The sequence below is a fragment of the Nonomuraea sp. NPDC050663 genome (assembly GCF_044456985.1).
GTDB lineage: Bacteria > Actinomycetota > Actinomycetes > Streptosporangiales > Streptosporangiaceae > Nonomuraea.
In genome coordinates, this window is sequence record NZ_JBITGL010000016.1 from 1 (window position 1) to 56,674 (window position 56,674).

At 72.7% G+C, this 56,674-nt stretch carries 46 protein-coding genes (1 of these 46 cut by a window edge); 17 read left to right on the plus strand and 29 right to left on the minus strand.

Annotated elements, in window-relative coordinates; translation table 11 throughout:
- Window positions 1–140 precede the first annotated feature (140 nt).
- The 8 genes from katG to ACIBH1_RS36705 all read right to left on the minus strand — a co-directional run bounded on the left by katG (window position 141) and on the right by ACIBH1_RS36705 (window position 8,383).
- A complete protein-coding gene (katG, locus tag ACIBH1_RS36670; protein WP_397318626.1) occupies window positions 141–2,393 on the minus strand; it encodes a catalase/peroxidase HPI in 2,253 nt (750 codons plus the stop codon).
- A 15-nt stretch (window positions 2,394–2,408) separates the two neighbouring features.
- On the minus strand, window positions 2,409–2,840 hold the full coding sequence (locus ACIBH1_RS36675) for a Fur family transcriptional regulator (protein ID WP_397318627.1): 432 nt from the start codon (window positions 2,838–2,840) through the stop codon (window positions 2,409–2,411).
- Window positions 2,841–2,919: 79 nt separating this feature from the next.
- On the minus strand, window positions 2,920–4,170 hold the full coding sequence (ilvA, locus tag ACIBH1_RS36680) for a threonine ammonia-lyase IlvA (RefSeq protein WP_397318628.1): 1,251 nt from the start codon (window positions 4,168–4,170) through the stop codon (window positions 2,920–2,922).
- 52 nt (window positions 4,171–4,222) lie between these two features.
- Window positions 4,223–5,104, minus strand: coding sequence for a GntR family transcriptional regulator (locus ACIBH1_RS36685; protein WP_397318629.1), 882 nt, complete (start codon window positions 5,102–5,104; stop codon window positions 4,223–4,225).
- 38 nt (window positions 5,105–5,142) lie between these two features.
- On the minus strand, window positions 5,143–6,402 hold the full coding sequence (locus ACIBH1_RS36690) for a carotenoid oxygenase family protein (protein WP_397318630.1): 1,260 nt from the start codon (window positions 6,400–6,402) through the stop codon (window positions 5,143–5,145).
- A gap of 77 nt (window positions 6,403–6,479) precedes the next feature.
- Window positions 6,480–6,962: a MarR family winged helix-turn-helix transcriptional regulator gene (locus ACIBH1_RS36695; protein WP_397318631.1), complete on the minus strand. Its 483-nt coding sequence runs from the start codon at window positions 6,960–6,962 to the stop codon at window positions 6,480–6,482.
- Window positions 6,959–7,306, minus strand: a complete 348-nt coding sequence (locus ACIBH1_RS36700) for an STAS domain-containing protein (RefSeq protein WP_397318632.1) — start codon at window positions 7,304–7,306, stop codon at window positions 6,959–6,961. The genes ACIBH1_RS36695 and ACIBH1_RS36700 overlap by 4 nt, the downstream gene beginning before the upstream one ends.
- 9 nt (window positions 7,307–7,315) lie before the next feature.
- Complete coding sequence (locus ACIBH1_RS36705) at window positions 7,316–8,383, minus strand: PP2C family protein-serine/threonine phosphatase (RefSeq protein WP_397318633.1); 1,068 nt, start codon at window positions 8,381–8,383, stop codon at window positions 7,316–7,318.
- Window positions 8,384–8,551: 168 nt separating this feature from the next.
- Here ACIBH1_RS36705 and ACIBH1_RS36710 point away from each other — a divergent pair, with 168 nt between their 5' ends.
- Window positions 8,552–10,225 (plus strand): carotenoid oxygenase family protein, encoded by a 1,674-nt coding sequence (locus tag ACIBH1_RS36710; protein ID WP_397318634.1) that lies wholly within the window; start codon window positions 8,552–8,554, stop codon window positions 10,223–10,225.
- Between the two features lie 4 nt (window positions 10,226–10,229).
- Here ACIBH1_RS36710 and ACIBH1_RS36715 read toward each other — a convergent pair whose 3' ends face one another.
- Window positions 10,230–11,096, minus strand: coding sequence for a hypothetical protein (locus tag ACIBH1_RS36715; protein ID WP_397318635.1), 867 nt, complete (start codon window positions 11,094–11,096; stop codon window positions 10,230–10,232).
- Window positions 11,093–11,902, minus strand: a complete 810-nt coding sequence (locus tag ACIBH1_RS36720) for an alpha/beta fold hydrolase (protein WP_397318636.1) — start codon at window positions 11,900–11,902, stop codon at window positions 11,093–11,095. Before ACIBH1_RS36720 ends, ACIBH1_RS36715 begins: the two co-directional genes overlap by 4 nt.
- Window positions 11,903–12,068: 166 nt before the next feature.
- Between ACIBH1_RS36720 and ACIBH1_RS36725 the strand changes: the two genes are divergently transcribed.
- A complete protein-coding gene (locus ACIBH1_RS36725) occupies window positions 12,069–15,080 on the plus strand; it encodes an AfsR/SARP family transcriptional regulator (RefSeq protein WP_397318637.1) in 3,012 nt (1,003 codons plus the stop codon).
- A 1-nt stretch (window position 15,081) separates the two neighbouring features.
- Here the strand turns inward: ACIBH1_RS36725 and ACIBH1_RS36730 are convergent, their stop codons facing one another.
- The 7 genes from ACIBH1_RS36730 to ACIBH1_RS36760 form a co-directional block, all read right to left on the minus strand.
- Window positions 15,082–15,282 carry a hypothetical protein gene (locus ACIBH1_RS36730; RefSeq protein ID WP_397318638.1) on the minus strand — a complete coding sequence of 67 codons (201 nt, stop codon included), beginning with the start codon at window positions 15,280–15,282 and terminating at the stop codon, window positions 15,082–15,084.
- Between the two features lie 60 nt (window positions 15,283–15,342).
- The gene (locus ACIBH1_RS36735) at window positions 15,343–21,696 is read right to left on the minus strand and encodes an RHS repeat-associated core domain-containing protein (RefSeq protein ID WP_397318639.1); all 6,354 of its coding nucleotides are present in this window, start codon (window positions 21,694–21,696) and stop codon (window positions 15,343–15,345) included.
- A gap of 106 nt (window positions 21,697–21,802) precedes the next feature.
- The gene (locus ACIBH1_RS36740) at window positions 21,803–22,180 is read right to left on the minus strand and encodes a GntR family transcriptional regulator (RefSeq protein WP_397318640.1); all 378 of its coding nucleotides are present in this window, start codon (window positions 22,178–22,180) and stop codon (window positions 21,803–21,805) included.
- The gene (locus ACIBH1_RS36745; protein WP_397318641.1) at window positions 22,177–23,031 is read right to left on the minus strand and encodes a hypothetical protein; all 855 of its coding nucleotides are present in this window, start codon (window positions 23,029–23,031) and stop codon (window positions 22,177–22,179) included. The genes ACIBH1_RS36740 and ACIBH1_RS36745 overlap by 4 nt, the downstream gene beginning before the upstream one ends.
- Window positions 23,032–23,101: 70 nt before the next feature.
- Window positions 23,102–23,695: a pyridoxamine 5'-phosphate oxidase family protein gene (locus ACIBH1_RS36750; RefSeq protein ID WP_397318642.1), complete on the minus strand. Its 594-nt coding sequence runs from the start codon at window positions 23,693–23,695 to the stop codon at window positions 23,102–23,104.
- Between the two features lie 38 nt (window positions 23,696–23,733).
- A complete protein-coding gene (locus ACIBH1_RS36755) occupies window positions 23,734–24,183 on the minus strand; it encodes a GNAT family N-acetyltransferase (protein WP_397318643.1) in 450 nt (149 codons plus the stop codon).
- The gene (locus ACIBH1_RS36760; RefSeq protein WP_397318644.1) at window positions 24,180–25,562 is read right to left on the minus strand and encodes an MFS transporter; all 1,383 of its coding nucleotides are present in this window, start codon (window positions 25,560–25,562) and stop codon (window positions 24,180–24,182) included. Before ACIBH1_RS36760 ends, ACIBH1_RS36755 begins: the two co-directional genes overlap by 4 nt.
- Window positions 25,563–25,650: 88 nt before the next feature.
- Between ACIBH1_RS36760 and ACIBH1_RS36765 the strand changes: the two genes are divergently transcribed.
- From ACIBH1_RS36765 to ACIBH1_RS36780, 4 genes are all read left to right on the plus strand, one after another.
- The gene (locus tag ACIBH1_RS36765; RefSeq protein WP_397318645.1) at window positions 25,651–26,244 is read left to right on the plus strand and encodes a TetR/AcrR family transcriptional regulator; all 594 of its coding nucleotides are present in this window, start codon (window positions 25,651–25,653) and stop codon (window positions 26,242–26,244) included.
- Between the two features lie 47 nt (window positions 26,245–26,291).
- On the plus strand, window positions 26,292–26,777 hold the full coding sequence (locus ACIBH1_RS36770) for a MarR family winged helix-turn-helix transcriptional regulator (protein ID WP_397318646.1): 486 nt from the start codon (window positions 26,292–26,294) through the stop codon (window positions 26,775–26,777).
- Between the two features lie 81 nt (window positions 26,778–26,858).
- Window positions 26,859–28,295 carry an MFS transporter gene (locus ACIBH1_RS36775; RefSeq protein WP_397318647.1) on the plus strand — a complete coding sequence of 479 codons (1,437 nt, stop codon included), beginning with the start codon at window positions 26,859–26,861 and terminating at the stop codon, window positions 28,293–28,295.
- Between the two features lie 36 nt (window positions 28,296–28,331).
- Window positions 28,332–28,796 (plus strand): TIGR03618 family F420-dependent PPOX class oxidoreductase, encoded by a 465-nt coding sequence (locus ACIBH1_RS36780; RefSeq protein ID WP_397318648.1) that lies wholly within the window; start codon window positions 28,332–28,334, stop codon window positions 28,794–28,796.
- A gap of 17 nt (window positions 28,797–28,813) precedes the next feature.
- Here ACIBH1_RS36780 and ACIBH1_RS36785 read toward each other — a convergent pair whose 3' ends face one another.
- The 4 genes from ACIBH1_RS36785 to ACIBH1_RS36800 form a co-directional block, all read right to left on the minus strand.
- Window positions 28,814–30,730, minus strand: coding sequence for a hypothetical protein (locus tag ACIBH1_RS36785; RefSeq protein ID WP_397318649.1), 1,917 nt, complete (start codon window positions 30,728–30,730; stop codon window positions 28,814–28,816).
- A gap of 83 nt (window positions 30,731–30,813) precedes the next feature.
- Window positions 30,814–31,278: a hypothetical protein gene (locus ACIBH1_RS36790; protein ID WP_397318650.1), complete on the minus strand. Its 465-nt coding sequence runs from the start codon at window positions 31,276–31,278 to the stop codon at window positions 30,814–30,816.
- A 2-nt stretch (window positions 31,279–31,280) separates the two neighbouring features.
- Window positions 31,281–32,366, minus strand: a complete 1,086-nt coding sequence (locus ACIBH1_RS36795) for a lipase family protein (RefSeq protein ID WP_397318651.1) — start codon at window positions 32,364–32,366, stop codon at window positions 31,281–31,283.
- A gap of 20 nt (window positions 32,367–32,386) precedes the next feature.
- On the minus strand, window positions 32,387–33,781 hold the full coding sequence (locus ACIBH1_RS36800; RefSeq protein WP_397318652.1) for an MFS transporter: 1,395 nt from the start codon (window positions 33,779–33,781) through the stop codon (window positions 32,387–32,389).
- Window positions 33,782–33,917: 136 nt separating this feature from the next.
- Between ACIBH1_RS36800 and ACIBH1_RS36805 the strand changes: the two genes are divergently transcribed.
- Together ACIBH1_RS36805 and ACIBH1_RS36810 are read left to right on the plus strand one after the other, a co-directional pair.
- Window positions 33,918–34,529, plus strand: a complete 612-nt coding sequence (locus ACIBH1_RS36805) for a dihydrofolate reductase family protein (protein WP_397318653.1) — start codon at window positions 33,918–33,920, stop codon at window positions 34,527–34,529.
- A 27-nt stretch (window positions 34,530–34,556) separates the two neighbouring features.
- The gene (locus tag ACIBH1_RS36810) at window positions 34,557–35,438 is read left to right on the plus strand and encodes an LLM class flavin-dependent oxidoreductase (RefSeq protein WP_397318654.1); all 882 of its coding nucleotides are present in this window, start codon (window positions 34,557–34,559) and stop codon (window positions 35,436–35,438) included.
- 7 nt (window positions 35,439–35,445) lie between these two features.
- On the opposite strand, the gene ACIBH1_RS36815 is transcribed toward ACIBH1_RS36810, so the two are convergent.
- Genes ACIBH1_RS36815 through ACIBH1_RS36825 form a run of 3 tightly spaced genes read right to left on the minus strand, consistent with a single transcriptional unit; the run spans window position 35,446 to window position 39,754 of the window.
- The gene (locus tag ACIBH1_RS36815) at window positions 35,446–37,398 is read right to left on the minus strand and encodes an ABC transporter ATP-binding protein (protein WP_397318655.1); all 1,953 of its coding nucleotides are present in this window, start codon (window positions 37,396–37,398) and stop codon (window positions 35,446–35,448) included.
- On the minus strand, window positions 37,395–39,128 hold the full coding sequence (locus tag ACIBH1_RS36820; protein ID WP_397318840.1) for an ABC transporter ATP-binding protein: 1,734 nt from the start codon (window positions 39,126–39,128) through the stop codon (window positions 37,395–37,397). The genes ACIBH1_RS36815 and ACIBH1_RS36820 overlap by 4 nt, the downstream gene beginning before the upstream one ends.
- Window positions 39,128–39,754 (minus strand): TetR/AcrR family transcriptional regulator, encoded by a 627-nt coding sequence (locus ACIBH1_RS36825; protein WP_397318656.1) that lies wholly within the window; start codon window positions 39,752–39,754, stop codon window positions 39,128–39,130. The genes ACIBH1_RS36820 and ACIBH1_RS36825 overlap by 1 nt, the downstream gene beginning before the upstream one ends.
- Window positions 39,755–39,839: 85 nt before the next feature.
- Here ACIBH1_RS36825 and ACIBH1_RS36830 point away from each other — a divergent pair, with 85 nt between their 5' ends.
- Genes ACIBH1_RS36830 through ACIBH1_RS36850 form a run of 5 tightly spaced genes read left to right on the plus strand, consistent with a single transcriptional unit; the run spans window position 39,840 to window position 49,229 of the window.
- Complete coding sequence (locus ACIBH1_RS36830) at window positions 39,840–40,616, plus strand: alpha/beta fold hydrolase (RefSeq protein ID WP_397318657.1); 777 nt, start codon at window positions 39,840–39,842, stop codon at window positions 40,614–40,616.
- Window positions 40,613–42,067, plus strand: coding sequence for a carboxylesterase/lipase family protein (locus ACIBH1_RS36835; RefSeq protein WP_397318658.1), 1,455 nt, complete (start codon window positions 40,613–40,615; stop codon window positions 42,065–42,067). The genes ACIBH1_RS36830 and ACIBH1_RS36835 overlap by 4 nt, the downstream gene beginning before the upstream one ends.
- A gap of 51 nt (window positions 42,068–42,118) precedes the next feature.
- Entirely contained in the window at window positions 42,119–44,992 is a 2,874-nt protein-coding gene (locus ACIBH1_RS36840; RefSeq protein ID WP_397318659.1) for an AAA family ATPase, read from the plus strand.
- A gap of 23 nt (window positions 44,993–45,015) precedes the next feature.
- Window positions 45,016–45,213 carry a hypothetical protein gene (locus ACIBH1_RS36845; RefSeq protein ID WP_397318660.1) on the plus strand — a complete coding sequence of 66 codons (198 nt, stop codon included), beginning with the start codon at window positions 45,016–45,018 and terminating at the stop codon, window positions 45,211–45,213.
- A gap of 59 nt (window positions 45,214–45,272) precedes the next feature.
- A complete protein-coding gene (locus ACIBH1_RS36850; protein ID WP_397318661.1) occupies window positions 45,273–49,229 on the plus strand; it encodes a S8 family serine peptidase in 3,957 nt (1,318 codons plus the stop codon).
- Between the two features lie 64 nt (window positions 49,230–49,293).
- On the opposite strand, the gene ACIBH1_RS36855 is transcribed toward ACIBH1_RS36850, so the two are convergent.
- A complete protein-coding gene (locus ACIBH1_RS36855; RefSeq protein WP_397318662.1) occupies window positions 49,294–50,265 on the minus strand; it encodes a zinc-binding dehydrogenase in 972 nt (323 codons plus the stop codon).
- A gap of 84 nt (window positions 50,266–50,349) precedes the next feature.
- On the opposite strand from ACIBH1_RS36855, the gene ACIBH1_RS36860 reads away from it, so the two are divergent.
- Genes ACIBH1_RS36860 through ACIBH1_RS36870 form a run of 3 tightly spaced genes read left to right on the plus strand, consistent with a single transcriptional unit; the run spans window position 50,350 to window position 52,151 of the window.
- The gene (locus tag ACIBH1_RS36860; RefSeq protein WP_397318663.1) at window positions 50,350–51,036 is read left to right on the plus strand and encodes a TetR/AcrR family transcriptional regulator; all 687 of its coding nucleotides are present in this window, start codon (window positions 50,350–50,352) and stop codon (window positions 51,034–51,036) included.
- Between the two features lie 19 nt (window positions 51,037–51,055).
- Window positions 51,056–51,697: a response regulator gene (locus tag ACIBH1_RS36865; protein WP_397318664.1), complete on the plus strand. Its 642-nt coding sequence runs from the start codon at window positions 51,056–51,058 to the stop codon at window positions 51,695–51,697.
- A 13-nt stretch (window positions 51,698–51,710) separates the two neighbouring features.
- A complete protein-coding gene (locus tag ACIBH1_RS36870; protein WP_397318665.1) occupies window positions 51,711–52,151 on the plus strand; it encodes a pyridoxamine 5'-phosphate oxidase family protein in 441 nt (146 codons plus the stop codon).
- Here the strand turns inward: ACIBH1_RS36870 and ACIBH1_RS36875 are convergent.
- The 3 genes from ACIBH1_RS36875 to ACIBH1_RS36885 all read right to left on the minus strand — a co-directional run bounded on the left by ACIBH1_RS36875 (window position 52,108) and on the right by ACIBH1_RS36885 (window position 55,417).
- The gene (locus tag ACIBH1_RS36875) at window positions 52,108–53,763 is read right to left on the minus strand and encodes a GAF domain-containing sensor histidine kinase (RefSeq protein WP_397318841.1); all 1,656 of its coding nucleotides are present in this window, start codon (window positions 53,761–53,763) and stop codon (window positions 52,108–52,110) included. The two genes, ACIBH1_RS36870 and ACIBH1_RS36875, sit on opposite strands and share 44 nt — an antisense overlap.
- A gap of 87 nt (window positions 53,764–53,850) precedes the next feature.
- The gene (locus ACIBH1_RS36880; RefSeq protein ID WP_397318667.1) at window positions 53,851–54,366 is read right to left on the minus strand and encodes a hypothetical protein; all 516 of its coding nucleotides are present in this window, start codon (window positions 54,364–54,366) and stop codon (window positions 53,851–53,853) included.
- A gap of 49 nt (window positions 54,367–54,415) precedes the next feature.
- Window positions 54,416–55,417, minus strand: coding sequence for an Acg family FMN-binding oxidoreductase (locus ACIBH1_RS36885; RefSeq protein WP_397318668.1), 1,002 nt, complete (start codon window positions 55,415–55,417; stop codon window positions 54,416–54,418).
- Between the two features lie 125 nt (window positions 55,418–55,542).
- Between ACIBH1_RS36885 and ACIBH1_RS36890 the strand changes: the two genes are divergently transcribed.
- Window positions 55,543–56,004, plus strand: coding sequence for a pyridoxamine 5'-phosphate oxidase family protein (locus tag ACIBH1_RS36890; RefSeq protein ID WP_397318669.1), 462 nt, complete (start codon window positions 55,543–55,545; stop codon window positions 56,002–56,004).
- A gap of 36 nt (window positions 56,005–56,040) precedes the next feature.
- On the opposite strand, the gene ACIBH1_RS36895 is transcribed toward ACIBH1_RS36890, so the two are convergent.
- Window positions 56,041–56,674 carry the 3' portion of an arginase family protein gene (locus ACIBH1_RS36895; protein WP_397318670.1) on the minus strand. Its footprint extends 245 nt past the window's final position, so 634 of the gene's 879 nt are visible here — the last part of the coding sequence; the start codon falls outside the window, past its right edge — the gene reads right to left on this strand; its stop codon occupies window positions 56,041–56,043.

Here is a 56,674-nt window from a genome sequence, read left to right on the forward strand (position 1 = left end):
TGGCCCGCGCGACCCGGCCCCCCCGCGCCGGTACCCCCCGGGGGGGGGGGGGCCCGGGGGCCCCCCGGGGGGGGGGCCCCCCCCGGCCCCCCCCGCGGGGGGGGGGGGGCGCGCCGGGGCCCCCCGGACGGAGGAGCGGATCAGGCCAGGTCGAAGCGGTCGAGCTCCATGACCTTGGTCCAGGCCGCGACGAAGTCGGCGACGAACTTGTCGCGGGCGTCCTGCGAGGCGTAGACCTCGGCGAGCGCGCGCAGCTGCGAGTTGGAGCCGAAGACGAGGTCGACCGCGGTGGCGGTCCACTTCACCTGGTCGGTGGCCACGTCGCGGATCTCGTACACGTGCTCCTCGGACTCCGACGCCTTCCAGCGGGTGCCCGGGGAGAGCAGGTTGACGAAGAACTCGTTGGTGAGCACGCCCGGCTGCCCGGTCAGGACGCCGTGCCCGGCGCCGCCGGCGTTGGCCCCGAGGGAGCGCAGGCCGCCCAGGAGGACGGTCATCTCCGGCGGGGTCAGGTTGAGCATGTACGCGCGGTCGAGGAGCAGCACCTCCGGCTGGGTCTTCTCGCCCGCCCGCAGGTAGTTGCGGAAGCCGTCGGCCCGCGGCTCGAGGACCGCGAAGGAGTCGACGTCGGTCTGCTCCTGTGTGGCGTCGGTGCGGCCGGGGCGGAAGGGCACCGTGACCGTGGCGCCGGCCTCGCGGGCCGCCTTCTCCACGGCCGCGGAGCCGGCCAGGACGATCAGGTCGGCGAGCGAGATCTTCGCGCCGCCCGCCTCGTTGAACTCGCGCTGGATGCCCTCGAGCACGCCCAGGACGGTCGCGAGCTGGCCGGGCTGGTTGACCTCCCAGCCGCGCTGCGGCTCCAGGCGGATCCGGGCGCCGTTGGCTCCGCCGCGCTTGTCGGTGGAGCGGAAGGTCGCGGCCGACGCCCAGGCGGTGGAGACCAGCTGGGCGGTGGTGAGGCCGGAGTCGAGGACCTTCGCCTTCAGGGCGGCGATGTCGGACTCGCCCACGAGCTCGTGGTCGACCGCGGGCACCGGGTCCTGCCACAGCTGCGGCTCGGCGACCCACGGGCCGCGGAAGCGGCTGACCGGGCCCATGTCGCGGTGCAGCAGCTTGTACCAGGCCTTGGCGAAGGCCAGCGCGAACTCGTCGGGGTTCTCCAGGAAGCGGCGGGAGATCTTGAGGTACTCCGGGTCGACGCGCAGCGACAGGTCGGTCGTCAGCATCGTCGGGCGGTGCTTCTTCGACGGGTCGAAGGGGTCGGGGATGATGGCCTCGGCGTCCTTGGCGACCCACTGCTTGGCCCCGCCGGGGCTCGTGGTGAGCTCCCACTCGTAGCCGAAGAGGATCTCGAAGAAGCGGTTGCTCCACTGGGTGGGCCGGTCGGTCCAGGTGACCTCGAGGCCGCTGGTGATCGTGTCGCCACCCTTGCCGGTGCCGAAGCTGCTCAGCCAGCCCAGGCCCTGCGCCTCCAGCGGCGCGCCTTCGGGCTCGCGGCCCACGTGGTCGTCGGCGATGCCGGCGCCGTGGGTCTTGCCGAAGGTGTGGCCGCCGGCGATGAGGGCGACGGTCTCCTCGTCGTTCATCGCCATCCGCGCGAAGGTCTCGCGGATGAAGTGGGCGGCCGCGGCCGGGTCGGCGTTGCCGCGCGGGCCCTCGGGGTTGACGTAGATGAGGCCCATCTCGGTCGCGCCGACGTTGGGCGACATCGTGCTCTCGGTGACGTAGCGCTCGTCGCCCAGCCAGGCGTCCTCGGGACCCCAGAAGATCTCCTCGGGCTCCCAGACGTCCTCGCGGCCGAAGCCGAAGCCGAAGGTCTTGAAGCCCATCGACTCCAGGGCGACGTTGCCGGCGAGCACGAGCAGGTCGGCCCACGAGATCTGCTGGCCGTACTTCTGCTTGACCGGCCACAGCAGGCGGCGGGCCTTGTCGAGGTTGGCGTTGTCGGGCCAGCTGTTGAGCGGCGCGAACCGCTGGCCGCCGTCGCCGGCTCCGCCGCGGCCGTCGTGGATGCGGTAGGTGCCCGCGGCGTGCCAGCTCATCCGGATCATCAGGCCGCCGTAGTGGCCGAAGTCGGCGGGCCACCAGTCCTGCGAGGTGGTGAGCACCTGGATGATGTCCTGCTTGAGCGCCTCGACGTCGAGCTTCTCGAGCTCCCTGGCGTAGCTGAAGCCCTCGCCCAGGGGGTTGCCCTTGGAGGAGTGGGCGCGCAGCACCGAGAGGTCGAGCTGGTTGGGCCACCAGTCGCGGTTGGTGCGCGGGCGCCCGCCGGTCTGCGGGGTCGGCGAGTCGATCGCCGGGTTCTCGCTCTCGCTACCATGAGCGGTCACGGAGTCGGGCGCTACCGGGCAGCCGCCCGTTCCAGTGACGTTCGCGTCGTGGTTCTCGGTCATGGGAATCCTTCCGGATCAGCTGGCGGTGGAACAGGTGAGGCATGTGCCCCAGTAGATGACCTCTGCCTCGTCGATCACGAAACCGTGATCGTCGGACGCGGTCAGGCAGGGCGCCTCACCGACCGCGCAGTCGACGTCGGCGACGACACCACATGATCGGCACACGATGTGGTGGTGGTTGTCGCCGACGCGCCCTTCGTAAAGGGCCGGACTGCCCGGCGGTTCAATTCGGCGGACGAGCCCGGCGCCGGTGAGGGCGTGCAGGGCTTCGTACACGGCTTGGAGGGAGACATGGCCGACCCGGTCGCGCACGCCTGAGGCGAGGGCCTCGACGCCGAGGTGGTCACCGTTCCTGACGGCCTCGAGCAGCGCGACACGAGCAGCCGTCACCCGCAGGCCGGCGCCACGCAGTTCCTCGGCGGTGGTCGCCGGCTGGGATGAGGTCATGACTCCAACGTACACATCCAAAAACATGAACAGTTAAAGGAAGTGAATGACGCAGGCCTGAACTCGGCATGTCACCAGGTCACAGGAGGAACGTGAAAAGCGGCGAGCCCGGCGGGATGCGCTCCACCGTGAGCGGGCTCGCCTTCATCCTGTGCAGCAGGCTCTCCAGGTCGCCTGCCCGCTCCAGCTCGATGCCGACGAGGGCGGGGCCGGTGTCGCGGTTGTTCTTCTTGACGTATTCGAAGGCGATGATGTCCTCGCCCTCGCCCAGCACCTCGTCGAGGAAGTGGCGCAGGGCGCCGGGACGCTGAGGGAAGGTGACCAGGAAGTAGTGGCGCAGCCCGATGTGGACCAGCGAGCGCTCCAGCACCTCGCCGTAGCGGCTGACGTCGTTGTTGCCTCCCGACACCACGCACACCACCGGGCCCGCCGAGCCGTACGGCATGAGCTCGCGGGCGGCGGCGCCGGCCAGCGCGCCGGCGGGTTCGGCGATGATGCCGTCGCTCTGGTACAGGTCCAGCATCTCCGTGCAGATCGCGCCCTCGTCGACCGCCACGATCTCGTCGACCAGATCCTTGACCAGCGGGAAGGTGGACTCCCCCACCCGGCCGACGGCGGCGCCGTCGACGAAGCTGTCGATCTCGGGCAGGGCGACGGGGCCGCCGTGGTCGAGTGCGGCGCGCATGCTGGCCGCCCCGGCGGGCTCGGCGCCGATGATGCGGGTGGCGGGCGAGTGTTCGCGCAGCCAGAGGGCGACGCCCGCGATCAGGCCGCCGCCGCCGACCGGCAGCACGACCGTGTGCGGGCGGTCCTGCGACTGGGCCAGGATCTCCAGGCCCACCGTGCCCTGGCCGGCCATGGTCCGGACGTCGTCGAAGGGGTGCACGTAGACGGCGCCGGTGCGGTCGCTGTCGGCGTGCGCGGCGGTGCTGGCCTCGTCGTAGGTGCCGCCGCCGACGACGACCTGCACGCGGTCTCCGCCCAGCGCGGCGATGCGCTCGCGCTTCTGCCTCGGGGTGGTGGACGGGACGTAGACGCGCCCGTCGATGCCCAGCCGCGCGCAGGCGAAGGCGACGCCCTGGCCGTGGTTGCCCGCGCTGGCGCAGACGACGCCACGCTGCTGCTCGGCCTCGGTGAGCGAGGCGATCAGGTTGAACGCGCCCCGCACCTTGTAGGAGCGGCAGATCTGGGAGTCTTCGCGCTTGAGCAGCACCTCGGTGCCGAGCAGGTCGGACAGCCGCTGGTTGGGCTCCAGCGGGGTGCGCCGGACGACGGGCCGCAGGCGTTCGGCCGCCTGGCTGATCATCGCGGCGGTGAGGCGCTTGGTCATCCACGGATGCTAGCAATGGGGCGGATGTGGCTTGTACGGATTCAGCGCCAGGTCAGCGGTTCCTGTCGCGTGGTGCGATCACGAAGGTGAGGCCGTCGAGGAGGCGTTCGAGCCCGAAGGTGAACAACGATTCCAGGTCGAGCTCCGCTTCGGCCCCCGCGATCCTGGCGATCAGCGGCCCGTCGGCCGGGAGCCTGGCCCTGCCCCACTGCTTGCTGGTCATCCCCGTGTCGAGTTCGGCGGCGGCCTCGCTCTCGATGGTGAACGCGGTGCCGCGCACGTAGTTCACGAGGGCGGCGTAGACGTGCATGCGGGTGGTCGGGTCGAGCGCGAGGCCGTCGAGCGCGCGCAGGGTCCACTCCCCGTAGGCGAGCTGGCCTGGCAGGACGGCCGGGCGGGTGATGGACACCAGCCTCGGCAGCCAGGGGTGGCGCTGGTAGGCGGTCCACTGCAGGCGCGCCGCGACCCGCAGGTGGGAACGCCAGCCCGGCGGCGGCTCCGGGTAGTCGATCTCGGCGAAGGCGGCGTCGGCGATCAGCTGCGTGAGCTCGGCCTTGGCCTCGAGGTGGCGGTAGAGGGTCATGGTGGCGACGCCGAGCTCGGTCGCCACCGCGCGCATGGACAGCCCCGCCAGGCCGTCGGCGTCGGCGATCGCCATGGCCACGCGGACGACCCGGTCGCGGTCGAGGCCCCCGGCCGAGCGCGAGGGCAGCCGCCGGGAGGCGACGACCGCGCCGACGCGGGAGGTCGACTCGATCGCGCCCGACTGCTTGAGCGCGGCCAGGGCCTTGCTGGCCGTCGCCATCGCCACGCCCCACTCGCGCATGATCGCCCTGGTGGTCGGGACGGGCTCGCCCGGCCGCAGCTCGCCCTCGGCGATGCGCCGCTCGATGTCGGCGACGATCCGGAGGTACGGCGGTTGCGGATCGTTCACGAGGCCCATGCTGCCAGCTCCGGCGGTGCCGCCGCGCTTCAGTTGTCGGGCAGCCAGTTGCCGTGCAGGCCGAGCGGCACCCTGCCGGGCAGGTGGACGCGGGCGACGGGCTCGCCGGTGAAGTCCTGCGCCGAGAGGATCACCAGGTCGCCGGCTCCGCGCGAGGGGTTGTGCACGTAGGTGAGCAGGAAGCCCTCGTCCTCGCCCTCGCCGGTGGCGGCGAAGACGGCCTCGCCCGCCGCCTCGTCGCGGCCGAAGGCGTGCACCTCGGCCGTCCCGCGCTCCAGGTCGTGCTTGACCAGCGCGTTGACGAAGGCGTCGTCCGGGGGCGGGCCCTCGGGGGCGAACGGGATGCCGTAGAGCGCGGTCGCCGCCGAGTAGCCGTAGCGATGAGGCCGGGTGAGGCGCGCCTCGTTCACCCTCGGGAAGTCCTGGGGCCGGTCGTCGATGCGCCGCTGGTGGACCCGGTCGGGGCCGATCGTCCAGCGGTCAAGCACCGGCCTGATGGCGCCCGGGTCGGCGGGGTCGAACGGACCCTCGGCGGTGATCAGGTCGACCACGACCGTGTCGCCGTCGTCGTAGGCGTTGAGCGTGTGGCTGACGTGCACCGGCCCGATCTCCTGCCAGCGCACCGGGCCACCGGCCCGCGGCATGACGCCCACCCGGGTCGGGTGCTCCGGCAGCCACCGGCACTCGAACCCGTCGAAGCCGAGCGGCGTGTCCCACACCACCACATGGTTCTCGGTGAGCGCGAAGTCGTGCATGAAGGGCGTGCGCGTCATGGGGATGGAGGTGGTGCGCACGACCTGACCCCCGGCGTCGGTGACGATGTGCTGCACGAGGTCGCGGCCGACCATGTACGACAGCGAGTGCAGCTCCCCGGTGCGGGGGTCGTGCTTGGAGTGCGCGCCCGCCGTGAAGCCCTCGGCGGTGCCGCCCAGCGCGCACGGGCCCACGGTGTTCAGCTCGTCGTCCAGCTCGGCGGGGGGCAGGCCGCCTTCGGCCAGGGCGAAGGTACGGCGGGCGTGCTCGATCACGTTCACCATGGGCGCGAAGCCGGGGGTGCGCACGAAGCGGTTGCGGTACCACTCGGCCCGGCCCTCGCGCAGCCGTACGCCGTGCACCATGCCCTGGCCCATGCCCCAGATGTGCACGGCCGGGTCCTCCAGGCCCAGCGCGTTGGGCCCGTTGCGCAGGTAGCGGCCGTTGAGCTCGGCGGGTATGCGGCCCGTGACGGGCAGGTCGAACGCGGTGATCTCTTCGGTGACGGGGGCGAACGCGCCTTCCAGGTATCTCATGTGGACACCGTACGCACGAGGGCACCGGATGCCCTTTCCATAAGGAGAAACGGCGTGCTGTGCACTAGTGCAGGAGGTTACGGCCAGCCGACCGGGCCGGTGCCGTCGGCGGGCGGTTCGCCTGCCGCCTCGTTGAAGGCGGCCATCGCGTCGATCAGCGCCTCCCGGTGCTCGGGCGCCATCCGGGAGACGATCGTGTGGATCTCCTCGCGGCGGTGGGCGTTGACCCGGTCGACCACGTCCTGGCCTTCGGGGGTGAGCCGCATCAGCGTCTCGCGCCGGTTGCCCGGGTTCACCGTACGGACGATCAGCCCGGCCCCGGCGAGCCGGTCGGCCATGCGCATGGCCGTGGAGGAGTTGACGGCCAGCTGCTCGGCCATGGTGACCAGCTTGGTCTCGCCGCGCGCCGACAGGACGACGAGCATGCGCAGCTGCGGGAGCGTCACCCGGTGCTCGACGGCCGACAACGAGCGTACGGCGATGCCGACCAGGACCCGCGAGCCGGTCAGCACCGCCGAGCTCACCGGGTCGAGCCCTCGCGTGTGGCCGTTGTCGTTCACCTCAGCTCGGCCAGGGCCTCGTGCGTGGTGGGGAAGATCTGGAAGTGCGAGATCAGCCCGGTGACCTCCAGGACCCTGGTCAGCCGCCCGCCGACGCAGCTGAGCGCCAGGTGTCCCCCGGCCGCCCTGGCCAGTCCGTAGCCGCTCAGCAGCACCGAGACGCCGCTGGAGTCGCAGAAGGTGAGCTGGGAGGCGTCGACGACCACGGTCGGGGCGTCGAGCTCCGACAGCGCCACGGCCAGGCAGTCGCGCAGGGTCGGGGCGGTGCGCAGGTCGAGTTCGCCGTTCAGGCGGATGACGACGATGTCGCCGTGTCGATCGAGGTCGACGGTGAATTCGTCCATGGGGATTCCTCAGTAGCCGTGCCGTCGCAGGAGCAGCATGGCCGCGTCGTCGGCCAGCGGGCCGCCGGCGAAATCGATCAGGTCTTCGCGCAGGGCGTCGAGCGCCTGCTGGGGATCGCCCTCGTTGAGCAGCTCGGCCCGGTCGATGAGCGGGTAGAACGCCCCGTCCGGGTCGCGGGTCTCGATCACTCCGTCGGTGTAGAAGAGGATCTGGTCCTGCTCGCCGAAGGTGCAGCTGTAGGTCTTGGGGGTGGCCGAGGTCATCGCCGAGAGGCCGAGCGGCAGGCTCTCCTCCGGCGGGGTGATCAGCTCGATGTGGCCGTCGCGCCTGAGCATGAGCGGGGCGGGGTGCCCGCAGTTGAGCAGGGTGAGCTCGCCGTCGCCGATCTCGGCCAGGATGGCCGTCACGAACGATTCCGCGCCCAGATGGCGGGTGAGGGTGGCCTCCACGCGCTGCGCCACGCAGACGAGGTCGGGCTGGTCGTAGGCCGCTTCGCGGAAGGCGCCGAGCACCCAGGCCGCGGTCTCGACCGCGCCCAGGCCCTTGCCCTGCACGTCGCCGACGATCAGGCGCACGCCCATCGGCGTGGTGACCACCTCGTAGAGATCGCCGCCGATGTGCGCCTCGGCGGCGGCCGAGGTGTACGACAGCGCCAGGTGCACGTCACCGGCCCGGCGCGGCACCGGCCTCAGCAGCACCCGTTGCGCGGCCTCGGCCACCAGCCGGACGTTGGCCAGCTCCCGTTCGCGCCGCAGGCGCAGGTGGGCGGCGAGCATGCTGGCCCCGGTGACGCTGATGAGGGTGGCGAGCGTGAGGTTGTTCTGCCACGTCAGCAGGGTGCCGCTGTAGGCGGACAGCGGGATGCAGATGACCAGGGCGAGCACGCCGACCGCCGCGGTGCGGCGCACGCTGCCGGAGACCGACGCGAAGGTGGGGCCCAGGGTGAGCAGCGAGAGGAACGCGAGCGAGGGCCCGGCGACGAGGTCGGCCACGGCGACCAGAGCCATGGCCGCGAACGGCAGGCCACGCAGCACGAGCTGCGACCGTGTCCCGGCGCGCCTGCGCGAGGTCGCCATGGATCAGCCTCTCTCCGTCGTCGCGGCACGTTGCCGACCAGACTTCCCGGCACCCCGACCCACCGTAGCAAAATCATTGCCCCGTGCAAGAGTCAATTCCGCAGCCTTCCCGTGCTGTTCCTCACGCAGTAACGTCGTTTCCACAGCCGCCCGCGCAGGGAGACCGACGTGCCCATCCCCCGCTCGATCCTCACCAAGGGCGACCTGCCCGACCTCGAGCTCACCGTCGTCGGCGGAACGTGGCCGCACGACATCCGCGGTCACCTGCTCATCAGCACCTCGGACCAGCGCACCCACCCGCTGCACGCCTTCTTCGGCGACGGCGTCATGGTGCGGCTGTCGCTCGGGCCCGGTCCCGGCGGGGGATTCTCCTGGACGCCCCGGGTGATCGACTCGCCGTCCGTCCGGCTGCGCCGCGGGCGGCCCGACCTGTTCCGCGCCGGACCGGTGGGGACCCATTCGCCCTTCGGAGGAGTCAACGCGGCCAACACCGCTCCGCTTCCCTGGGGTGACCGGCTCTTCGCCACGTGGGACGCCGGCCGCCCGGTCGAGGTGGACCCGGCCACCCTCGCCTTCGTGGCCGAGGTGGGGCACCGCGACGACTGGGCGCCGGTGCTGGACGCCCCGGCGCTGCCCTCGATCCTGACCACCGCGCACCCGGTCATCGACCCGGAACGCCACTGCCTGTGGTCGGTCACCCGCGACCCGGTCACCGGCGCGATCTCCGTGGTGCGCTACGACGGCGACGGCAGACACGTCAGCAGGTGGCCCGTGGCCGGGGTCACCTTCCCGCAGGCCACGCACACGATCACGCAGACCCGCGACTGGCTGGTCCTGGCCGACACCGCCTACAAGGTCGACCTCGACGAGGTGCTCGGCTCGGGCGACCGCCGCGTCGCCAACAACCCGGACGGGCCGCTCGTCCTGGTGCGCAAGGACCACCTGGAAGCGGCGCCGGGCGGCTCCGCCGTACCCGGCCGGGTCCTGCGCCTGGCGCCCGAGGTCAACCACTTCTACGCCGCCTACGACGACTCCGGCGGCATCCGGGTGGTCATGGAGCACACGCCCGGCGTCGACATCGGGCTCTACCTGCGCGAGGACGACGTCGACGTCTTCGGCCGGCCCGTCGACCCGGCGCTGCGCGGCATGTACTGCCACGGCGCGAGCCCCGCCGTCGTGACGCTGCTGGAGATCGACCCGGACTCCGGGCGGATCACCGACCTGGCACGGCTGCACGATCCACGGCGCTACTGGCAGGCCGAACTGTCGGCGATCGACTGGTCGTTCGAGGGACAGCTCGCCCCGACCCGGCACCACCTGGTCTTCCAGGGATTCCACCCCGAGGCGATCAGCGGGCGGCTGCTGCGCAACTACGGCGACCGCGTCGACCCCTCGCTCTTCCCCGCCGAGGAGACACCCTCGACGCTGGTCACCCTGGAGCGCGACACGCTCAAGCCGCTCGCCGAGTGGACCTGGTCCCTGGACGACTACCCCACCTCACCGACCTTCGTCCCGCGCGGTCAGGGCAGGACCAGGTACGGCGGGGCCGAACCCGGCGGGCACGACGGCTACCTTGCCGTCATCGTGCACAACGACGCGCGCTTCCGCGTCGAGCTGTTCGACGCGGCCGACGTGTCGCGCGGCCCGATCGCGGTCCTGGCTCCCCCGCCGGGAACCGTGATCCCCTTCATGATCCACTCAGCGTGGATGCCGACCGCCCTGCCGTACGACCGCTCGATCGAGCGGTTGAGCTTCGCCGACGACCTCGACGAGCGCCTCGACACGCTCGACCCGGAGCTGCGGGCGCTCGCCCACGAGGTCGCGGCCTCCTACCGGCCGTAACGGGTCATTCGTCCGCGCAGACCGCCTGGGCCTGCGTGCTCCACGACTCCTGCGTGCCGTCGCTGTCCTCCATGGCGAACACCGAGACGGAACGGGCCGACGGCACCAGTACGTTCAGGACCACCTGGGCGTACGGCAGGGTCGCCGTCGTCCGCCCGCCGACGCCGAGCACCCGCTGGCCGGCCGGGCACGCGGGGGTCTGGAATGGCTGGAGCGGCGGTGAGCCCGGCTGCGTCGTGTGGCTCAGCACCTGGTAACCGGGGAGCGGGTCCGCGCAGACGGCGTGGACGCGCACGCCGTAGGCCCGGTCGGTGCCGTCGCCGTTCTCGGCGCCCGTGACGTGGGCGGAGGCCGCGCTGGTGCCGGGCATCGCGGCCCTGACCCAGGCGGAGGCCAGCACGACCTCGCCCGCCGCGCCGTCCACGCGCCCGCCGACGCCGAGCACCTGCGTGCCCGGCGGGCAGAACGCGCTCACGGTCTTGCGCTTGGTGGAGTCGTACAGCCCGGTCACGGTGACCAGCTGCAGGCCGGGAAGCGGCTCGGCGCACACCGCGTACGCCACGACCGGCCACTGCTGGGAGGTGCCGGAGGAGTCCTCGTGGCCGGTGACGGTGACGGAGGTCAGCGCGGGGTCGATGGTGACCTCGGTGAGGATGACGCCGGTGAAGAAGGCGCCTGCCGCACCACCCGCGCCGACCACGCGCTTGCCCGGCGGGCACAGTGCCTGCACGGTCTTGGACGCGCTGGAGTCGGCGGGGCCGGTCGCGGTCACGACCTCGATGCCGGGCACGGCCGCGCTCGCGTGGGCGGCGGGGTGCACGAAGGCGAAGGCGAGAAGGAAGGCGGGTGTCAGGGTCCTGAGTGATCTCATACCGGAGCTCCGGGAAACTGGCGCGCCAGGGCCGCGACGGCGGCGGCGGTCTGCCGCGGATGGTCGGCGTACGGGGCGTGGCTGCCCGGCACCTGCTTCACCGTGGTGCCCAGGCGGCGGGCCAGGCGGCGGGCGGCCTGCTGCTGGGGCGCCCTGCCGTCCTGGCTGACGAGGAGCCGGACCGGCACGGCGATCCTGGCCAGCGCGCTGTCGTCGGGCAGGTAGTCCTCGAACGTGCCCAGCTCGACCTCGGCGAAGGTGGCCGCGGTGTCCCGCATGCGTGCGCGCAGCCCGGGATCGAGGGCCTCCCAGCCCTCGTCTCCGGCCACCATGCGCCAGAACCGCTCCATCAGCAGTGCGGCGCCGCCGCCCTCCTCCAGGGTGCGGGCCGCCAGCGCGGCGGCGGCCCCGGCCGCCGACGGGTCGTCGTAGAGGGGCGCGATCACCGGCTCGTGCAGGATGCAGCCGCGCACCACCCCGGGATGGTCCACCAGCAGGCACAACGCGAACGTGGCGCCGCTGCTGGTGCCGAACACCGCCACCGGCCCCAGCCCGAGCGCGCGCACCAGCGCGGCGGCGTCGGCGGCCTGCTCCTGCGGCGTGGTGGTCGTCCAGCCCTTCGGCCGCGGGCTGCGGCCGTTGCCGCGGCGGTCGTAGGAGACGACGGTGAACTCCTCGGCCAGCAGGCGCGCCATCGGCGCGAAGTGACCGCCGTCGCCCGAGGCGCCCATGACGAGCAGCAGCGGGGGGCCGAAACCCTGGATCTCGTAGTGCAGGCTCGCGCCGTTGACGTCGATGATCGCCATGAGCACTCCTCGCTCGACGCGCACAGTCTCGGACCGCTGGGGCCGGGCGACCACGGAAAAGTGCACAGAGCGCCTGTTTCACACGGCCGCCTGCGCGGGCTCGCAGGGGCCCTCGACGCCTCTGGTGATCTGTACCATCCTGGGCGGAGGAGATCCCGAAGGGCGGATGGTGCATCACGTCGAGCTGCGACTACTGGGGCCCGTCCAGCTGCGCGCGCATGACCGTGACATCGACCTCGGCAGCCCCAGGGCCCGGGCCGTGCTGGCGGCGCTGGCGGTGCGCGCCAACCACGTCGTCACCGTCGACCAGCTCATCGCGGATCTGTGGGGCGAGTCGGCCCCGCCCACCGCGCGCAACACTGTGCAGGTCTACGTCTCCGCCCTGCGCCGCCACCTCGCCGGCGTGGCCGCCGAGGTGCGCCTGACCCGCCAGTCGCCCGGCTACCGCCTGGACATCGACCCCGACGGCATCGACTGGAAGCGGTTCGAGACGTTGTCGGCCCAGGGCCGCCACGCGGGCCGCGACGCGCGTCACGACGTGGCGGCGGGCCTGTTCCGCCAGGCACTGGAGCTGTGGCGGGGAACCGCCCTGGCCAACCTGCCCGACTCCCCGATCAGGCAGGGGGCGGGCACGCGCATGGAGGAGGCCAGGCTGGCCGTCCTGTCCGAGCGCATCGACGCCGACCTCGCGCTGGGCCGCCACGGTGCGATCGTGGCCGAGTTACGGGAGCTCGTGCGCGACCACCCTTTCGACGAACGCTTCGCCGCCCAGCTGATGACCGGCCTGCACCGGCTCCTGCGCCGCTCCGAGGCGCTGGAGGTCTACCGCGACACGCGCCGCAGGCTGATCGGGGAGATGGGCCTCGAACCCGGTCCCCAGCTGCGCGAGCTGCACGCCTTGGTGCTCGCCGACGACCACCCTGCCCCGTCGAGCTCCGCTGTCCTGGGCCCTGCCGTCCTGGGCCCCGCCGCCACGGGCACCGCAGTCCCGGGTCCCGCCTGGCCGTCCGCCGCGCCGTACGCCGTCCAGTCCTCCGCGCCGGCCGCGGGCCTGCGCAGCCGCTTCGTCGGCCGCCGGGCCGACCTGGGCGCCGTCGCCGAGCTCCTGGAGCACACCCCGCTGGTCACCCTGGTCGGCGCGCCGGGAGTCGGCAAGACCCGGCTGGCCGCCCAGCTGGCCCTGGAGTCGGAAGGCCGCTACCCGGACGGCCGCCGGCTGGTCGAACTCGACGCGCTCACCTCCCCCGACCTGCTGGCGCAGACCATGGTGACCGCGCTCGGCCTGACGGCGACCCACCGGCGCGCCCCTATCGCCCAGATCCGCGAGTGGCTGGCCGGCAAGCGCGCCCTGCTGATCCTCGACACCTGCGAGCACCTCGGCCCCGCCTGCGGCGAGCTGGCCAGACAGCTCATCGACGATCGCCCGCTGCTGCGGATCATCGCCACCAGCCGCCAGCCGCTGGGCGTCGACGGCGAGGCCGTCTACCGCCTGGATCCGCTGCCCTGCCCCGACGCCGGATCGACCGGGCTGGAGGAGATCTCCCGCGCCGAGGCCGTCGAGCTGCTCCTCGCGCGGGCCAGGGCGGTCCAGCCCGAGTTCCGGCTGTCGGAGAGCAACGCCGAGGCCATCGTGAGAGTGTGCCGCGGCGTGGACGGGCTGCCGCTCGCCGTCGAGCTTGCCGCTTCACGGCTCAGCGTGCTCACCGTCCGCGAGCTGGCCACCCGCCTCAGCGACCAGCTGAGCCTGCTGGCGGCCCGGCCGGGAACCGCCGCGCAGCGCCACCGCTCACTGCGCGCGGCCCTCGACCTGAGCTGCGAACTGCTCACCCCCGACGAGCTGCGCTTCTTCCGCGCCCTCTCGGTCTTCGCGGGCGGGTTCACGCTCGAGGCAGCCGAATCGTGGATGGCCGAGGAGACCGAGGCGCCGCTCGACATGATCCACAATCTGGCCGACCGTTCGCTCATCGCCGTCGACCTGACCGGCGAGCAGACCCGTTTCCGCCTCCTGGAGCCCGTGCGGCAGTACGCCGAGCAGCTCCTCGCCGCCGCCGGAGAGGTCGCGCAGGTCCGGGCCAGGCACGCCACCTACTTCCTGGACCTGGCCCGCAGGGCGGCGGGCGAGCGCCGGGGCGAGCAACGCCAGCACTGGCGGCGGCGGCTCGACATCGAGCGCGAGAACCTGTACGCGGCGCTGGAATGGGCGGCGGCGGCCTCCGCCGGATCCGCGCTGGCCCTGGCCGCGGAGTTGTGGTGGTGGTGGATGAACACGCCACGCGAAGGGCTGCACTGGTACCGCCGGGTCCTGGCCGCCACCGCCGGCGAACCCGAGCCCGCCCGGCTGCCCACGCTGCTGTCGGCGGCCGTGATCGCGTCGTACACCTCCCACGAGGAGGCGATGAGCCTGGCCAGGCAGGCGCTGGCCGGCGCCCAGGAGCCCCTCGGCCGGGTGCGCGCCCTCCAGCAGATCTCCGACATCGCCCACGAGCAGGGCGACATCGCCACCGCCGTCGACACCGCCGACAGGGCTCTCGCGCTCGCCGAGGAGCTGGGCCACCCCTACGCGGTGGGGCGCTGCCTGCTCAGCGTGGCCTACAACCGGATGGCCGGCGGCGAGGTGGAGCAGGCCCAGGAGACGGCCCACGCCGCGGCCGCCGCCTTCCTGCGGGCGGGCGACGAGGGCGGGGCGGCCGAGGCGCGGCTGGTCGCCGCCGAGGTGCTGACCGTGTCAGGAGGCCTGGACCAGGCCGCCGGTCTACTGGAGGACGCCACCGCGGTCCTCCGGCGGGCCGACAGCAGGGAGTACCTGGCCAGAGCCACGACCCTGCTGGCCTGGGTACGGCACCGCCAGGCCCGCCCGGTGGAGGCCGGCCCCCTGCTGAAGGAGGGTTTCGCGATCCACGCCCAGATCGGCCAGCACTGGGCCATCGCCCACGATCTCGACATCGCCGCGGCCATCCACGGCGAGCTGGAGCGGTTCGAGGTGGCTGCCCGGCTGCTGGGCGCGGCCGGTGCCGTACGAGCTGACTTCGGCGCCAAGGGCACGGTGTGGAGCGGGCTGGTGCGCGACCCCGTCGAGGAGCGCTGCCGCCGGGCGCTCGGACGCGAGCTGTACGGCGCGGCCTTCCAGCGCGGCACCCGCCTCACTGCGGATGCCGCGCTGGCCCTGGCCTGCCCGTGAATCAGAGGCAGTCGCCCCAGTGGTTGGGGTTGGGACACCAGACCACGCCCGGCCGGGTCACGGCGTTGGACGGGCTGACGGTGAAGGTCATCCCGGGCTCCGCGGCGGTCGGCTGCGAGCCGAGGCTCGAGCAGGCCGTGATCAGGATGGCGGGCGTCACGAGGGCCGCGATCATCAAGCGCTTGGCTGCATCGGTGCTCATCTGCTCTCCTTCGGGTCTGGCGTCACCGTAGGCAGCGGCGCTGAAGGAACGCTGAAGGGCTCAGTGCCCGGCGAACTTGCAGGCCACGGTGGCGGCGATCATGCTGCCGGTCACCCACGGGTTCCCCTTTCCTCTGGTCGCGATCTGCTTCGCACCGTCGGCGACGCCCGAGATGTCGACCAGGTCACACGCGGTCTCGGCGTCGATCAGCGTCCGGTTGGGCTCGAACCTCCACAGGTTGGGCGGGACCCGCTCGTAACGAGTGCCCAGCCCCGTCGGGAAGGTGTCGACGTTGAACTGGTTGTCCAGCGTCCCAGGAGGCGGGCCCATGATGTAGCCGCCCGGTATCCACCGCACCGGTGGCCCCAGCGGCTCGCGGCGCGGCGGGTCCTCGTTGAAGTGGTTGCGCAGCGGGTTGGGCCGGTCGCGCGTGCAGAAGCACGGCAGGGAGGCCGCCGTCCACGTCATGGCGTCGACCGCCGCGAGCTGGGCGTCGGCGCCCGACCCGTAGATGCGGCGGAACGTCGGCTCGACGACCTGGAAGCGCAGGTAGTTGTACCTGCCCTGCCAGTAGTAGGCCTGGCTTCTCCAGTGCACCGCCCTGCCGTACCAGTACTGCGCCCGCCCCTTCCAGTAGGCGACCTGCGCCTGGAGCTGGGCCACGCGGGCCGACAGGTGGCGGATGATCGTCTCCTGCTGCCGGATGAAGCTGTGCAGCGCGGAGATGTGGGTGAGCAGGTTGTTGATCGCCCTGTCCTGGTCGCGGATGATCCTCTGCAGGCCGTCGATGTGGCCGAGCAGCTGGGTCACGTACCCGGTGAGCTGCTGGTTCTGGTGGCGCAGGGCGGCGTTCTGCTGCTCCAGGCCGTAGCTGTAGCTCGGGGTGAGCCCGCTGGCGTCGGAGAAGCTGACGGGGTCGCCCGTGCTGTAGCCGTACGGGTTGAGGCTCGCCGGCGTGGTGGTGGAGTAGAGCGGGTCGGTGGAGATGAAGATCGCGCTCGCCGTGTCGTAGTAGCGGGCGTTGAGGTACGACAGGCTGGTGGTGGCGTCTTCGATCTGGCCGAGGAAGCCCTGGTCCGTGGCGAGGTCGCCGGTCTGGGCGCGAACGCCGCCGTAAGGGTCGTAGGCCCTGGTGGCGGTGGGCGCGCCGCCGTCGGGGATGGCCGCTTCCACGGATCCCGCCGGGTCGCCGGTGACGAAGTCGACGCCGCCGGGGCCGCGGGTGGCGACGAGTTCCCCGTCGAAGGTGTAGGAGCGCACGGCGCTGACCGTGCCGCCGTCGGCGGAGGCCGTCACCTCGTGTCCGGGCAGGTAGAGCGTGCTGCCCGTGCTCGTACGGCGCAGCAGGCGCTGCCCTGAGGCGCCGTAGGCGAAGCTGGTGCTGCCGCCTCCCCCGCTGACCGAGGTCAGCAGGCCTTGCACGTCCCAGGAGAAGGTCTCGGTCCGCCCGCCGGTCGAACGGGAGGCGAGGTTGCCCCTGTCGTCCCACTGGTAGGACGTGCCGCCGGCCGACGTTGGAGCGTGCGGCCGGGCTCCGCCGGACGGCGGGTAGGCGTAGGCGGTCCGTGTCCCCTGCTCGACGCGCTCGGTCATCCGGCCGGCCGGGCTGAAGCGGTAGCTGTGGGAGTAGGGCTGGTCCCCGGTGCCGGGCGTGCCGTCGGCGCACGTCGCGGTCCTGGCCACGGTGTAGGCCTCGACGAGCCTGCCCCGTGGGTCGTGGTCGTAGCACTCGCGGCGCTGGGCCCCGTTGAGCGTGCCGGCGCGCTCGACGACGGTGCCCTCGGCGTCGTAGGTCAGCTCGTGGCGGGCGGTCTGCCGGTAGGCGCCGCCGTTCTCGACCAGCACCTCGGTGGAGGCCAGCCGCTGGTCCAGGGGGTCGTAGGCCCAGCTCTTCAGCATCCAGCCCTGCAGGACCTGCTTGCTGCCGAACGCTGCCGCGCTGCGGCGGCCGCGATCGTCGTAGTTGGTCTGGCGCACGTAGGTCTGCAATCCCTTCATGCTCGTGGCCAGGCCAAGGCTGGTGTAGGCGGTGGTGACGGTCTCCCCGGCCAGCCCGCCCACGGCGGGGTGGGTGACCGAGGTGACGCGGTCGGCCCGGTCGTAGGTCTGGGAGGTCTCGTACGTGCCGGTCAGGCCCGGCAGGCCGGAGGGCACCGTCAGCCGCCCGCCCAGGGCCCGCGACCGCTTGTCGTAGCCGGTCACCTGGGTCGTCCACGCGCCCTCGGCGCTGGTGCTGACGCTGGTGTGGGGCAGCCCCTTGCCCAGCGTGGCGCCGTCGTAGGTCCACGACGCCAGCACCCTGGAGCCCGACCTGCGCTCGATGCGCCGGCCCAGGGCGTCGTAGGCGGTCTCGATGGTCGCGCCCGAGCCGTCGGTCGCCCTGGTCAGGTTGCCGGCCAGGTCGTAGCCGAAGGTGGCGCTCCCGCGGTCGGGGTCGGTCTGAGAGGTGCGCCATCCGGCGAGGTTGTACTCGTAGCGGATGCGGTTGCCCTCGGGGTCGGTGACGGTCCGCAGCCGGTCGGCCAGGTCGAAGGCGTATCCGGCGGTGGCCCAGCCCTGCCCGTCGTGCTCGGCCACCTCGACGGTGCGGCCGAGGCCGTCGACCCGCTGGCGCACCCGGCTGCCCTCGGGGCCGGTCACCTCGACCGTGTCGACCCCGTAGGAGCTGCGGGTGGAGTGTGCGGGGGTGCCGGAACGCAGCCACTGCACCTCGGTCTCGCGGCCGAGGGTGTCGTACAGGTGGCGGGTGGCGTTCTTCCAGCCGATCCCGGCGAGATACGTGCCCGGACTGCCGGTCACGGCCTGCTCCACGGTCTCGTCGCGGACGTTGCCGCGGTTGTCGTAGGTGGTCTCGGCGACCAGTACCTTGCCGGAGGCCGGTGAGAGTGCCTGGGTCTGACGCGGCCGCCAGAATCCGTCGTGGACCGCCCAGGAGTCCTGGTGGACGGCGTCCTTGCCGGAGTCGAGGCTGCCGCCCACCCGCTGGCGGGAGCGCACGGACCGGGTGGCGACGTCGTAGGAGAACTGCCAGGAGCGTGAGGCGTCCTCGCACGGTGAGGTGGTGCACTGCTCGGTGGGCAGGCGCACGCCCGTCGTGCGGCCGAAGGCGTCGTAGGTGTAGCTCGTCCTGTTGTTGTTGGCGTCGAGGGTCGCGCTGGGGATCCCGAACTCGGGGTGCAGGTCGGTGATCGTGGTGTGGCCCAGCGCGTTGGTCACGGTGGTCCTGATCGGGATCTGGCCGGCCGGGGCTCCGGCGGTGACCGTGTAGGCAGTGGTCGTGGCCGCTCCCCTGGGGGCGGTGACCTTCGTGGGGCGGCCCAGGACGTCGAACTCGGTGGCCGTCTCGCTCCACGTGGAGGCGTCGATCATGGTCCGCCGGCGGGTCGGGTTGCCCCGGGTCGGCGGCTCTCCGGTCGTGGCCGAGCCGTCGTAGCGGGTCTCGGAGGCGGACAGCACCTCGGTGGAGTCGCAGTTTCCCGCGAGCATGCGGTTCGACGCCGGATAGGCGAACATCCACCGGTCACGGTTGACCGCGTAGGTCGTGATCGAGCATCGTTCGTCGCCGGTGACGTGCAGCCAGCCCTCCTCCAGCGTCCTGGAGGGCTGCGGGGGCGTCATGGCGTCGCCGGTGTAGGACATGCGGCTGCGCCGCTCCTGGAAGGCGCCCGGTCCGGCCGCCACCCTTTCGGTGATCTCCGTGACCCCGGCCCACTCCGCGTCGTACAGGTGGGTGGGAGGCGCGTCCACGGTCGTGCGCCTCTCGTAGCCGTAGATCGTCGACTGCAGGACCTGGCCCGCCTGCTCCCCGAGGCCGGACTCCTCCAGCGTCCGGCCGGCCAGGATGCGGTGATCGGTGAAGAGACGGCCGTCGGAGGCGCGTACGCCGACCCTCCGCTCGCCGTGCTTGGGCCCGATGTTCCCGCTGCCGTCGTCGACGGCCAGGGCGTCGCCGTCCCAGCCCCTGAACGAGGTGATGCGGCTCTTCGACCCGCCGCGGGTGACCAGGACGCTTCCGTAGCCGCGCCACTGCGACCAGCCCCACAACTGCCGGTTGCGCGCGAAGGAGCCGTGGTCGAAGGCCCAGGCGGGGTCGCCCTCGTAGGCGTAGGAGGTGGTCGCCTTCGGCCCGCCGTCGCCCGGATCCTCCTCGACCTTCGTCACCAGCCACTTGTGATAGGTGCCCGTGCGCTCCGTCCCGCCGTCGTACACCTCCTGCGGGAAGCAGTCCATCGTGTGGTTGTCCCAGTGCGGCCCCGGGCTCGGCGCCGGAGGTTGCGGGTTGGGGCACTTGCGGTTGAACCCGTAGGAGACAGTGGTCCTGCCGCCGAACGGCGTCGTGATCACGTCGAGGCGGTTGTGGCGCATCGCGGTGGGGATGTGGGCGGCGTTGTCGGCCCTGTTGTCCAGCGTGTGGTAACCGAAGGTGGTGTCGGGGTAGGCCATCAGCCCGCCGAACGCGACGCCCGCGTGCTGGATCGCGGCCAGCTCCAGCTTCCTGGCCTCCCCCGCCGTGCCGTCGGGGAAGCGGTGGATGAGGTTGTACTGCACGACCGGCTTCCACGCCGTCCCCACCTTCACCTCCGCCAGGGCGTGGGCGTAGCGGACTCCGCTGAAGAACGCGGGCGAGTACGTGGTGCACGTGTCGGAGGCGGCGCAGATGAGATCGGTGGGCACGTCCAGGAAGCCGCCGTGGTCCTTGGTCGGCTCCGGGCAGTTGGGATGCAGGTAGACGCAGCGGTACTGCGTCCCGAAGGTCACGCGTGCCGAGTAGGAGTTCGCGTCCCATCCGCGTCCGCCGTAGATGATCTCCTTGAGCCAGGCGCCTCGGTCGTACTTGGAGTTGGCCGGATTGCCGTAGCCGTTGAGCGGCTTGTAGTGGTTCGTCTCCGGCTGGTACAGGTACGACTGCACGTTGCCGTCGGGGTCGATCACGCGGTCCAGATACCAGCGCCAGCCCTGGCGGCACGATCCGATGGTGTCCCCGGCCGCCCGGCAGGGTTCGCCCGGATCGTCGGCGACCACCGTCACACCCAGCACCGACGCGGTGTATCGGCCAGGCATGTGGCCGAAGCCGAAGAAGTAGACCGTCCCGTCCGTCGCCGTGACCTTCCAGTGCTCCCCGCGGTGGACGGCGGTGCCGGGAGCGGCGGTGGCGTCCCAGAGCCGCTCGATCTTCCAGCCGGGATCGCTCTCCAGCCGGTACTCGCCGTCCGAGCCGCTGACCGGCAGCAGGCGGCCGGACACGCCGTTGAGCGAGAGCGTGGCGTTGGCGCCCTTCCAGCACAGGTCGCCGGTGCGCAGGCGGAGGTTCTGCGAGGCGAAGCAGGGCTCGAAGCCGCGCTCGACGAATCCGCCGGGGATGTCGCCCCACCCGAGCCCCACGGGACCGGCCTGCGGGTTGGTCGCCACGGTCAGGCCGTCCACGGACGCCGACGAGTAGCCCAGGCCCAGCGCCGGGGCCGTGCCCGCGCCGGGGGCGGGCAGCGTGAACGGGTAGGAGTAGGTGAAGCTGCCCGCTCCTGGCGAGGCGTTCCAGGAGCCCGTCGCTCCCATGCTGCTGGCCGCGAAGGTGCCAGGGTCGCCGCCGGGGGCGGCCATCACCGCGAAGACCGCCGAGCCGCGGTCACCGGCGGCAGGGCCGCTGCCACTGGTAGCAGGGCCGCTGTCACCGGCGGCTGGGCCGCTCCTGTCCTCCAGCCCGAGGCTCGCCGCGTCCACCCGCGCGTCGGCGGCGAGAGCGGCCAGATCAGGCACCGTGACGGTCAGCTTCCTGCCCGCCAGATCGTTCGTGGAGGGCAGCCGCACCCCGGCCGGGTCGCATCCGGCCGGCACCGGCCGGATCAGCGCGCAGTCGGGCAGCGCGACCACCTGCAGCCGGGCGCCGTAGTCCGCGCCGTAGGCACCGGCGAAGGAGGCGTAGTCCACCGACAGCTCGGCGGGCACCCCCTCCCGGCCCGCCGCGCGCGTCAGCACCTTGCGCTGCTCCGCCGTACCGGCGTCGACCTCGGAGATCCGGAAGAGGAAGCCGGAGACCCCCGCGTTCCGCGCCGCCGTACGGTCGAGCACCTCGACGCGCATCAGCCCGCCGTCCGTGCTCCGCGCGCCGCCCTTGACGGCGACCGGCACGTCCTGAGTCGCCTCGCCCTTCGCGCCCAGCACCACGTCCCAGCCGCGGGCCGGTGGGAAGGCGGCGGGCTGCGGGGCGGAGGGTGCGCTCTTCGAGAGCGGGACCGAGGTGGAGTCCCGCCACGGGACCGCACCGGGAGTCCCTTGCGGTTCGGCCAGTTCCTCGGCCCATCGGGGAGGGTCGGGCGCGGTGGCGCCGGTCGGTACGGCCACGCCGCCGAGGGTCACCAGCGTCGCGCCCAGTACCGATAAGAGGCGGCCGCGTCCCCGTTGTCGTTGTCGTGTCATGTGCCTCGTCTCCTGCCGCGTGCGGGTTTTCCGTCACCGTGACAGGGGGCGCTTCAGGACTCTTGAAGGCTTCCTGAAGATCGTCGAGGCGGGCCTTCAGGCGGGGTCAGGGCGCTGCCGGGGCCGGGGTGTCCGTGGTCAGGGCGGCCTGGACGATGCGGAGCGCCTCGCCCGCGTCGATGCCCACGCTGGCGATCACGGCCGCGTAGTCGGCGGCGGCCCGGCGGGCTCGTTCGCGTCCCTCCTCGCCTGAGGACGACACGAACGACCCCGCCCGCCCCCGCGTCTCGATCAGCCCCGCCTCCTCCAGTTCCCGGTAGGCCCGGCCGACCGTGTTGACGGCCAGGCCGAGGTCGGCGGCGAGGTGGCGGATGGTGGGCAGCCGGGCGCCCACCGCCAGCGTGCGGTCCTGGATCTGCCGGGCGAGCTGGGCGCGCAGTTGCTCGAAGGGCGGCACCGGTGAGGCCGCGTCGATGACGATCATCGGGTGCCCATCGCCTGCCGGGCGGCCGTGGCGCTCGACGGCATCCTGGAGTGGATGGCGACGAACGCGGCCAGCCCCAGGAGCACGTAGGCGACCGCGGCGGCGCTCCACCAGCCGGGCGCGGTGCCGAACAGCAGCACCATGGGCAGCGACCACTGGACGCTGGGCATGGTCAGCTCGCGGGCGTCCTCGATGCGCATGATGACGTCGGCGGTCAGCGACTCCTCGTCCTCCGCCACGACCGGGCGTCTGAGCAGGTGGCGTAGCTGCATGACGATGACGGCCGTCCCGCCGAGCAGGCCGATCAGCAGGACGACGGCCAGTTGCCGCACGGTGGAGTCGGGGACGGCCAGGGCGCTGCCGGTCAGCATCATCGCGCCGGCGAAGGTGGCGAGGGCGAAGACGGCGTAGGGCCGGCCGAGCACGTCCTGCCAGCCGGGCTGGATCGAGTGGGCGGCCCGGCGTGACAGCGTGGCGCCGGCCCGCTGGTCGACGCGCCGCACCCACCAGTCGAGCAGTGTCTGCCCGACCAGCAGTCCGGCCACCAGCGCGGTGAGCGCGAGCAGCGGCACGGGGCGTTGCGGCCGGAAGCCGCTGAGTGCGGCGACGAGGGAGCTGCCGAGGATCAGGACGGCGAGCATGATGTGGGCGAACAGGCGGGCGCGCCTGCGGACGGCCAGCCTGCTGGCCAGCACCGGGGTCACGGTGGTGCCGGTCAGGTGGTGCCGGGTCAGCCAGTCGCCCGCCGAGCGCAGGTCGGCCTCACTCGCGAGCGGGCCGGGGCCAGGACCAGGGCCGGGGCCGGGGCCAGGACCAAGGTCGGAGTCGGGGCCGGGGTCGGGGGTACTCATCACAGCACGCCTCCTTTGTCGCAAGCTTTGTAGCAACATGGTGCGACATAACTTGCGACAAAGTCAACGCTCATTCTCCTGCGCGCAGCCGGGCGTTCTCGCGTTCGAGCTCGGCCACCCGATCGCGCAGGTGCCCGAGCGCGTGCCCGACGGCGTCACGGGAGAACAGCTGGGGGATGTGCTGCGGGCAGTTCCAGTCGAACCCCTCGACCCGGATGGAGACGGCGCGCTCCACCCTGGCGGGATAGCCCGCCTCGGCCAGGGACAGGTCACCCTCGATCACTCGGGCCCTGCCGAGCACCTTGAGCCTGACCTGGTTCGCGTAGTCCATGAGGAACAGCGAGACGCGGTCGTCGTGGTCGAGGTTGCCGCGGGTGATGTACTGCCGGTTGCCGCGGAAGTCGGCGAAGCCGAGCGTCCTGTCGTCCAGCACTCTCAGGAACCCGGGCGGCCCGCCGCGGTGCTGGATGTACGGCCAGCCGCTCTCGCTCACCGTGGCGATGTAGAAGCTGTCGCGCTCGGCGATGAAGGCGCGCTCGCCCGGCCCCAGGCGATCGCCTTCCGCGGGCCCTTCGAGAGCCCGGCGGTAGGCGCGATGGCTGCCGTGGGCCTTCTGGTGCGCCTGGACACCCTCGGTGAAGGCCAGCTGGGCGAACCTGCTCACGTCAATACGATTCTAATGGTCACGCTCGCCTTTAACCATTAGTCGGCGGCGATGATTCCCGGCTTCCACCGCCCGATCTTCTTGGTGACCAGCTCGGCCCCGATGCGCAGGTAGAAGCGCTGCGCGGCGACGTTGGCCTCGGCCACCTCCCAGCGGATCAGCCTGCCCTCGGCCGCGTCGGCGGCGGCGAGCATGAGCCGTTCCCCCACGCCCTGTCCGCGCTCGGCGCCGGACACGAACAGGTCGTCCAGCGCGCAGTAGTCCTCGCCGGACCAGAAGCTGACCCGCTGCAGCCAGGAGACGTAGCCGACGGCCCGGCCCTCGCGCTCGGCGAGGAGGTAGGTGACGTCGGGGCGGGCCAGCAGCCCCTCCAGGATCTCGACGGTCACGCCGATGGCCCAGGCCTGGTCCTGGGTCTCGGCCAGGGCGCGCATGAGGGCGTGCACGGTGGCGGCGTCTTCCGGTGTGGCGCGGCGGATCTCGATCACGACTGTCCCTCCAAGGGCCGAACTCGTCCGGGCGTCACCAGGGCGGCGACGACGATGCCGATAGCCGCGGCGACGGCCGCCACGGCGAATCCCCCGGCGAAGCCGCTCAGGGTATCTCCTACCAGGCTCGCGGCGGCGACGCTCGACACGACGGCGGCGCCGAGCGAGGCGCCGAACTCGTGGAAAGTGCTGACGATGCCGGAGGCGATCCCGGCCTCCTGGGGCGCCACCTGGCCAAGCGCGGTCGCCGAGGCGACGACGAACATCGCCCCCGTTCCGGCCGCGGCGACGGAGACGCCGGCCACGACGCTGACGGGATGCATCGACAGAGCGGGGACGGCCATGCCTGCGGCCGCGACCGCCAGACCGGCGACGGCCAGGGCCCGCCCGCCCCACCGGCCGATCAGGCGTCCGGTGAGGTTGGCCCCGATCATCGTGGCCACCGCCACCGGCAGGAACAGCAGCCCGGTCCGCAGGGCGCCGTAGCCGAGCGCCTGCTGGAAGTAGAAGGTGCCCAGGAAGAACACCGCGATCATCAGGGCCGTCGCCATGAGGATGAGGAAGGCGCCGGTCGCCACCGGCCGCCGCACCAGCATCCGCACGTCCATCAGCGGCGAGCGCGCCCGGCGCTGCCACAGCACGAACAGCGCGTATCCGGCCACGGCGGCCAGGACGAGCCAGCCCGTGAGCGGGGTGAGCCATCCTCGCTCCCCCGCGGCGATGAGCGCGTAGATCAGCGACGCGGAGGACGCGGTCACCAGGACCGCGCCGAGGACGTCGAGCCGGGGCCGGTCGGAGGCCCACGGCCGTACCTTGGGCAGCAGGACGGCGAGCACGACGGCGATCACCAGCCCGATGGGCACGTTGACGTAGAAGACCCACGACCAGCCGGGTCCCGCAGTGAGCAGGCCGCCCAGCAGGACTCCGAGGGCGGCGCCGCCCCCGCCGAGCGCCGACCACACGCCCAGGGCCCGGTTGCGCTCCTCCCCGTCGAACAGCGCCACCACCAGCGACAACGCGGCGGGTGACAGCAGGGCGGCGCCGACGCCCTGCGCGATGCGGCCGCCCACGAGCATGGCCGCCGATCCCGCGAGCCCGGTGGCCAGCGACGCGGCGGTGAAGACGAGGAGCCCGGCGAGCATGACCCCCTTGGCGCCGACGAGGTCCGAGATCCTGCCGCCGAGCAGCATGAGCCCGCCGAAGGTGAGCGTGTAGGCGCTGACCGTCCAGGTCATCGCCTCGCGGGTGAGGCCGAGATCCGTCTCGATGTGGGGCAGCGCGATCGCGACGACGGTGACGTCGAGGATCAGCATCAGCTGGGCCACGCCGAGCAGTCCGAGGATGCGCCATCGCGCGGGGTGCGCGCCTGACTGGTTCATGGGTGCCTCCGAGGGGATAACTCGTACTCCATGTACGAGCTTTAGCCAGACTATAACTCGTACATCGCGTACGCGTTAGAGTGTGGGCATGGTCGATTCAGCCGCACGCCCCAAACGCCGGGCCGACGCCGAGCGCAGCATCGCCCGCATCGTGGCCGCCGCACGCGAGCTGCTGAGCGCGGATCCGAACGCGAAGACCGACGACATCGCCAGGGCCGCGGGCGTGGGGCGGATGACCCTGTACGGCCACTTCGGCACGCGGGCCGAGCTGATCGACGCGGCCCTGGTGGAGGCGCTGCGGACCGGCGACGCGGTCCTGTCGTCGGTCGACCTCGGCGGGAACGCCCGCGAGGCCATGGCGCGGCTGCTCGACTCCAGCTGGCAGGTGGTGGCCCAGTCGGCGGCGCTGCTGGCCGCGGCCGAGGAGGTCCTGCCCACGGGGCGGGTGCGCGAGCTGCACGAGGAGCCCGTGCGCCGCATGACGGAGCTGATCCGCCGGGGCCAGGAGCAGGGCGTCTTCCGCACCGACCTGCCGCTCGACTGGCTGGTCAACGTGGTCCACTACCTCCTGCACGGGGCGGCGGCCGAGGTGCGAGCGGGACGGCTGGCATCCTCGCGGGCCGCCGACGTGATCACCCGGTCCGTGCAGTCGGTGCTGGCCGCCCCGCAGGAGAACCCGTAGAAAAGAAGCAGATAATCCAGAACGAAACCAGTTGCTAGACTCGGTCCATGACCGCCATGGCACCCGCGCGCACCGAGCCGGACCTCTCCTACCTGCTGGACCACACCAGCCACGTGCTGAGAACCCAGATGGCGGCCGCGCTGGCCGAGATCGGCCTGACCGCGCGCATGCACTGCGTCCTCGTGCACGCCCTCGAAGAGGAGCGCACACAGATCCAGCTCGCCGAGATCGGCGACATGGACAAGACGACCATGGTGGTGACCGTCGACGCCCTGGAGAAGGCCGGCCTGGCCGAACGCCGCCCGTCCAGCACTGACCGGCGGGCCAGGATCATCGCGGTCACCGAGGCAGGCGAGGAGGTGGCCAGGAGGAGCCAGGAGATCGTCGACGGCGTGCACCGGGCCGCCCTGGGCGCCCTGCCCGACGACGAGCGTGAGGTGCTGCTCCGGGCGATGAACCGGCTGGCCGGAGGCCATCTGGCGAGCCCGGTCGAGGCCTCGCAGGGAGCGCGGCGGGCACGCCAGAAGGGATAAATAAGACCGACATAGATAGTCTGCAACGAAACTATCTGTTAAGGTCTCTCCTGTACCCCTCAAGAGGTCAGGAGTAGCCCCATGTCACCTCGTTCACCCTGGTCGGCCCTCGCCGTCCTGTCGGCCGCGATGCTGATGACCATCCTCGACGGCAGCATCGTCACCGTCGCCATGCCCGCCATCCAGCGTGACCTCGGCTTCTCCCCCGCCGGGCTGAGCTGGACCGTCAACGCCTACCTGATCGCCTTCGGCGGACTGCTCCTCCTGGCCGGCCGGCTGGGCGACCTGATCGGCCGCAAGGCGATGTTCCTGGCCGGGAACGCGGTCTTCACCGCCGCATCGGTGCTGGCGGCCGTGTCGACCGGTCCTGGGATGCTGGTCGTCGCCCGGTTCCTGCAGGGCGTCGGCAGCGCGATGGCCTCCGCCGTCATGCTGGGCATCCTGGTGACGCTCTTCACCGGCGCCAGGGAACGCGCCAAGGCCATCGGCATCTTCAGCTTCACCGGCGCCGCGGGCGCCTCGATCGGCCAGGTGCTGGGCGGAGTCCTGACCGACCTGCTCAGCTGGCACTGGATCTTCCTCATCAACCTGCCCATCGGGCTGGCCACGATCGCCCTGGCGATCCGGGCGCTGCCCGCCGACCGCGGCGCGGGACTCGCGGCCGGAGCCGACGTCATCGGCGCCGTGCTCGTCACCAGCGGACTGATGCTCGGCATCTACACCGTGGTCAAGGTCGAGGAGCACGGCTGGCTCGCCACCCACACCCTCGTGCTCGGCGCGGTCTCGCTCGCCCTGCTGGTCGCCTTCGTCCTGCGCCAGGCGAGCGCCAGGACGCCCCTGATGCCGCTGCGGATCCTGCGCTCCAGGAACGTGTCCGGCGCCAACCTGGTCCAGATCCTCACCCTGTCGGCCATGTTCGCCTTCCAGATCCTCGTCGCCCTCTACATGCAGAAGGTCCTCGGCTACGGCGCGCTGGAGACCGGCCTGGCGATGCTGCCCGCGGCCCTGGCCATCGGCGGCGTCTCCCTGTTCGTCTCGGCCCGGCTCAACACCCGCCTCGGCGAGCGCGCCGTCCTGCTGACCGGTCTGGCGCTGCTGCTCGGCGCGATGCTGTGGCTGTCGCGCATCCCCGTGGAGGCCGACTACGTCACCGACCTGCTCCCGGTGATGCTGCTCATCGCGGGCGGCGGCCTGGTCCTGCCCGCCCTGACCTCGCTCGGCATGTCGGGCGCCAAGGCCGACGACGCGGGCCTGGCGTCAGGACTGTTCAACACCACGCAGCAGATCGGCATGGCCTTCGGCGTCGCCGTCCTGTCCACCCTGGCCGCCACCCGCACCGAGGAGCTGCTGGGCGGCGGCCGGAGCCAGGCGGCCGCGCTGACCGGCGGCTACCACGTCGCCTTCGCCGTCGCCGCGGCCCTGCTCGTGGCCGCCTTCGTCGTCGCGCTCCTGGTCCTGCGCCAGCCCGGCCGCGACACGACCGCCGCGCAGGCGCCGCAGCTCACCCCCGTAGCCTGACCACTCGTTCCGCCCTACAGACAGGATGTGATCCCCATGACCTCCAGCCCCGCCGAGCCGCGAGTCCTCACCGACGCCGAGCTCAGCGCCTTGCTCGCCGATCAGCAGTTCGGCGTCCTGGCCACCGTCAAGCGCAGCGGCCACCCGCACCTTTCTACCGTCCTGTACAACTGGAGCCCCGCCGAGCGCATCGTGCGGGTCTCCACCACGGCCGACCGGCTCAAGGCCCGCCACGTGCGCGCCAACCCCCACCTGTCCCTGCACGTGAACGGGCCGAACATCTGGTCGTTCGCGGTCGCCGAGGGCCAGGCCGAGGTGTCCGAGGTGACCACGCAGCCGGGAGACGCGGTCGGCAAGGAGCTCCTGGCGCTCGTCCCGGCCTTCGACGACCCCGCCGCGCAGGCCGCCTTCCTGCGGCAGCTGGTGGACGAGCGCCGCGTGGTGATCAGGCTGCACGTCTCACGTCTGTACGGCACGGCGCTGGACATCGCCGGCGAGTGAGCCCTGACGAGGAAGGCTCACCTGGGCTGGTAGCGGCACAGGCGCCCGGTGTGGATGGTGACGTGCAGCTCCCCGCCCAGGATCGCGTCGGCGGAGGCGATCCTCTCGATGGCACGGCGGATGGCCTTGCCGACCGAGATGCGGGCACGCTCCTCGTTGCCGGTGAAGCTCCTGATCCGCCCGTCGAGCCCGGTGGCCGACGCCAGCCCTTCGAGCAGCCAGTCGCGTTCCACCCGCAACTGCTCGGCGCGCACGGTGTCGTGGGCCGCCTCGTGGTCGTCGATCTCCTCCTGCAGCTGCGACAGCCGTTCGCGATAGGCCCTGACGGCGGTCTCGTCGAGCGTCGGCTGGGTGATCCCGGCGGCGGCGACCGCCTCCTGGCTGGGCACCGGCCCGGCGGCCAGCTCGATGGCGGGGACCTCGTAGCGGGGGTTGGCCAGCAGGACGGCGAGGTACTCCATGCCCAGGCTGTGCTTGACGTCGACGCTCCTGGCGCCGAGCCCGACCCGCCACCACCGGCCCTCGCGTCGGCATTCGATGAGCGGCCGCTGCGCCTGCGGCACCGCGTTCATGATCGCCGCGTGCAGCTCGCGCTCCCCCGGCACGGTCATGCCCAGCCCGGCGGCCTCGCAGGCGGCGACCTCCAGCTGGCGTCCCGCCTCGGCGGCGTCGCCGGTCCTGGCCCTGAGCATGAGCGCCTGGGCCCAGCGCACGCGCGACAGGACCGCCGCCGGCCAGTGCCCCATCGCCAGGTTGCCCCTGACGGCGAGCTTGAGGTGCTCGATCGCCCGCTGCGGGTCGCCCGTGGTCAGCGCGGCCACGCCGAGCGCGTGCTGGGCCGAGCCGAAGCACGTGACGCCGAGGCTGGCGACCAGGGGCAGGTGGGCGTACGGCATGAGCAGCTCGTAGGCGGCGGCCGCGGTCTCGGCGTCGTGTAACAGGTTGGCCGCCTCCACGACGCCGAACATGGTCGCCAGCCAGGTGCTCGATCGGGGCAACGAGGCCAGGCCCGATCGGCGCAGGCGGGCCAGCGCCCCCGCGGCCTGCCGGTGCTCCCCGGCCTCGGCGGCGGCCACGGCCAGCGCGGCCAGGTAGGAGTTGTCGACCGCGCTGAGATCGGGGGAGGCCGCCACCTCGGCGAGCAGGGGCACCAGTTCCGCCATGCGGCCCTGGTACCAGCGGATGGCCACCATCTGCCCGCCGTACCAGCTCGTGGCGTCGGCGTCGCCGACCAGCCTGCCCCGTTCCGCGCACGCGGCGGCCCTGGCCTCGGCCTCGCCCAGGCGTCCCGCGCGGATGGCGAGCATCACGTCGATGGCCTGCAGCACGAACCCGATCGCCTGGTGGTCCTCGTGTTCGAGCTGCGCGCGCAGCTCCGCCAGGGACCGTTCGGTGTGCGGGTGGGCGTCGAGGATGTGGCCGACGGTGCGCCACAGCAGGCCCATCAGCAGGTCGCTGCGGCACGAGGTCTGGAAGCCCGCGGCGAGCAGTTCCCTGGCCAGCTCGTGACGGAGCGGGGCGTGGCCGGGGCCGAGCAGGCACTGGTGGGCCAGGCCCGCCGCCTCGGCCAGGGCGGCGCAGTCGCCGTACGCCCTGGCTTCCTGCAGGACGGCGAGGACGGCCTGGTGCTCGCCCGACCGGTAGTCGGACTCGGCGGCCAGCCGGACCCGGAGCCGGAGGGCGAGCGGGGAGCCCGGGTCCACGGCCGACAACGCCCGCCGCAGGCGTACCTCGATCGACGTGCCCGCCGTGAAGCCGCGATGGTCGTGGATCCACAGGCCGGCCAGACCCAGTGCCGCCACGGCCATGGCGGGACCGTCGCCCGCGGCCTCGGCCGCGAGGTAGGCCGCCTCGAACCGGTCACGACCGGAGCGCAGGTCGTCGCCGGCGTACCAGGCGTGCACGTCGCAGTGGCGGCTGTGTCGACGGGCCATGCGCCGCTCCCAGGTTCTTCCGGTGGTTCATCAAATTTTGAACCACCGTAGGAATCCTGTCTTGAACATTTCTTGCGAGGGCCCTACCAGCGGCCCTTGACCACGTTGGAGCTCTTCGACATCCGCGGGTATCCGGGGCCCTCGAAGACGACCTTGACGTAGATCTCGTCCCCTTCGGTGTCGAAGTTCTCGGGACCGTCCTCGTCGAGGCGGACGCACGGGACCGAGGGCTGGCCGGTGATGATGAGGCCGCCGTCGTACCTGCTGGCCGTCATGGCCGTGGGCAGCGCCTTGTAGAGCCGGTTGTCGTAGACGAGGTCGTCGGCCCAGACCTCGATCCTGGCGCTCGCGCCGTTGTCGATCTGGTACTGCGCCTGGGCCTGCGACATGCCGATGCTGGTGATGACGGTCAGCCGGCACTGGCCCGCGCTCTCGTTGACGGTGAGGCGGGGCTTGGCCATCGCCCCGGGCTCGGTTCCGGCGTGGGCCGGTGCCGTACCGAGGCCGAGGGTCACGGCCGCCGCGAGGGCGGCCACACGCGTGGACATCTTCATTTCTCCTCCGTTGACAGATGATCGGCCAGCCATGCGACGGCCGAGGGGGCTCCGGCGAAGGCGCCGGAGAGATGGTCGTCGGCGACGACGTCGGCCCAGCTGACCCGCGCGCCGAGCGCGGCGTAGTCCGCGTACAGCTCCCGGCCCAGGGCGGTGGGCACCAGCACGTCGTCGGCGACGTGGTAGAGGCGGACCGGCACGCGCGGCGCGCGGCGGCCGTTCTTCTCCCGGTCGAGCAATGCGCGCCAGACCGGCTCGTCCCACGGCTCCTCGCGGACGGTGTGATGGTGCATGGGCTCGGGGAACTCGATGATGAGCCCGACGACGTCGAGGGTCGCGGCCCGCGCGGCGGCCGCCTTCCCCCGGTCGGTGAGGATCGCGTCGAGGGCGGGATCGCGGTGGGCGTGCGACAGGCCGACGAGCACGGCGAGCCCGAGCCCGGAGAAGGGTCCGCCGTCGATGGCCTTGGCCACCGCCCGCAGGTCGGAGGGGACCCCGCCTGCCGCCACGGCCCGCAGATCCATTTCGGGGGCGTAGGAGGGCTGGAGCTCGGCGGCCCAGGCGGCGTAACGCCCGCCCTCCGAATACCCCCAGACCAGCACCGGCCCGGCCAGGTCCCGGCCGAGGCCGGGAGCGGCCCTGACGATGTCCAGCATCGCGTGGCCGCCCGACCGGCCGGCCCCGTAGGTGTGGGGCCCCGGCATGCCGAGCCCTTCGCCGTCGGTGACCACGACCGCCCAGCCGCGCGCCAGCGCGTGCTCGATCATCGTGATCTCGATCTCGTCGCCCGAGCGCAGCAGGTAGCTGGGGGCGGCGTCGCGGCTGAGGCCGTGCACGCCGACGCCGTAGCTGAGCACCGGCCGGGCGCCCGGTCCCCGCCAGGGCGCGGCCGGGAGCAGGACGGTGCCGGAGACCGCGACCGGCCTGTCGCGCGAGTCGGTCGACACGTGGACGACCTGCCAGGCGACGGAGACCTCCGCGCTCTTCACCTCGACCTCGCGGGTCCTGAGCAGTTCGCCGGGACGGCCGAGACGCCCGGCCGGCGCGTAGAAGGGATCAGTACTGGGAACGGGAATGGACACAACGCACCTCTCTTGACATGTCATGACGTGGCCACGGCGACGGCGAACGCCACCGCGGCCAGGACGCCGGCGATGGCGAACCCCTGCGCGAACCCGGCCATCAGCGCCTCACCCGGCGCGACCGCGGACGCCAGCGCCGCCTTGGTCTCCGAAGCCGCCTGGGCGGCCAGCACCGCGACGCCGACCGTGCCGCCGACCGCCTGGAAGGTGCTGAGCAGGCCCGAGGCGATCCCGGCGTCGGAGTCGCCGACATCGGTCATGGCCGAGGCGGCGTTGGCGACGAACGTCGTCCCCACCCCGGCGCCCAGCCCGACGAGCGCGGGCAGCAGCAGCGCCGGATAGGAGCTGCCGGTGTCGAGCATCACCAGGCACAACGCCGCGACCGCGGTGACGGCGGTGCCGCCCAGCACCAGCGCTCTGGACCCGGAGACGTGGACGAGCCGCCGCGTGACGAGCGCGAAGACGAGCACCCCTGCCCCGATCGGCAGGAACCTGAGCCCCGCCTCGATCGGGTCCTGGGCGAGCACGTCCTGCAGCGCCCTGCTGAGGAAGAAGAACGACGGATACAGGCAGGCGAACAGCAGCGCCGCGATGAGATAGGCGCCCAGCCGCCGTCGATGGGCCAGCAGCCGCAGCGGCAACATCGGCTCGGCGACCGTGCGCTCGATCCGGACGAAGGCGACCAGCAGCAACGCCGAGACGCCGAGGGCGACGGAGGAGACCAGGTCGCCCCAGCCGTCGGAGCCCGTGCGGATCACGCCGTACACCAGGAACCCCAGCGCGCCGGTCCCCACGACCGCGCCCAGCACGTCAGGACGCCGCCTGACGCCCGTCGACTCGGGCAGCACGCGCCGCGCGCTCGCCAGCAGCACGACCCCGATGGGGACGTTCACCAGGAACACCCAGCGCCAGGACGCCAGCTCGGTCAGGAAGCCCCCCAGCACCAGCCCGAGCGTGATCCCCAGCCCCGCCATCGCGCCGTAGGCGACCATGGCCTTGGTCCGCGCCGCCCCCGGCGCGTAGAGCGTCGTGATCAGGGACAGGGTCGTGGGGGTGGCGAGCGCCGCCCCGACCCCCTGCCCGGCCCGCGCGGCGAGCAGCAGCCCGGCGTCGTGGGCCAGACCGCCGAGCAGGGACGAGACCGTGAAGACCAGGATCCCGATCATCAGAGTCCGGCGATGACCGGCCAGGTCCCCCATGCGCCCGCCCAGGAGCAGCAGGCCCGCGTACGCCAGCGTGTAGGCGTCGATCACCCACGCGAGACCCGCGTTCGACAGGCCGAACTCCCGCTGGACGGCGGGCAGGGCGAGATTGACGATCGTCACGTCCAGCGTCGCCATGAGCTGGGCTGTGCAGATGAGCGGCAGAGCGAACGGGCTCAGCCGGATGGATAAGTGAGCAGTGGAACGTGACAAGGTGACCCCCGTGGGAAGCGTCGCGAGCGATGACTAACCCTGGGGTGTTCCATCCCGTTCCACCGATGTTCCAGGACGGTAAGAGATCGGTAAGTCCTCCGCGCCACAGTGAGGGCAATCACCGAGGAGGAACCCCATGAAGCTCACCGTGACCATGTTCATCACGCTCGACGGCGTCGCCCAGGCCCCCGGAGCCCGGGAGGAGGACCGCGAGAACGGCTTCGAGCTCGGCGGCTGGCTGGTGCCGCACCTCGACGAGGACTTCAACGAGGCCACCGAGCGCTGGGCCTCCACCGTCGACGCGTTCCTGCTCGGCCGCAAGACCTACCAGATCATGGAGACCTACTGGCCGCACGTCGACCCCGAGACCGACACGATGTCCGACCAGCTCAACAACCTGCGGAAGTACGTCCCCACCCGCACCCTGACCGAGACCTCCTGGGCCAACACGACCCTGCTCACCGGCGACCTGGTCGCCGAGGTCACCAAGCTGAAGGAGCTGCCCGGCCGCGACCTGCAGGTGCACGGCAGCCCCACGCTGGTCCAGCAGCTGCTGCGGGCCAGGCTCGTCGACGAGCTGCGCCTGCTGGTCTTCCCCGTCGTCCTGGGCACCGGGAAGAACATGTGGCACGACATCGCGCCCACGGGACTGCGGCTGGCCGAGTCGAAGGCGAGCGGCACCGGCGTGATGCTGCAGGTCTACCAGGTCGCGGGCGAGCCGCTGACCGGCGCCCTGGACCCCGCCTGACGGGGGCCGCTGGTGTAGATTCCGGCCATGCGTGCCGGAATCCTGATCCTCCCCGACCAGCGGTGGCAGGTCGCCGCGGACCGCTGGCGGCGCGCGGAGGAGTACGGCTTCGCCCATGCCTGGACCTATGACCACATCGGCTGGCGTGACCTGGTCGACGGCCCCTGGTTCGACGCGGTGCCGACGCTGGCGGCCGCGGCGTCGGTGACCTCCCGCATCCGGCTGGGCACCATGGTCGCCTCCCCGAACTTCCGGCATCCGGCGCATTTCGTCCGCGAGATCATCGCGCTCGACGACGTCAGCGGCGGCCGGTTCACGCTGGGCGTGGGGGCGGGCGGCGTCGCGGGACACGACACCACGGTGCTCGGCCGGGAGCCCCTGACGGCCCGCGCCCGCTTCGAGCGCTTCGCCGAGTTCCTCGGCCTGCTGGACCGGCTGCTGCGCGGCGAGCACGTCACCGAGCGCGGCGACCATTTCACCGTCGCCGACGCCAGGAGCACTCCCGGGTGCGTGCAGAGCCCGCGCGTGCCGTTCGTGGTCGCCGCGCGCGGCCCGCGCTCGATGCGCCTGGCGGCCAGGTACGGCGACGCCTGGGTGACCACGGGTCTCCCGGCCGGCGACATGCCCGGCTGGTGGGCCACGGTGGAGACGGCGGCCGGGCAGTTCGACGAGGCCCTGGCCGCCGAGGGACGCGACCCGGCGACGGCCGGGCGTTTCCTCCTGCTCGACCCGGCCGCACCGGTGTACTCCCTGTCGAGCGCCTCCTTCTTCGCCGACGCCCTGGCCAGGGCGTCGAGCCTGGGCTTCACCGACGTCGTGACCCACTGGCCGCGCGAGTCGGGCTGGTTCGCCGGGAAGGAGGCGACCCTCGAACGGGTCGCCTCCGAGGTGTTGCCCGCCCTCTCGTGAGCCGGGCTCAGTCCACGTCGGCCACGGCCTGGGCGAACTGCGCGGAGTAGAGCCGGGCGTAGGCGCCCTGCGCGGCCAGCAGCGACTCGTGCGTGCCCTGTTCCACGATCCGCCCGTCCTCCATGACGAGGATCAGGCCGGCGTCGCGGATCGTCGACAGCCGGTGGGCGATCACGAAGCTGGTGCGCCCCTCGCGCAGCGAGCTCATCGCCCGCTGGATGAGCACCTCGGTGCGGGTGTCGACCGAGCTGGTGGCCTCGTCCAGGATGAGGATCGCCGGCTGCGACAGGAACGCGCGCGCGATCGTGATGAGCTGCTTCTCGCCCGTGCTGACCGTCGCGCCCTCCTCGTCGATGACGGTGTCGTAGCCGTCGGGCAGGGTGAGCGCGATGCGGTCGACGTGGGCGGCCCGCGCCGCCTGCTCGATGCGCTCGCGGGTGGCGTCCTGCGCGCCGTACCCGATGTTCTCCGCGATCGTGCCGCCGAACAGCCAGGTGTCCTGCAGCACCATGCCCGTGGTGGCGCGCAGCTCCTCCCTGGACATCTCGGCGATGTCGACGCCGTCCAGCGTGATCCGGCCGCCGGTCACCTCGTAGAAGCGCATGATGAGGTTGACCAGCGTGGTCTTGCCCGCCCCCGTCGGTCCCACGATGGCCACGGTCTGGCCGGGCTCGACGGTGAGCGACAGGTTCTCGATGAGCGGCCGGTCCTCGGCGTAGCGGAACGACACGTTCTCGAACGCGACCCTGCCCCTGACCTGCGCGGGCCGGGCGGGCTCGGCGGGCTCGGGCGACTGCTCTGGCGCCTCCAGGAGCTCGAAGACACGCTCGGCCGAGGCCACGCCCGACTGCACGAGGTTGGCCATGCCTGCCACCTGGGTCAGCGGCTGGCTGAACTGCCGGGAGTACTGGATGAAGGCCTGCACGTCGCCGAGCGAGATCGAGCCCGAGGCGACCTTGAGCCCGCCGACGACGGCGACCAGCACGTAGTTGAGGTTGCCGATGAACATCATCGCCGGCTGGATGATCCCGGAGATGAACTGGGCGCGGAAGCTGGAGGTGTACAGCGCCCGGTTGTGCTCGGCGAAGGTGGCCGCGGCCTCCTCCTGCCTGCCGAACACCTTGACCAGCGTGTGCCCGCCGTACATCTCCTCGATGTGGCCGTTGAGCTTGCCGGTCGAGGACCACTGCTTGATGAACTCGGGCTGCGACCGCTTGCCGATCACCGCGGTGATGTAGACCGACACCGGTACGGTGACCAGCGCGATGAGCGCCAGCAGCGGCGAGATCACGAACATCATCACCAGCACCGCCACGACGGTCAGCAGCGAGGAGATGAGCTGGCTCATGGTCTGCTGCAGCGACTGGGCGATGTTGTCGGTGTCGTTGGTGGCGCGGCTGAGGATCTCGCCGCGCGGCTGGCCGTCGAAGTAGCTGAGCGGCAGCCGCGACAGCTTGGCCTCGATCCGTTCGCGCAGCCGGGCCGCGGCGCGCTGGACCACGACGGTGGTCAGCCGGAACTGCAGGATCCCGAAGGCCGCCGCCACCAGGTAGATCACCAGCACCCAGGCGAGCACGTGGGCCAGCGAGGCGAAGTCGATGCCCTGGCCGGGCACCACGTTCATGGAGGCGACCATGTCGGCGAAGGTGCCCTGCCCGGAGGCGCGCAGGTCGGCCACGGCCTGGGCCTTGGTGAGGCCCGCGGGCAGTTGCGCGCCGATGATGCCGGAGAAGATGAGGTCGGTGGCGTGGCCGAGCAGCTTGGGCCCGGTCACGGTCAGCGCGACGCTGACGATGCCGAGCGCCAGGACGACGACCAGCAGCCCGCGCTCCGGCCGCAGCAGCCGCATCAGGCGGCGCAGCGTTCCGCCGAAGTCGAGCGCCTTCTCGGCGGGGCCGCCCATCATCCTGGCCGGCCCGAAGCCGGGCTGGGGGCGGCGGGCGGGTGTCTGCGTGGTCATGCCGCCTCCTGTTCGGTGAGCTGGGACAGCACGATCTCCCGGTAGGTGGGGCAGGTGGTCATCAGCTCGGCGTGGGTGCCGGTGCCGACGACGCGGCCCTCGTCGAGGACGACGATGAGGTCGGCGTCGCGGATGGTGCTCACCCGCTGGGCCACGATCACCATCGTGGCGTCGCTGATCTCCTCGGCCAGCGCCGCGCGCAGCCGCGCGTCGGTGGCGTAGTCGAGGGCGGAGAAGGAGTCGTCGAAGAGGTAGATCTCGGGCCGGTGCACGAGGGTGCGGGCGATGGCCAGGCGCTGGCGCTGGCCGCCGGAGACGTTCGTGCCGCCCTGGGCGATCGGCTCGTCGAGGCCGCCGGGCATCGCCTCGACGAACTCGCGGGCCTGGGCCACCTCCAGCGCGCGCCACAGCTCCTCGTCGGTGGCGTCGGGCTTGCCGTACCTGAGGTTGGAGGCCACCGTGCCGGAGAACAGGTAGGGCGCCTGCGGGACGAGGCCGACGGCGCGCGAGAGCGCGGCCGGGTCGAGCTCGCGCACGTCGACGCCGTCGACGAGCACCTGGCCGGCGGTGGCGTCGAACAGGCGCGGCACGAGGTTGAGCAGCGTGGTCTTGCCGCTGCCGGTGCTGCCGATGATCGCGGTCGTGCGGCCGGGCCGCGCGGTGAAGCCGACGCCGCACAACACCGGCTCCTCGGCGCCCGGGTAGCGGAAGTCGACGTCGCGCAGCTCCAGCTCGCCGCGGCTGTGCAGCGGCGCGACCGGCCGCTCGGGCCGGTGGACGCTGGGCTTGGTGCCGAGCACCTCCTCGATGCGCTCGGCGCACACCTCGGCCCGCGGGATCATCATGAACATGAACATCGCCATCATCACCGACATGAGGATCTGCATCAGGTAGGAGATGACGGCGGTCAGCGCGCCCACCTGCATGTCGCCGCCGGCGATGCGGTCGGCGCCGAACCAGACCACGGCGACGCTCGACAGGTTGACCACGAGCATCACCGAGGGGAACATGATCGCCATCAGCCGGCCGACGCGCAGCGACACGTCGGTCAGCTCGTCGTTGGCCACGGCGAAGCGTTCCTGCTCGTGGCGGTCGCGGACGAAGGCCCTGATGACCCGGATGCCGGTGATCTGCTCGCGCAGGACCTGGTTGATCCGGTCGATGCGCACCTGCATGGTGCGGAACAGCGGGCGCATCCTCACCACGATCACGCTCACCAGGGCGATCATCACCGGCAGCGCGACGAGCAGCAGCGACGACAGCGCCACGTCCTGGCGCAGCGCCAGCACGATGCCGCCGACGCCCATGATCGGGGCGGTGACCACCATCGTGAACGTCATGAGCACCAGGAGCTGGACCTGCTGCACGTCGTTGGTGGTGCGGGTGATCAGGGACGGCGCGCCGAACCTGTTGACCTCCTGCACGGAGAAGTCCTGCACCCGGTGGAAGATCGCGGCGCGCAGGTCGCGGCCCAGGGCCATCGAGGTCCTGGCGCCGTAGTAGACGGCCACGGTCGAGCAGACGATCTGGACGAGCGTCACGCCGAGCATCACCAGGCCGATGCGCATGATCGTGGCGGTGTCGCCCTTGACGACGCCGTCGTCGATGATGTCGGCGTTGAGAGTGGGAAGGTAGAGCGTGGCCAGCGTCTGCACGAACTGGAAGAGGACGACGAGCGTGATCTCTTTCCCGTACGGCCTGAGCTGGGCCCGCAGCAGGCGCATCAGCATCAAGTGGGGCTTTCTGTCGGATCGGTGACGACGGGCGCCACGAGCAGCCCGTCGAGCAGGGTGGAGACGATCTCCTCGTCGTCCATGTCGTCGAAGTCGCCGCCGTGGCCGAAGCCGCGGTGCACGGTGACCGAGACCAGCATGAGCAGCAGTTGCGCGGCGGCCTCCGGGGAGCGGCGCAGCCGGTGGCGGTCGGCCTCTATCAGGGCGGCGATCCCGCCCACGAGGCGGCGTCTGCCGTCCATCATGCGCTCGCGGAAGTCGGCGTCGTCGGCCATCAGGTCCCGGGGCGCGGCCATGAGGTTGGCGTTGGCGCTCATCCTCGCCCGCAGGAGCGTGACGGCCTCGCGCAGCCGGGTGCGCAGCTCAGCGGGCTCCGCGCGGATGGCCTCCAGCGCGTCGACGGCCGGTTGGGGGTCGAAGGCGCTCACGACCGCGGCGCGCAGGAGCGACGCCTTGTCGGGGAAGACCCCGAAGATCGTGCCCTCGGCCACGCCCGCGGCCTCGGCGATCTGGCGGGTGCTGACCGCGGCGCCGTGCTCGCGCAGCAGGGGGATGGTGGCGGCGATGAGGGCGGCACGGCGCTCCTCTGGCGCCATGGCCGGGATACGTCGCCTTTTCGTCATGCTTCGACTGTAATGAGCGAGTACTCACTCAGACAAACCGTTTTCCATCTTGGCGAGAGACCGACCGGCCGGTATGTTCCACGGCATGCCGACCTTCACCGCCGACGACGGCGTCGAGATCGCCTACGAGGTCTGGGACGGGGACCCCGGGCAGCCCCTGGTCCTGCTCCACCACGGGTTCATCGCCAACGGCCACGTCAACTGGGTGGCCCCCGGCGTGGTGGCCGCCCTCACCGCGACCGGACGCCGGGTCGCCGCCATCGACGCCCGCGGCCACGGCGCGTCGGGCAAGCCCCACGACCCGGCCTTCTACGGCGAGTCGCGGATGGCCAGGGACGTGAGCGCGCTGGCCGACGTGCTGGGCGAGCCCCTCTACGACCTGGCCGGCTACTCGATGGGCGCGATCGTCTCGCTGCTCACGGCCGTCTCCGACTCCCGCGTCCGCCGCCTGGTGATCGGCGGCATCGGCGCCGGGGTGGTGGAGCTGGGCGGGGTGGACACCCGCGTCGTGCGCCGCGACGCGCTGCGGCACGCGCTGACCACCGAGCATCCCGCCACGATCGCCGACCCGTCCGCGGCGGCCTTCCGCGCCTTCGTCGAGGCCGTGGGCGGCGACAGGACCGCGCTCGCCGCCCAGGTCGCCGCGGCGCACGACCGGCCGATCCCGCTCGGCGAGATCACGGCCCCGACGCTCGTGCTGGCGGGCGAGCGTGACAACCTGGCCACCAGGCCCGAGGTGCTCGCCGCCGCCATCCCCGGCTCCGTCCTGCGGATGGTGCCAGGCGACCACCTCGGCGCGGTCCGCGAACCCGCGCTCACCCGGGCGCTGGTCTCCTTCCTCAACACCGGAGCCCCCGTATGACGATCACCCTCGACGTGCGTACCCGATCCGGACGGGTGCGCGGCCTCGAGGTCGACGACGGCGTCCTGGCCTGGCGCGGCCTGCCGTACGCCGCGCCGCCCGTCGGCGACCTGCGGCTGCGCCCGCCCCAGGAGCCGCCGTCGTGGGAGGGGGTCAGGGACGCCACCCGCTACGGCGCCCCCGCCCTCCAGCCTCCGCCCGCCGTACCCCTTCCCGTCCCGGGCGGCGCCGAGATCCCGCCCGCGTCGGAGGACTGCCTCTTCCTCAACGTCATCGCACCGGCGGGCGGCGAGCGCCGCCCGGTGCTGGTGTGGTTCCACGGCGGCGGCTACCAGATCGGCCACGGCGCCGACATGGCCGGCGACGGCGGCGCCTTCGTGCGCCGCGACGGCCTGGTGGTGGTGACCGTCAACTACCGGCTCGGCGCCCTCGGCTTCCTGGCCGTCGAGGGCGAACGGCCCACGGGCGCCCACGGCCTGCACGACCAGATCGCCGCCCTGCGCTGGGTCCGCGACAACATCGCGGCCTTCGGCGGCGACCCCGGCCGGGTGACCGTCTACGGAGTGTCGGCGGGCGCCAAGGCCGTGACCAACCTGCTGGCCTCGCCGCAGGCCAAAGGCCTGTTCCACCGGGCGGCCTCGTCGAGCGGCGGCTCGTTCGTGGCCACCCCCGAGCAGGCCGCCGCGGTGGCCGGCCGTTTCCTCGACGTGCTCGGCGCGAAGGCCGGCCAGGTACGGCAGGCGCCCGCGGAGGACCTGCTCGCCGCCCAGATCGCCACCGGTGACGGTCTGGAGACGACGTGGTTGTGGCGCCCGATGATCGACGGGGTGACGCTGACGGGCGAGCCGCTGGCGGCCATCGCGGCCGGGTCCGCGGCCGGCGTGCCGCTGCTGGTGCAGACCTGCGTCGAGGAGTGCTCCCTCTACCAGCTGCTCGCCCCCGACGCCGCCGACCAGGCCGAGCGGGTGCTGACCGGCTACTTCGGCCCCGACCGCGCCGGGCGTGTGCTGGCCGCCTACGCCGCCGCCCGCCCCGACCTCGACCCCGTACGGCTGCGCGTCGAGGTGATGAGCGACGAGCGCTACGTCATCCCCACCATCCGCCTGGCCGACGCGCAGGCCGCCCACGCGCCGGTCTGGCGCTCCCGCTTCGACGGCCCGGTGAGGGGCTTCCCCGGCGGCCCGCTGCCCGCCATGCACGGCACGGACGGGACGGCGATCTGGAGCGGCGCGGGCGGGATGGGCAAGCGCATGAGCCAGGCCTGGGCCGCGTTCGCCCGCACCGGGAATCCCGGGGTGGAGGAGCTGCCGGACTGGCCCGCCTACGACGGCGGGCGGCGGAGCACCATGATCTTCGACGCGGCCGGGCCGTACGTGGCCGACGATCCCCTGGCAGAGCAGCGGGCGGCGTGGGACGGGCTCGGCTGGCAGCCGGGCACCTGGTGGCCCTGACGCGGAGGATGCCCGATTCGCGGGCTTTTTGGCGCTGTGTAAGGTCATGTCGTGATCGCACGTGCGGGCCGGATCGTGTCACCGATGCTGGTGGCGCGCGAGGCCGAGCTGGTCAGGCTGGCGGAGGCGGTGACCGCGGCGCCCTCCGTCGTCGTGGTGGAGGGCGAGGCGGGGATCGGCAAGACGCGGCTGGTGGCCGAGCTGGCCCTGCTGCCGCAGGCCGCCGGGCGGCGATGGCTGAGGGGCGGCTGCGGCCAGGTCCGGGAGCCGTTCCCGCTGGGTCCGGTCGTGGAGGCGCTGCGCGGGCAGGCCGCCGCGCTGGACGGGGCGGCACTGTCACCGGTCACGGGCGCGCTGGGCGCGCTGCTGCCCGAGCTGCAGGCCGTCCTGCCGCCGGCCCCGCCCCCGCTGGAGGACAGGGCGGCGGAGCGGCACCGGGTCCTGCGCGGCCTGGTGGAGGTGCTGTCGGCGCTGGGTCCCGCGGTGCTGGTCCTGGAGGATCTGCACTGGGCCGACCAGCAGACGGTCGAGTTCCTCGCCTACCTGGTGCGGGCGATGCCGGCCGGGTTGTCGGTGGTGCTGACCTACCGGGGCGAGCAGGCCGATCCGGCGTTGCGCGCGGCGACCGCGCGCCTGGCCGACACCCTCACCTGCGAGCACATCGCGCTGAGGCCGCTGGACGTGGCAGGCACCAGGGCGCTGGCCGCGGCGATCCTGCAGACCGAGGAGGTCTCCCCCGAGTTCGCCGAGCACCTGTGCGCCCGCTCCTCCGGGCTGCCGCTGGCGATCCAGGAGCTGCTCGCCATGTTACGGATGCAGGGCAAGCTCATCCGCTGGAAGGGCGGCTGGGCCCGCCGGGCCCTGGACGAGCTGGACGTGCCGGAAGGCGTGCGGGCCCCGGTGCAGGAACGCGTGGCCAGGATGTCGCCCGCCGCGCGCTCGGTCATGGAGGCGGCGGCCGTCCTGCGGCTGGCCGTCCCCGCCGCCACGCTCGCCGGGGTGGCAGGGGTGAGCGGCGCCGAGGCGCTCGACGAGGCCCTCGACTCGGGACTGCTGATCGAGCAGGGCACCCTGGTGGCCTTCCGTCACGTGCTGGCCGCCGAAGCCGTCTACGAGGGAGTCCCGCTGGGCCGGCGGCAGGCGCTGCACGCCGCCGCGGCCACGGCCACCCGCGGCCTGCGCCCGGTCCCGCTCGGTCAGGTCGCCCACCACCTGCGCCACGCCGGCCGCCCCGAGGAATGGGTGGCGGCCGCGGTGGCGGCGGCCGAGCACGCGACGGGGCTGGGCAACGACGCCGAGGCGGCGCGCCTGCTGGAGGAGGTGCTGCGGCACGCCGGCCTCGATCCGGTGCGGCGGGCCGAACTGACCATCCGCCTCGGCTGGGCGGCCACCTACACGCTGCGCATCCCCGCCATCGGCGAGCTGCTCGACGAGGCGCTCGGTCACGAGCTGCCGCGCCGTCTGCGCGGGGAGCTGCGCATGCTGCGGGCCCTGTATCTGGACACCATCAGGGTCGACGACCTGCGCGTACGGCAGGCGTTCGCGGACGCGGTGCCCGACCTGGCCGAGCTGCCGGAGCTGGCCGCTTGGGCGATGGTCGGCCTGGGCGTGCCGACCACGACGGACGTGCCCTTCGCCGAGCGCCTGCCCTGGCTGGAGCGCGCCCTGGAGACCGTGCCCGCCGACGGCGAGCCGGGGCCGAGGGTGTTCGTGCTCGGCAAGATCGCGATGATCTTCGTCAGTTCCGGTGATCCCCGCTGGTGGGCGCTGACCGAGCGGATCCTGGCCGAGACCGGGGGCCGCCCCTCCAGCCGTCAGGAGGTGGGCGCCTACCGCTCCATCGGCGGCGCGGCCGTCGACGCCGGGCACCACCAGGTGGCCGCGCGGCTGCTGGAGGCGGCGCTCGACGCGGGAAGGGGCGCGAGCGGCTCGGCGCGCGACGATCTGACGCTCCGCGCCAGCCTGGCCATGGCCCGCTACTACGGCGGCGCGTGGGCGGGGCTGCGCGAGGAGCTCGCCGCGCTGCGCGAGCAGTGCGACAACCGCCCGTACGAACGCCTGCACATCGACCTCATCGCGGCCTGCCTGGCCCCGGCTCCCAGCAGGCTCGACGCCGCCAGGGAGATGCTCGCCGGGCTGATCCGCGACCTGCGCGTGCGCGGCGACCTCGACATGGCGGCGGCTCCGGTGACCACGCTGCTGCGGCTCGCCCGCGCGCGCGACGAGGCGGGGGCGGCGCTCGCCGAGACGGCCGACGTGGTCGCCGGGTGGGAGGCCAGGGACCTGTGGCCGATCGGCGTGCGGGCCGTGGCCGCGGTGACCGAGGCGCTGCTGTCGGCGGGCCGCACGCAGGAGGCCGCCGACCTGGTCGGCCGCTACGAGGTCCGCACGCGCGGCCTGGACGCGCCGCTCGCCGTACCCGCTCTGGCCCTGGCGCACGGTCACCTCGACGCTCACGCCGGGCGCTGGGCGCCGGCCGCGCGCCGCTACGGCGAGGCGGCGGACGCCTATGCGAGGCTGCCGGCCGGCTACGACGCGGCCCAGGCGGTCGAGCACCAGGCGTCCTGCCTGTTCGAACTCGGCGACCCGGAGGCGGGAGCCACGCTGACGCGGGCCATCGACACCTACACGCGGCTCGGAGCACGCTGGGACCTCGATCGGGCCACGCAACTGGCCCGCCGCCGGGGCCTGCGCGCCACCAGCCGGATCCGGGCGGGCGAGGACGGAGAGGCGGCGGGCCTGTCCGCCCGGCAGGCGCAGGTCGCCAGGCTGGCCGCGGACGGGCTGACCAACCAGGAGATCGCCCGGCAGATGTTCCTGTCGCCCAAGACGGTCGACAAGCATCTGGGCGCTGCCATGCGCAAGCTGGGCGCGCGCTCGCGCACCGAGCTGGGGCGTCACCTGGGAGGCACCCCAGGGGCCTGATCCGAAGTTGGGGTGTTCACCCCATGCCCGCCCCATACCTGCGTTTCGTGGGCACGCGCGACCCTTACCTCATGCCCGACGACACGCCGGCAGGCACCGGTCACGTGCCCGGTCCACCGCACCCCGAGCTCCCACCGGACGAGCCCGAGAGCGCGCAGGAGGTGTCCGAGGACCCCGCCGCCGAACCCGCCGAGCCACCCGACGGCTTCGAGCCGCTCTGACCCGACCCCGAAAGGCGAACCCCCCTCATGAGCAGCAGCACCACACGGGGAGGTGCGGCGTGAACCGGCTTCGGCGCGGATCGCTCGCGCTCTCCTCGGTTCTCGCGCTGGTCACCGCCACGCTGGCGGCCCAGCCCACCGCCTCCGCCCAGGCGCAGACCCAGACGTCCCCGCCGGTGACCCTGAAGGGCGTCGGCAAGGGACCCCACACCGTCACGCTCATCACCGGCGACAAGGTCACCCTGACCGCGACCGGCACCGGCCAGTACACGATCGACCGGCTGGGCGCGCCGAGGGCAGACGGCCGCACCGCCTCGCTGTTCGTCCGCACCGGCCCCGACGGCGTCTACGTCCTGCCCGACGACGCCTTCCCCGCGATCCAGTCAGGCCTGCTCGACCGGGAGCTCTTCAACGTCAGCTACCTGGCGGAGAACGGCTACACCGACGCCGAGACCCGTCAGCTGCCGGTCATCGTGCAGTACCCGGAGGGCTTCGCCTCCGCCAGGAGCTCGGCCGACGCCCTGCCCGCCAGCGCGCCGACGGCGACCCTGGAGAGCATCGGCGGCGCCGCGCTCGACGTCGCCAAGGACGAGGCGGGCACGTTCTGGGCCGCCCTGTACGGCAAGCCGGACGCCCGCGGGACCGCGCGGCTGCAGGGCGGCGTCTCCAAGGTCTGGCTGGACCGCAAGGTCAAGGCCGACCTGGCCGAGAGCGTCCCGCAGGTCGGCGCGCCGCAGGCGTGGAAGGCCGGGCACGACGGCGCGGGCGTGACCGTCGCCGTCCTCGACACCGGCGTCGACGCGGGCCACCCCGACCTGGCCGGCAAGATCGTCGAGGCGCGCTCGTTCGTCCCCGGCGAGACCGCCAAGGACGGCCACGGCCACGGCACCCACGTCGCCACCACCATCGCCGGCTCCGGCGCCGCCAGCGACGGCGCGAACAAGGGCGTCGCGCCCGGCGCGCGGCTGCTCGTCGGCAAGGTGCTCGACGACGGCGGCTCCGGCGACTCCTCGGGGATCATCGAGGCGATGGAGTGGGCCGCCGCCTCCGGCGCCAAGGTCGTCAGCATGAGCCTGGGCGCCAACGCCACCGACGGCACCGACCCGATGAGCCAGGCCGTCAACGACCTGACCGCCGCCACCGGCGTGCTGTTCGTCATCGCCGCGGGCAACGACGGCGGCCAGGAGACCGTCGCCACGCCAGGCACCGCGGACGCCGCGCTGACCGTGGGCGCGGTGGACAAGTCGAACCAGCAGGCGCCCTTCGCCAGCCAGGGCCCGCGCGTCGGCGACGGCGCTCTCAAGCCCGACATCACCGCCCCCGGCGTCGACATCGCCGCGGGCCGCGCGGCGGGCACCGCGATGGGCGCCCCCGTCGACGACTTCTACACCAAGGCCTCCGGCACCTCGATGGCCACGCCGCACGTGGCGGGCGCGGCGGCGATCGTCGCCCAGACCCGCCCGGAGTGGACGGCCCCGCAGCTCAAGGCCGCGCTGATGTCGACCGCCAAGGACATCGGCGGCACCGTCTACGAGCGCGGCGCGGGCCTGCTCGACGTGGGCCGCGCCGCCTCCCAGACGGTCGTCGCGACGACGCCGAGCATCGACTTCCGCCTGGTCGACACCTCCGGCAAGCCGCTGACCCGCGAGCTCACCTACAGCAACCAGGGCGACCAGCCCGTCACCCTGACCCTGAAGCCGGCCATGGAGCGGCTCAGCGTCGCCGACGCCACCCTGACCGTGCCCGCGAAGGGCACCGCCACCACCACCGTCACGCTCACCACCGAGGGGCTGCCCGTCGGCATGTACGGCGGAGCCGTCACGGCCGAGGCCGGGGAGCTGCGCCTGACCACCCCGGTCGGCGCGGTGCGCGACGTGCCCACCGTCGAGCTGACCATCCGCACGGTCGGCCGCGACGGCAAGCCGATCACCCCCTTCGCCCAGGACGTCATCGACCTCGACGGGCGCAAGGGCCAGCTCGGCCCGCACATGATCGTCGAGCACGGCGTCGTGGTCACCCGCGTCCCGCAGGGCACGATCAGCGTGCTGCAGATCGTGGAGTGGACCGACGCCGACAGCAGGCGCAACCGGGCCTGGCTGTTCGAGCCCGAGCTCACCGTCACCGGCGACACCGAGATCACCTTCGACGCCCGCGACGCCACCCAGGTGCGCTTCAGCACCCCCAAGCCGGCCGAACCGCTGAACAACGGCTACAACGCCTTCTACCAGCGCACCAACGCCAAGGGGCAGGCCTTCTCCGGCTTCCTGGTCAACGGCGTGCCCACCGGCTCGTGGGGCAAGCTGTGGGTGACGCCCACCGAGAAGGTCACCAAGGGCTCCTTCCGCTTCTCCTCCCAGTGGACGCTCGGCCGCTCCGAGGTCGCCATGAGCGTGCTCGGCCGCCGCGGCGCGACCGACCTGGACCCGGCCGTCAACCTGCACTGGCAGGGGAAGGTCAACAGCCACCCCGATTGGAGGCCATTCGCCGGCACCGCCGACCTGCGGGTGGCGGACGTCGGACGGGGCACCCCCGAGGAGATCGCCGGGCGCGACCTGCGCGGCAAGCTCGTCCTGATGGCGGCCGAGGGCGTCGTCGACATCTTCGGCAACCCGGAGTGCGGGGTGCAGATTGACCGCATCGGCCCCGTCAGGGACGCCGGAGCCGCCGCCCTGCTGGTCTACCCCACGGCCGACGTCGCCTGCCCCGTCCCGCTGCCGATGTGGCAGCCGCCGTTCACCGGCGAGCCCAAGCCGATCGGCGTCCCGGTCGCCTACCTGTCGACCAAGGCGGGCCTGGCGCTGCAGGCGCAGGCCGGGCGCGGCACGGTCACCGTCCGGGTGGAGGGCCACAGGTACTCGCCCTACACCTACGCGCTCACGCCGTACGAGGAGGGGCGCATCCCGGCCTCCATGCACTACACGGTGCGTGAGCGGGACGTGGCGCGCGTGGACCTGGACATCCGTGCGCCCCAGGCGAAGGGGTTCTGGGAGTGGACCTACGCCTACAAGGTCGACGACGCCGCGCGCTGGGGCATCTCGCCCTCCGAGTCCGACCTCGTCGGCGTGGCGCCGCAGGTTCGCACGGAGTACGTGTGGCCGCTCGACCCCTCGATCCTGCGGCTGCGCGGCATGGCACCCGATCCCGCGGGCACCGAGGGCGTGAACAGCCGCTACGTGACCGAGGTCTTCACCCGGCCCGGCCGTACCCAGCAGGTGTGGTTCGCGCCGGGCACGCCGGGCGCCGGGACGGTGTCGGACGCCACGGCGTCGCTCCACGACCCGAAGGGCGGGGTGCTGGAGCAGCAGCCGCTCGGCATCAACTGCGCGATCTGCGTGCAGGGCGACAAATTGTGGGCCGACTTCTCCGAGGTCTCCGGCGTCGGCGCGACCCGCGTCGACAGCGACGCCTACTGGTCGACCGCGCAGCCGTTCACCCCGAACTACGAGACGCGCCTGTACGTCGACGGGAAGGAGATCGCGAGGGAGGGCGTGGAGCCGCAGGCTCCCAACGCACCGCGCTACACGGTGCCCGGCACGGCGGGCGTGTACCGGCTGACGGCCAAGAACGCCGCGCACGACGTCGAGTGGACCTTCACCGGCCCGCCCGCCGCCGACGCCGTCCAGCCCGGCGTGGCGTGCAACTCGTGGTTCATCGAGGGATTCGGTGAGCAGTGCCGTCCCACGCCCGCGGTGTTCGTCAGCTACGCCTTCGGCGGCGGCCCCGACAACGCCGTGCGGGCGGGCCACCGGCACACCTTCCAGGTCGAGGCCTACCACTCGCGGTCGACGGCGCCGATGCCGAAGATCGCCGGGATGAAGCTGTGGGCGAGCACCGACGACGGCGCCACCTGGCGGCCCGTCACGCTCAAGCGCGACGCGGGCGGCCTGTACACCGCCGACGTGCGCTACCCGCACCTGCGGGCCACCACCGGAGCGGTCAGCTTCCGGGTGGAGGCCTGGGACCAGGCGGGCAACCGGGTCAAGCAGACCAGCACCCGCATCCTGCCCCTGCGGTAGCCGGCCGCCCGGGTCCGCTCGCCGAGCGGGCCCGGGCATCGCCGGGAGGTGCGGTCCGTCGGGCTCAGCCGCGCACCCGGAGCAGGGTCTTGCCGATCGTGGCGCGCGACTCGATCGCCCGGTGCGCCGCGGCCGCCTCCTCCAGCGGCAGCACCTGGCCGATGACCGGCCGCAACTCCCCCTTGGCCGCGAGGTCCAGCGCGTCGGCGATGAGCGCGCGGGTCTCGGCCGGGCTCGGCGGCGCGGTGAGACCGATGACGGCGACGGAGCGAGCACGAAGCTCGTCCTCGTCCAGCTCGGCCGCCGCGCCGCTGGCCATCCCGTAGACGCTCACCCTGCCGCCCTCGCGCAGCGCACCCACCGCCTCGGCGCCGATCCGGCCGCCGACGCCGTCGAAGACGAGGTCGAGCCCGGCGCCGCCGGTCGCCTCCACCACCTCCTCCAGCCAGCCGGGCCGGGAGTAGTCGACGTAGCGGGCCGCGCCGAGCGAGGTGACCAGGTCCGCCTTGCCCGCGCCTCGCGCGGATCCGATCACCCGGGCGCCCGCCGCGGCGGCGAGCTGCACCAGCAGGCTGCCCACGCCTCCTCCGGCCGCCTCCACCAGCACGTGCTCCGACGGCCTCACCTCGGCCTGCCGGTGCAACAGCAGGGCCGTACGCCCGTCGGCCAGCAGCGCGACCGCGTCCTTCAGCTCCAGCCCCTCGGGCACCGGGACGGCGTCCTCGGCCCTGGCCAGCGCCCGTTCGGCGTATCCCCCTTCACCACCCGTCGTGGTGACGACCACCGCCCCCACCAGGGCGGGGTCCACACCAGCTCCGACGGCCACGATGCGGCCGCCCACGCCGTTGCCCGGCGTCCGGGGAAGGGCGGGCCTGCCGAAGGGCCCCTCACCCGAGCGCACCTGCGTCTCGACGAACGTGATGCTCGCGTACTCCACCTCGACCAGCACCTGGCCGGCCCCCGGGACCGGATCGCCGACCTGCCGCACCCGCAGCACCTCCGGCCCGCCGAACTCTTCCATCACCACGGCTCGCATGACTCACCTCAAACGGATAGATTCGCTTCGTTTGGCAAGCTATAACGGAGTGAATCGCTTCGCAAGGCGGCTACAGTGAGCGGCATGACCCGCAAAGCCCCCCGGCACGCCGAGGCGGAACGCAACGACCAGGCCCTCCTGGAGGCCGCGAAGAAGGTCCTGGCCGTGGACGGGGCGCACGCGTCGGTGGCGGCGATCGCGGCTCGCGCCGGAGTCGGCATCGCCAGCCTCTACCGCCGCTACCGCTCCAAGGACGAGCTCTTCCAGCACCTGTGCGCGCTCTCCCTCGACCAGTGGATCCAAGCGGCCGAACGCGGCCTGGCCCACGACGACCCCTGGGAGGGCCTGGCTCACTACGTCGGCGCGTGCGTCGAGTTCAGCGGCGGCTCCCTCGGCCCGCTGGCGGGCACGATCGCCGTCACCGACGAGATGGCGGCCAGATTCACCCGGTCCGACGAGCTCATGCGGGAGCTCGTGGAGCGGGCGCACCGGGCCGGAGTGCTCAGGGCCGACGCGGGAACCATGGACATCTCGCTGCTGATCGAGCAACTCGGCAAGTCGTCCCTGATCGAGCAGCTCGACCGCCAGGGCCGCACGGACCTCGTCGACGCGGCCCGCGAAGCCCGCCGCCGCACGATCGCCATCGCCCTCGACGGCCTGCGCGCCGGCCATCCCCCGCTGCCGGGCGGCGAACCGGACCCCGCCCTCCTGACGGGACGCTGGGACCACTCACCGCCGGACGGGACTTTGGTCCCTACCCGCCCATCCTGACGCGAGATAGCGTCCAGGCATGATTCGCGTGTTCCTGCTCGACGATCACGAAGTGGTCCGGCGGGGCGTTGCCGCCCTGCTGGAATCCGAGGAGGACATCGAGGTCGTCGGCGAGGCCGGGACGGCCGCGTCGGCGCTCGCCCGCGTCCCCGCGCTCCGGCCGGACGTCGCCGTCCTCGACGTCCGCCTGCCCGACGGCAGCGGCGTCGACGTCTGCCGCGAGGTGCGCTCCAAGCTGCCCGGGCTGAGCTGCCTGATGCTGACCTCGTACGCCGACGACGACGCCCTGTTCGACGCCGTCATGGCCGGGGCATCCGGCTACGTGCTCAAGCAGATCCACGGCTCCGACCTGGTCGGCGCGGTGCGCACGGTCGCCTCGGGGCAGTCGCTGCTCGACCCGCAGACCACCGCCGCCATGCTGCACCGGCTGCGCGAGCAGGCCGCGCGCAAGGACCCCCTCCAGGCGCTGTCGGAGCAGGAGCGGCACATCCTGGAGCTGATCGGCGAGGGCCTGACCAACCGGCAGATCGGCGAGCGGCTGTACCTGGCGGAGAAGACCGTCAAGAACTACGTCTCCAACCTGCTGGGCAAGCTGAACATGCAGCGCCGCACCCAGGCCGCGGCGATGGTGGCCCGGCTCAAGGCCGATCGCCACGACTAGAAGGGGAAGGCGTATGGAGTACGACGCCTCCGGTCTCCAGGTCCTGTCGCGGCCCGAATGCCTGGAGCTGCTCTCGACCGTGCGGATCGGCCGGATCGTCTTCACCGACCGCGCGCTGCCCGCCGTCCAGCCGGTCACCTACCTGCTCGACGGCCAGGCCATCGTCATACGGACCGCCCAGGGATCCAAGCTCGCCGCCGCCACCCGGCAGGCCGTGGTGGCCTTCGAGGCCGACGAGTTCGACGCCGACGAGCGCACCGGCTGGTCGGTCACGGCCGTCGGCCACGCCAGGGCGGTCCTGGAGCCCGGGGAGCTGGCGCGGCTGGCCGGGCTGCCCCTGCGCGCGTGGGCGCCCGGCGGGCGCGACCACTACATCACCGTCACCATCGAGCAGGTGACCGGCCGCCGCATCACAGCGGCACGTGCCAGCGGATCCGCGTCCCTCCCCCGCTAGGCGTCTCCAGCTCCACCGCACCGCCGAGCTGCGCCGCGCGGTCGTCCAGGTTGCGCAGGCCGCTGCGCCGCCGCGACTCGCCGATCCCCACGCCGTTGTCCTCCACGACGAGCGTCAGTTCGCCGTCGGCGACCTCGGCCAGCACGTCGGCGCGACCGGCCCTGGCGTGCCGGACGACGTTGGACAACGCCTCGCGCAGGACGGCCAGCAGATGCGCGGCGTGCGCCTCGGGGACCTGGTGGTCCAGTTGCCCCTCCATGCGCAGGCCCGGCATGAAGCCCAGGTGGCCGCGGGCGCCCTCGACCAGGTCCACGATCTGGGCGCGCAGGCTCGGCGAGTCCGCCTCGCGCACACCCTGCAGCGCGAAGATGGTCGAACGGATCTGCCGGATCGTCACGTCCAGCTCGTCGATGGCGTGCTGCAGCCGGCTGGAGGCCTCCGGCCGCTCGACCAGGCGCACCGCGCTCATCAGCGTCATGGCGATGGCGAACAGCCGCTGGATGACGACGTCGTGCAGGTCCTTGGCGATCCGGTCACGGTCCTCCAGCAGGCCCAGGCGTTCGGCGTCCTTGCGTGCCTCGGCCAGCTCCAGCGCGATCGCCGCCTGACCGGCGAACGCCTCCAGCATCTTCTGGTCTCCGCTGGAGAACGGGATGCGGCCCGGCCGCTTGGCGAGCATCAGGGCCCCCCGTACGGCAGGCGGCGCGCCGAGCGGGATGACCATGCCAGGACCGAAGCCCAGCCGCTTCAGCGGGGAGTCGGCGTAGGAGGAGTTCTGCAGGTTGCCGTCGCTCACCGACTCGCCCCGGGCGAAGGCCACCCCGGCCAGGCTGCCCTCCATGGGGACGATCAGGTCGGCCGGGACGTCGCCGTCGGCGATCTCCACGCGCAGTCCCCCGTTCGACGGCAGCAGCACGGCGGACAGGTCGGCGTCGGTCATCCGGCGGGCGCTGGCGGCCATCATCCGCAGCACCTCCCGCGACTCGACGCCGGACAGCAGGCTGGTGGTGATCTCCGACGACGCCCGCAGCCAGGTCTCCCGGCTGCGGGTCTCCTCGTACAGGCGGGCGTTCTCCACGGCGACGCCGGCGGCGGTGGCCAGGGCGATGACGATCGCCTCGTCCTCCTCGTCGAACTCGGCGCCGCCGCGTTTCTCGGTCAGGTAGAGGTTGCCGAACACCTCGTCGCGCACCCGGACCGGCACGCCGAGGAAGCTGCCCATCGGCGGGTGACCGGGCGGGAAGCCGTACGACTCGGGATGGTCGGAGATGCGGGCCAGCCGCAGCGGCCTGGCGTCCTTGATGAGCAGGCCGAGCAGCCCAAGGCCGTGCGGCCAGTGCTCGATCGCGGCGATCTCCTCCTCGCTCAGCCCGACCGGGATGAACTGCAGCAGCGTGTGCTCCTCGCCCACCACGCCGAGCGCGCCGTAGCTGGCGTCGACGAGGCTGGTGGCGGTCTGCACGATCCGCCGCAGCACCGTCTCCAGATCCAGGTCGCTGCCGACCGACACGACCGCGTCCAGCAGGGCGTGCACCCGGTCGCGGGTGGCCAGGACGGCGTTCAGCCGCACCTGCAGCTCCGACAGCAGTTCGTCCAGGCGCATGTTCGGCATCAGCGGATTCGACACATCAGCGAGTGTGGCACCCACGCAGGCGAAACGCCCATCCCCGCCGGGGATGGGCGCCAGTGGTGACTCCAGCTACTTCAGGTACGGCCGGCGCACGTACCCGCCCAGGCCGAACGTCCGGCCGGCGCCGGCCAGGGCCAGGCCGATCAGCACCAGGGCGTAGACGAGGTGGTCGTCCATGAACGGGTTGGTGTCCAGCGGCAGCCCGGCCGCCCACATCATCACCAGCAGCAGCCCGCCGGCGACGGCGGCCACCCGCAGGCCGATGCCCAGGATCAGCGCGGCTCCGATGCCGAGCAGACCGGCCATGAACAGCCAGTCCACCCACGCCTGCCCGGCCAGGCCCGAGAAGAAGCCGCCCAGGGCGTTCTCGCCGGCGCCCTTGAGGAAGCCGGTGGTGGGGCTGGCGCCGTTGACCCAGGCGCGCTCGGCGGGGGTGGCGAACCCCCAGCCGAAGGTCTTGTCGAGGAAGGCCCACAGGAAGATCCAGCCGAGGCTGATGCGGGTGGCGGCCCACACGTAGTCGACCGGCCTGGCGATGGCCGCCCGGGGCGTGGTGTCCGTGACGTGGCGGGGGATGGTGGTCATGACGTCCTCCTTCTTATGGCTCCATCACATCGGTCGGGCCCGCGTACGGTTAGAGACCTTGGTCCCGGACTTCGAGGACCTCCGGCAGGGCCCGCCGGGTGCCGGCGCCGTCGTCGAAGGTGATCCCGAGCCGCATGATCATCTGGGGGAAGCGGCCGGCGCACAGCTCCGTGCGCAGCAGCTCGCGCATCGGCGGCAGTTCGAGCGCCTGGGTGTGGAAGGCGGCGCTGATGCCGTACCCGGAGGCGTGCAGCAGGACACGTTGCAGGGCCTGGCCGGCGGCGACCCACTCGCGCCTGCTGTCGCCGGAGGTCGTCAGCAGCGCCACCACGCCGGGTGAGGTCGACATGCGCTGGTCGGTGGGCGCGCCCCAGCCATGGGCGCCGCCGTAGTCGCGCTGCGCGAAGGCCGGTTCCGTGCGCGGCGGCGTGTCGGGGTAGCCCCCGGCTGGGACGCCGTCGCCGCGCGGGCTTCCCGGTGGGGCGGCCCACCTGACCAGCTCCAGGGTGAAGCGCCGGTCCACCGATTGCAGGGCCTGCGCGGCCGTGGTCAGCGCCGACAGGACCTCGATCGCCCGCGGATGCTCCACCGGCGTCAGCAGCGCGCCCTCCGCGCCGGCCTGCTGGACCAGCGCCTCGATCGTCCTGCCCGGGACGGGCAGCGTGGTGAATCCGGCCCGGTGGGTACGGCGGACGCGGATCTCGCCGCCCAGCCGCAGGACGTACTCGTCGGGAGTGACCCGACCGCCCACGCGCACGATCGCCAGGAGCGCGGGCCTGTCGGGGTCGGGCAGCACCAGGACCTCGGGCTCGTAGCCCTTGCAGCGCACCATCGTGCGCAGGGTGAACAACGACGCTCCGCCGCTGATCAGCATCTGCCTGCCGGCCGGGTCGCTGACGCGCAGCCGGCGGTCGCTGTCGGCCCTGACGCTGATCTCCTCGCCCGCGACCGCGAAGGACCACGGCTGCGTGTTGTGCACGGAGGGCGCCCAGCGGGCGGCGTCCACCGCCTCGCGGATCGCGTCGGACCTGGTCACGGCATCGCTTCTCATGCCCTCCAGCGCAGCAGCCACCCGCGCGGGCGTGCAGGGTCTTTGGTCCCTGGATCTCGGGGCCGACGACCGTGCCGGGCGGGCCCGGCCCGCGCCTACAGTCGGGGCATCAGGAGGTGGCGACCATGTCCGACCGAGGCGACCTGGCCCAGGGAACGGTTCATCGACGTCAGGACCGCGGGCCCGAGCCGCGGCTGGTGGAGCTCAGTCCCGAGGAGTGCCTGTGGCTCATCTCACCCGGCGGGGTCGGCCGCGTCGCGTTCGCCGGCTTCGACGGTCCCGTGGTGTTCCCCGTCAACTACCGCGTGCACGACGGCGACATCGTCTTCCGCACCCGCGAGGACGGCGTCATGGACCACGACCTGCGCACCGGGCTGCCCGGCGTGGACGTCAAGATCGCCTTCGAGGTCGACCGGGTCGACGACACCCTGCGTGCGGGGTGGAGCGTGCTCGTCCAGGGGCCGGTGCACCACCTGCCGCGCGGCGAGGCGCCCGCCGACGTCGAGTCGTGGGCGGGCGGTGAGCGCGAGCTGGCGGCGCGGATCCGGCCCCAGAAGATCACCGGGCGCCGGATCGTCGCCGGCTGAGACGCCAGAAGCAGGACACGGTCGCCGGTTGAGCCTCTAGAAGCAGGACACCAGGGTGTCGGTCAGCGCGGCCGCGTGGCGGCCGTCCTCGTCGAGGTCGGGGTCGAAGATGGCGACGGTCAGGCCCAGGCAGCCGGGGTCGGCCAGCAGCGGCGCGAGCAGGTCGCGCAGCTCGCCGTGCGACAGGCCGCCGGGGTCGGGGCTGTCGACGGCCGGCATCACCTCGGGGTCGAGCGCGTCGACGTCGAGGTGGACCCAGAAGCCGCGGGCGCCGCCGAGGTGGCCGAGGATCGCGCCGGCCGCCCCTTCCCCGGCCTCGCGCAGCCGGGTGGTGGTCCAGGCCGGGATCTTCAGCTCCGCCAGCTCTCCCAGGTCGTCGTCGTAGTCGCGGATGCCCGCGACGACCAGGTCGCTGTCGAGGATGTACGGCTTGCGCCCCTCCAGGTCGGTGAGGTCGTCCTGGCCGCGCCCCGTGACCAGGGCCGCCGCCTCGCCCCCTGCCGCGCCCACGCCTGTGGAGTTGCCCGGGTGGCGGAAGTCGGAGTGGCCGTCGACGTAGACCATGCCGTGGCGCCCCCGCCTGGCCAGCGCCAGCGCGGTGCCCAGGTCGATGCTGCAGTCGCCGCCCAGCACGACGGGGAAGCGGCCGTCGTCGAGCAGCGCGCCGACG

What these genes read in the sequence shown, in the direction of transcription:
- katG (WP_397318626.1), bottom strand. Translation starts at nt 2,393, where the DNA reads ATGACCGAGAACCACGACGCGAACGTCACTGGAACGGGCGGCTGCCCG.
- ACIBH1_RS36675 (WP_397318627.1), bottom strand. Translation starts at nt 2,840, where the DNA reads ATGACCTCATCCCAGCCGGCGACCACCGCCGAGGAACTGCGTGGCGCC.
- ilvA (WP_397318628.1), bottom strand. Translation starts at nt 4,170, where the DNA reads ATGACCAAGCGCCTCACCGCCGCGATGATCAGCCAGGCGGCCGAACGC.
- ACIBH1_RS36690 (WP_397318630.1), bottom strand. Translation starts at nt 6,402, where the DNA reads ATGAGATACCTGGAAGGCGCGTTCGCCCCCGTCACCGAAGAGATCACC.
- ACIBH1_RS36700 (WP_397318632.1), bottom strand. Translation starts at nt 7,306, where the DNA reads ATGGACGAATTCACCGTCGACCTCGATCGACACGGCGACATCGTCGTC.
- ACIBH1_RS36705 (WP_397318633.1), bottom strand. Translation starts at nt 8,383, where the DNA reads ATGGCGACCTCGCGCAGGCGCGCCGGGACACGGTCGCAGCTCGTGCTG.
- ACIBH1_RS36715 (WP_397318635.1), bottom strand. Translation starts at nt 11,096, where the DNA reads ATGAGATCACTCAGGACCCTGACACCCGCCTTCCTTCTCGCCTTCGCC.
- ACIBH1_RS36720 (WP_397318636.1), bottom strand. Translation starts at nt 11,902, where the DNA reads ATGGCGATCATCGACGTCAACGGCGCGAGCCTGCACTACGAGATCCAG.
- ACIBH1_RS36725 (WP_397318637.1), top strand. Translation starts at nt 12,069, where the DNA reads ATGGTGCATCACGTCGAGCTGCGACTACTGGGGCCCGTCCAGCTGCGC.
- ACIBH1_RS36730 (WP_397318638.1), bottom strand. Translation starts at nt 15,282, where the DNA reads ATGAGCACCGATGCAGCCAAGCGCTTGATGATCGCGGCCCTCGTGACG.
- ACIBH1_RS36735 (WP_397318639.1), bottom strand. Translation starts at nt 21,696, where the DNA reads ATGACACGACAACGACAACGGGGACGCGGCCGCCTCTTATCGGTACTG.
- ACIBH1_RS36740 (WP_397318640.1), bottom strand. Translation starts at nt 22,180, where the DNA reads ATGATCGTCATCGACGCGGCCTCACCGGTGCCGCCCTTCGAGCAACTG.
- ACIBH1_RS36745 (WP_397318641.1), bottom strand. Translation starts at nt 23,031, where the DNA reads ATGAGTACCCCCGACCCCGGCCCCGACTCCGACCTTGGTCCTGGCCCC.
- ACIBH1_RS36760 (WP_397318644.1), bottom strand. Translation starts at nt 25,562, where the DNA reads ATGAACCAGTCAGGCGCGCACCCCGCGCGATGGCGCATCCTCGGACTG.
- ACIBH1_RS36765 (WP_397318645.1), top strand. Translation starts at nt 25,651, where the DNA reads ATGGTCGATTCAGCCGCACGCCCCAAACGCCGGGCCGACGCCGAGCGC.
- ACIBH1_RS36770 (WP_397318646.1), top strand. Translation starts at nt 26,292, where the DNA reads ATGACCGCCATGGCACCCGCGCGCACCGAGCCGGACCTCTCCTACCTG.
- ACIBH1_RS36775 (WP_397318647.1), top strand. Translation starts at nt 26,859, where the DNA reads ATGTCACCTCGTTCACCCTGGTCGGCCCTCGCCGTCCTGTCGGCCGCG.
- ACIBH1_RS36780 (WP_397318648.1), top strand. Translation starts at nt 28,332, where the DNA reads ATGACCTCCAGCCCCGCCGAGCCGCGAGTCCTCACCGACGCCGAGCTC.
- ACIBH1_RS36785 (WP_397318649.1), bottom strand. Translation starts at nt 30,730, where the DNA reads ATGGCCCGTCGACACAGCCGCCACTGCGACGTGCACGCCTGGTACGCC.
- ACIBH1_RS36790 (WP_397318650.1), bottom strand. Translation starts at nt 31,278, where the DNA reads ATGTCCACGCGTGTGGCCGCCCTCGCGGCGGCCGTGACCCTCGGCCTC.
- ACIBH1_RS36805 (WP_397318653.1), top strand. Translation starts at nt 33,918, where the DNA reads ATGAAGCTCACCGTGACCATGTTCATCACGCTCGACGGCGTCGCCCAG.
- ACIBH1_RS36810 (WP_397318654.1), top strand. Translation starts at nt 34,557, where the DNA reads ATGCGTGCCGGAATCCTGATCCTCCCCGACCAGCGGTGGCAGGTCGCC.
- ACIBH1_RS36815 (WP_397318655.1), bottom strand. Translation starts at nt 37,398, where the DNA reads ATGACCACGCAGACACCCGCCCGCCGCCCCCAGCCCGGCTTCGGGCCG.
- ACIBH1_RS36820 (WP_397318840.1), bottom strand. Translation starts at nt 39,128, where the DNA reads ATGCTGATGCGCCTGCTGCGGGCCCAGCTCAGGCCGTACGGGAAAGAG.
- ACIBH1_RS36825 (WP_397318656.1), bottom strand. Translation starts at nt 39,754, where the DNA reads ATGACGAAAAGGCGACGTATCCCGGCCATGGCGCCAGAGGAGCGCCGT.
- ACIBH1_RS36830 (WP_397318657.1), top strand. Translation starts at nt 39,840, where the DNA reads ATGCCGACCTTCACCGCCGACGACGGCGTCGAGATCGCCTACGAGGTC.
- ACIBH1_RS36835 (WP_397318658.1), top strand. Translation starts at nt 40,613, where the DNA reads ATGACGATCACCCTCGACGTGCGTACCCGATCCGGACGGGTGCGCGGC.
- ACIBH1_RS36845 (WP_397318660.1), top strand. Translation starts at nt 45,016, where the DNA reads ATGCCCGCCCCATACCTGCGTTTCGTGGGCACGCGCGACCCTTACCTC.
- ACIBH1_RS36855 (WP_397318662.1), bottom strand. Translation starts at nt 50,265, where the DNA reads ATGCGAGCCGTGGTGATGGAAGAGTTCGGCGGGCCGGAGGTGCTGCGG.
- ACIBH1_RS36860 (WP_397318663.1), top strand. Translation starts at nt 50,350, where the DNA reads ATGACCCGCAAAGCCCCCCGGCACGCCGAGGCGGAACGCAACGACCAG.
- ACIBH1_RS36865 (WP_397318664.1), top strand. Translation starts at nt 51,056, where the DNA reads ATGATTCGCGTGTTCCTGCTCGACGATCACGAAGTGGTCCGGCGGGGC.
- ACIBH1_RS36870 (WP_397318665.1), top strand. Translation starts at nt 51,711, where the DNA reads ATGGAGTACGACGCCTCCGGTCTCCAGGTCCTGTCGCGGCCCGAATGC.
- ACIBH1_RS36875 (WP_397318841.1), bottom strand. Translation starts at nt 53,763, where the DNA reads ATGCCGAACATGCGCCTGGACGAACTGCTGTCGGAGCTGCAGGTGCGG.
- ACIBH1_RS36880 (WP_397318667.1), bottom strand. Translation starts at nt 54,366, where the DNA reads ATGACCACCATCCCCCGCCACGTCACGGACACCACGCCCCGGGCGGCC.
- ACIBH1_RS36885 (WP_397318668.1), bottom strand. Translation starts at nt 55,417, where the DNA reads ATGAGAAGCGATGCCGTGACCAGGTCCGACGCGATCCGCGAGGCGGTG.
- ACIBH1_RS36890 (WP_397318669.1), top strand. Translation starts at nt 55,543, where the DNA reads ATGTCCGACCGAGGCGACCTGGCCCAGGGAACGGTTCATCGACGTCAG.